This window comes from Phycicoccus avicenniae, from assembly GCF_018139485.1.
Classification (GTDB): Bacteria; Actinomycetota; Actinomycetes; order Actinomycetales; family Dermatophilaceae; genus Phycicoccus; species Phycicoccus avicenniae.
The window spans coordinates 1-57,384 of the sequence record NZ_JAGSNF010000024.1; the positions used below are offsets into that span (position 1 = coordinate 1).

Sequence of the window (57,384 nt, forward strand, 5' to 3'; positions counted from 1 at the left end):
TCCGAGGGCGAGGGGTCGCGGGATCCGGCTGCGGGGGAGGCGCACGATGCGACGTCGAACGATGCGTCGATCCCGGTGCCGGCCTCGGGTGCGGAGGTGGCGGCGGGGGATCGTCCGGTGGAGGTGGTGATCCCGGCGATCGGGGTGCGGTCGTCGTTGGTGGACCTGGGGATCGCGGGGGACGGGACGATGCAGGTGCCGTCGGACTTCGCGAGGGCGGGGTGGTTGACGGCTGCTCCGGCGCCGGGGCAGCGGGGTCCGGCGGTGATCGCGGGGCACGTGGACTCGCACGAGGGGCCGGCGGTGTTCTTCCGGCTCTCGGAGCTGGTGGCGGGGGACGAGGTGCGGGTGGTGCAGGCCGATGGTGACGTGGTGTCGTTCACGGTGCGGGGGAAGGAGTCGTTCGCCAAGGACGAGTTCCCGACCGACCGGGTGTACGGGCCGGTGCCGGGTCCGGTGCTGCGGTTGATCACGTGCAGTGGTGAGGTCGACCCGGTGTCGGGCCACTACGTCGACAACACCGTCGTCTTCGCCTCCTGACCTGCGGCGACACCACGCCCAAGACGCAGGAAATCCGTCCGACCCCCTCGTCACGGCGTCGATCCGCGTCTAGAGTCCCTCGACAGGGGATCCACCGCGGACCCCCGAGACCTGGAGCAGCAGGGCACGGCGCCCCCCTCCGGCCACGGGCCGGGACGGCGACGTGGCGAAGGGTGGGCACGTGCGGCCGATCGGGCTTGCCGTCGACGCGTTGCGGGGCAGCGCGCCGCTGCTCGACGCGTCCACGACCGCCGCCGACCCCGGCTTCCTGCACGTCCCCGCCCGCGGGTGGGTGTTCGCCGTGCTCCTCGTCCTCGGGCTCGCGGGCGTCGGCACGGTGCTCGCCGGCACCTACGCCCTGCTCGAGCAGCGACCCCGGGTGCCCGCCCGGACCCGCCTCGCCCGGTCGGTCCGCGCCGTGCGGGCCGCGCCCTCCCGTGACCGACTCGGGTCCTGGGCACGTCACGACCTCGTCGTCCTCGCCCCGGCCGTCGTCCTCGTCCTGGCCCTGCGGCTCGCGGCCGGAACGGACGCCACCGGTCCGATCGTCGGTCTCGTCGTGGGGACCCTGGCCTGGTTCGTGGCCCGGCGGACGGGCGCCCCGCGCTGGGCCGCTGCTGTCGCAGTCCTGCTCGCGGGTGCGGCCCCGCTCGCCGTCGACGGGCTCGCCGTGCCCCCCGCGGCGGCGGTCCCGGCCCTGCTCGCGCTCCTGCTCCTGCTCCGCGCCGACGGCGGCGCCACGCAGTCCCTGCTCGGGACGGCCGTCGCGGGGGTCATGGTGCTCCTCGCGCCGCCCCTCGTGCTCCTGGTCCCCGCGCTCGTCCTCCTCCTCGTCCGACGTCACGACGGCGAGGGGCGGGCGTCCGCGCTCGTCGCCCGCCTCTGTGCGGTCCTCACCGTCGTCCTCGGGGCCGGTGTGCTCCTGACCGCCCGCAGCGCCGACGTCTCCTGGACGAGCGCCGGTCTGCGGCTGCCCCCCGCTCCCGTGACGGCTCTGGGCCTGCGCGACCTCGTCGGGTCCGCCCCCCTCCTGCTCGCCGTCGTCGCCGTCGCGGTCGTCCTCGGAGCGGGGCTGCGCAGCGTCCGCCCGCTCTCCGTCGTCGTGCTGCTCGGGGCCGTGGCCGCGGCCGCGGGCGGACCGGACCGGGCCCGGGTCGTCGCCTCGGTCCTGCCGCTCGTGGCCGTCCTCGTCGCCGGGGTCGCCGCGGGGGTCTGGCGCTACCGGCCGACGCGCCTCGCCGGTCGTGACGTGCACCGGTCCGGCGGGATGCTCCTCGTCGGGGCCGCGGGGGTCGTCGTCGGTCTCGCCGTCGCCACCTGGGCCCCCGCCCCCGGCGACGGCACGTCCCTCGTCTCCGCGACGTCGCGCGGCACGGAACCCTCCGCCGCCGGTCCGTCGCCGTCCTCGACGTCTCCGGCGAGCCCGACGCCCGAGGTGACGTCCACCCCGCAGGCCACGCCGGAGCCGCAGACCACGCCCGAGCCGCGCCCGACGGCCTCGACGGACCCGGGGCCCGGGAGCGGGGAGCCCTCGCCCGGCCCGCTCATGACCGCGAGCCCCGACGGGCAGGAGCCCATGGCCGCGGCGGAGGCCGGACGCCAGCTCGCCGAGAACCCGGCGATCACGACGACGACCCAGGCGCGTCGCACGCTGCGGGCCGGCGAGGTCGACCCTCGCGTGCTCGTCGTCCTCGCGACCCTCGCGGCCCGCTACGAGCTGACGGTCGAGGACTTCGCGGACCCGTCCGCCGACGGGCGCCGGTCGGTCCGGATCGGCACGGTCGACGGCCGTCTCGCGCTCGCGAGCTCGCCCGAGGCCGGGGACCTGGCCCGGTCCGCGACGGCGTTCAACGACCCCTTCCGCCCGCGGGCGAGCTACGAGCCGATCCCGGGCGGCCTGCGCCTGCTCACCCTCACCTTCCCCGAGCCCACGTGACCCTCCGAGAGGACCCCCGATGACCCCCACGACCGCAGCACGCCGTCGCAGCCCGATCCGCCGGCTCGCCGCCCTGGCCACGGTGCCGCTCCTCGCCCTCGCCGGGGCCGCGACCGCGGTCGCGGCCCCGGCCCTACACGCCGAGGCCGTCGAGACCGCCTGGGTCCGCGCGGTCCACCTCGTCCCCGAGCTCGGGGCGATGACGATCGGCCTCGCACCCTTCGCCGGGGACGGGGAGAACGAGCTGCCGCCCGGTGACGTCCCGGACGCCCCGGTCGTCGCCGGTGAGCGAGTGCTCGCGACCGCCGCGTCGTACGGCACGGCGGGTGAGTACCGGCAGGTGCCGGTGGGCGTCTACACCGTGACGGTGCGCCCGGCGGACGCCGACCCGACGTCCGACCCCATCCTCACCGGGACCCTCGAGGCCGAGGCGGGCAACGCCTACACGCTCGCCGGGCTCGGGACGAAGGACGACCCGCAAATCGCCTCGCTCGGCGACGACCTCGCCCCGCCGGACCAGGGCAGCGCGAAGGTGCGCCTGCTCCCCGCGGCCTCGGCGGCGGCGAGCGTCGACGTCGTCGCCCAGGACGGCCCGACCGTCGCGACCGACGCGCGGTTCGCGACGCCCACCGGCTACGCCACCGTCCCCGACGGGCCGTGGACCCTCCAGGTCTCGCAGGCCGCGGACGAGGGCGGCGCCGACCTCACGACCGCCGACGTCGACCTCGCGAGCGGCGCCGTCTACACGGTCCTGCTGCTCGACGGTGACGGCGGCTCGGTGCGCCTGGAGCCGCTCGTCGACGCCGTCGGCATGGGCACCCCGCCGCGGGACGGTGTCCAGACCGGTGGCGGCTGGGCCGCGGGCCGGGACGTGCCCGCCGGTGTCCCCGCCGGGCTCGGCCTCGCCCTCGCCGGGGGTGTCGCCCTGCTCGTCCTGCGTCGGCGGGAGCCGTCGGCGGTGCCCACCCGTCGATGACCCGCACCGACCTGGCCCAGGTGGCCGCCGGGGTCGCCGTCGTGCTGGGTCTGGGTATCGCGGCTGCGGCAGCCGCCGGTCGTGGCGAGCCGGTGGCGATGCCGACGCCCGAGGTGTCGTCGTCGTCCGTGCCGTCGGCGAGTGCGTCGCCGTCCCCCGAGGTGTCCGCGGACGGGCCCTCCGAGGGCGAGGGGTCGCGGGATCCGGCTGCGGGGGAGGCGCACGATGCGACGTCGAACGATGCGTCGATCCCGGTGCCGGCCTCGGGTGCGGAGGTGGCGGCGGGGGATCGTCCGGTGGAGGTGGTGATCCCGGCGATCGGGGTGCGGTCGTCGTTGGTGGACCTGGGGATCGCGGGGGACGGGACGATGCAGGTGCCGTCGGACTTCGCGAGGGCGGGGTGGTTGACGGCTGCTCCGGCGCCGGGGCAGCGGGGTCCGGCGGTGATCGCGGGGCACGTGGACTCGCACGAGGGGCCGGCGGTGTTCTTCCGGCTCTCGGAGCTGGTGGCGGGGGACGAGGTGCGGGTGGTGCAGGCCGATGGTGACGTGGTGTCGTTCACGGTGCGGGGGAAGGAGTCGTTCGCCAAGGACGAGTTCCCGACCGACCGGGTGTACGGGCCGGTGCCGGGTCCGGTGCTGCGGTTGATCACGTGCAGTGGTGAGGTCGACCCGGTGTCGGGTCACTACGTCGACAACACCGTCGTGTTCGCCTCCTGAGGCCGGGTCGCGGGTTCGGTCCGGTGCCGGCCGTGTGGGATCCTGGACGGCCGAGCCACCCGCCCGCCCGAGCCCGGAGGAACCGCGTGCCCGCAGCCCCCGCCCAGGACTTCCGTCCGGTCATCCTCGGGGGTGACATCACCGCCTACACGCTCGTGCGCACGTTCCACGAGGCCTACGGCGTCCGCCCGCTCGTCGTCAACATGACCGACGGCGGACCGATCGCCCTCTCCCGGGTCTGCGACCACGAGTACGTCCCCGGCCTGGAGGACGCGGCAGTGTTCGTCGACGAGCTCGAGCGGGTGGGCCGCGAGCACGGGGGCGAGGGGCGTCCACCGCTGCTGCTCGTCGCCGCGGGGGACTGGTACGTCCGGATGATCATCGAGCACAAGGACCGGCTGGGCGCCTGGTTCGTCATCCCGTACGTCGACCTCGGGATGCTCGACCGGATCGTCCGCAAGGACGTCTTCTACGGGATCCTCGACGAGGTCGGGGTGCCCTACCCGGCGACGGTCGTCGTCGACATGGCGGGCGACGCCGGCGAGGAGGACGACCTGCCGTTCGGCTTCCCCGTCGTCGCCAAGCCCGCCGACAGCGCGCTGTACCATTACGCCTCGTTCGAGGGGAAGAAGAAGGTCTTCGTCTGCGACACCCCGGACGAGCTCGCCGACACCCTGCGACGGGTCCGGGCGAGCAGCTACGACGGCAACTTCCTGCTCCAGGAGTTCGTCCCCGGCGACGACACGAACATGCGGGTCCTCACGTGCTACTCGGGTCGCGACGGGAAGGTCCGCTTCGGCTCCGTCGGGCACGTCCTCCTCGAGGAGCACCACCCGCTCGCGATCGGCAACCCGTGCGTCATCGTCCACACCGAGCTCGACGAGGTGATCGAGCAGGCGCGCCGGTTCCTCGAGCACATCGGCTACGTCGGCTTCAGCAACTTCGACCTCAAGTACGACCGCCGTGACGGCACGTACAAGTTCTTCGAGATCAACGTCCGGCTCGGCCGCTCGAACTTCTACGTCACGGCCGCCGGCCACAACGTCGCCGAGTGGTACGTCCGCGACTGGGTGCGCGACGAGCCGATGGAGGGGTTGACGATCGCCCGCGGCGAGCACCTCTTCGCCTTCGTCCCGAGGTACGTCGTGAAGCACTACGTCCTCGATCCGGTCCTGCGGGACAAGGCTCTGGGGCTCATGAAGTCCGGCCGGGCGAGCGACCCGAACGTCTACGGCCCCGACCTCACCCTCACGCGGCGCGCCTACAACCTCGCCTACCACGTCAACCAGGTGCGCAAGTTCCGCGCGCACTTCGTCGCCCGATGAGCGAGGTGCCGGTGCACGGCGAGCCGGGCGGGGTCCTCGGCGGGCTCGGGCCGGCCGCGACCGTCCACTACCTGCGCCGGGTCGTCGAGATGACCGACGCCGAGCGCGACCAGGACCACGTCGAGCTGCTCGTGTGGCAGCGCGGCTCGGTCCCGGACCGCACGGCGTTCCTGCGCGGCGAGGGGGAGTCGCCCGAGGACGCGCTCGTCGCCCACGTCGTCGACCTGGAGCGGGCCGGGGCGACCTTCGTCGCCATCCCGTGCAACACGGCCGTCGTGTGGGTCGAGCAGATGCGCGCCGCCGTCGACATCGAGGTGCTCGACACCGTCGACGAGACCGTCGCCGAGGCGATCCGGCTGGTCCCGGGGCTGCGCCGGCTCGGGCTGCTCGCGACCGACGGGACGATCTCCGCCGGGACGTACGCGCGGTCGGCGGAGCGGGCCGGGGTGGAGCTCGTGCTGCCGGACGACGACGTCCAGCGCGAGGTCATGTCGGTCATCTACGACGGGGTCAAGGCCGGGCGGCCGGTCCCCCGCGAGCGGTTCGACGCCCTCGTCGCGCACCTGAAGGACAAGGGCGCCCAGGGGGTCGCGCTCGGCTGCACCGAGCTGTCGGTCCTGCACGGCGAGCAGGGGGTCGACGACCCGACGGTCGTCGACTCCATCGACTCGGCGGCCCGCGCCACGGTGCTGCGCTCCGGCCGGCCGCTGCGTAGGTCCTGAGGGACCCGACCGTCAGGGCGCCGGGTAGTTCTTCGCCGAGAGGTGGCGCGCGAGGTGGACGGCGTTCGCCGCTGCCATCGACGTCGCGGAGGCGACGGCGTCGGGCGTCGTGTCGAGGTCCTTGTAGTCCGTGCCGGTCATCGCCTCGCCGTTCCAGAACGTGCACCCGTTCGCCGGAACGGTGAAGCCGACGTCGTTGAGGCACTGGAAGGTCATCGCGCAGATGTGGTGGGCGCCGTCCTCGTTGCCGACGACGACGGCGAGCGCGACCTTGCCGTGCGTGAGCATCCGGCCCTCGTCGTCGGTCTCGGCGAGCTCGGCGTCCAGCCGCTCGAAGACCCGTTGGGCGACGCTCGAGTGCTGCCCGAGCCAGGTCGGGGTCGCGAGGACGAGGATGTCGGCGCCGAGGATCCGCTCGCGGATCGCGGGCCACGCGTCGCCGTCCCCCATGTCGGTCTCCACCCCCGGCCGGACGTCGTGGTCGACGACCCGGATGGTCGACCCGGTGACCCCGTGGGAGGAGAGTGCCTCGAGGAGCTGACCCGAGAGCACCTCGGTGCTGGACGGGCCGGGCGAGGGCGTGAGCGAGCAGTTGAGGACGAGGGCGCTGAGGTCGGGCACGGGGGCCTCCCGGGGGTCGACGGGCGTGCGAGGTACCCGGTGCGCTACCCGCGAGGTGGTGGGCTCACACCGTCCGAGGTCGACCGGAGGTGTGTCCGTCGTCAGCAGGAGGCGTCGAGCATCCCGACGAGCGCGCTCCTCTCGGTGGCGTCGACCTCGAGGTCGTACTGGTGCTTGACCTGGATCCAGGAAAGGGCGTACTCGCAGTGCCACCCGGTGCTCGGGGGCTGCCAGTCACCCGGGTCGCGGTCGCCCTTCGAGCGGTTGCTCGACGCCGAGACGGCGACGAGCTGGGGGATCGCGAGGTCGTTCGCGAAGGCCCTTCGCTCGTCGTCGTCCCACAGGTTCGCGCCCGAGCGCCACGCCTCGGCGAGCGGCACGACGTGGTCGATGTCGAGGTCGGAGGCGTCGGTGAAGCTCGTGTCGTCGTAGACGCTGTCCCAGGTGCCGCTCGTCGCCCGGCACGAGGAGTCGAGAACGACGTCGCGGCCGTCCCGCTCGACGACCGTCTCCCGCGTCGTGCAGCCGTCGACGGTGATCCAGTGCGTGAACGCGTCCCGGTCGTAGCCGTCCGGGTCCTCGTACCCGACGTGCAGGCCGTCGAGCATCGTCCGGGACTCGGCGACCCCCGGGGGCGCCGGCGGCAGGGCCTGTGCGACGCCGACCGTCGCGGGCGTGGCGACGAGGGCGAGGAGGGCGGCGGCGACGAGACGGAGCCGGGTGCGGTGGCGCGGGGCGGGGAGCGTCATGGCCCCGACGATGCCGAAGGGTCGGTCAGGGGCGGGTCAACACCGCGTCCGGACTCCGTGTCCTTCCGGCCGCGGGGGGCCGCGCGTGACCGCTCGTGACTGGTGTATCGTTTAACCATGAGCGTTGGAGCCCGTGCGATGACGGTCGTCATGGCACCGGACTCCTTCAAGGGCACCCTCGACGCCCCCGAGGTCGCCGCGGCTCTCGGCGCCGGGTGGTCCGACGTCCGCCCGCAGGACCGGGTCGTGACGTGCCCCATGGCGGACGGGGGAGAGGGCACGCTCGCGGCCGTCGCCCGGTCCGGTCGTGGGACGGTGCACCACCCGGTCCTCGTCCACGGTCCCCTCGGCGAGCCGACCACGGCGGCCTGGCTCGAGATGGAGGAGGACGGGGCGCGAGTCGGGCTCGTCGAGGTCGCGTCGACGAGCGGCATCACGATGGCGGACCCGCTCGACGGCCTCCGGGCATCCTCGCGAGGGTTCGGCGAGGCCGTCGTCGCCGCTCTCGACGCGGGGGTCGACCGTCTCGTGCTGGCCCTCGGGGGCAGCGCCTCCTCCGACGGGGGCGCGGGTCTGCTCACCGCCCTCGGCGGGCGGCTCCACGACCGTCTCGGCCGACCCGTGGCGCCGGGCAACGCCGGGCTCGAGGGGATCGCCGGTCTCGACCTCTCCGGGCTGCGCTCACTGCCGGCCGGCGGCGCCGTCGTCCTGAGCGACGTCCGTAACCCGCTGCTCGGCCGATCGGGTGCGGTCCGGACCTACGGACCGCAGAAGGGCATCCGGCAGGCGGACCTGCACCGGGCGGACGAGCGGGTCGGCCGTCTCGCCGGGCTCGTGCGGGACCGGCTCGGCGGTGACGAACACGCCCCGGGATCGGGTGCCGCGGGTGGCCTCGGTTTCACCCTCGCCGCCTGGGGTGCGCGGCTCGTCCCCGGGGCCGAGGCGGTCGCCTCCGTCGTCGGGCTCCCCGGGTTCGTCGATGAGGCCGACGTCGTCGTGACGGGGGAGGGCCGGTTCGACGCCACCTCCGCGCAGGGCAAGGTCGTCGGGACCGTGTCCGGTCTGTGCGACGCCCGGGCAGTCGAGCGGATGCTGGTGGCCGGGAGCGTGGAGGACACCCCGACGGGGTTCCGGGCTGCGGTCTCGCTCGTCGACCTGGCCGGAGCGACGGGAGCCATGTCGGCCCCCGGACGGTGGGTCCGTGACGCCGGCGGGCGACTGGCCGCCGGCGTTACGTGACGATGGGAGCCGACCCGATCGGGGACCGGTACGGTACGGCAGTCCGACCTGGAAGGGGTGGGGAATGACGACGCGTCGCGGAACGAGATCCGGTCGTCCGACGATCTCGGACGTGGCGGCCCTCGCCGGGGTGTCGCCCGCTGCCGTCTCGAAGACGTTCAACGGCACGGGGTCGATCTCGGCGGCGACGGAGGCACGGATCCGTGAAGCTGCGCGGAAGCTGCACTGGACCCCGAGCGCCTCCGCGGTCGCCCTGCGCCGAGCGCGATCACAGACCGTCGGTCTGGTCCTCAACCGTCAGTCGTCGTCGTCGTCGCTGTCGGCCACGAGCGCCGACCTCATCACCGGTCTCGAGTCCGTCCTCGCCGAGCACGACTACGGGTTGCTGCTTCACCTCTTCACCCGGGAGGGGGGCGAGGAGGCCACGGTCTACCGCAAGCTCTCCGACTCGCGGCGTGTCGACGGTGTCGTCCTCACCGACAGCACGATCGGGGACCAGCGGTACGGGCTCATGCGCGAGCTCGGGCTTCCTGCTGTGCTCGTCGGGGTGCCATGGGGTGACGACCCGATCCCACATCTCCCGTCGGAAGGCGACGGCGGCATCGACGAGGTGGCGCAGCACCTGTTGTCCCTCGGCCACCACCGGATCGCCTACGTGGGCGGCCCGGCCGAGCGGGTCCAGGCGACGATCCGTCGGACCGCCTTCGAGCGCACGCTGCGCGAGGCCGGGGCGGACCCCCGCCCGGTCCTCTCCGCGGCGAGCTACTCCGCGGCGGAGAGCGCTGCCCTGACACGGTCGGTCCTCGCGGCCGAGGACCGACCGACCGCCGTCGTCTACGGCAACGACGTCATGGCCATCGCCGGCATGCGGGTCGCCCGGGAAGCAGGACTGCGCGTGCCGGAGGACCTGTCGATCGTCGGGTACGAGGGGTCGGTCTTCTCGGAGTGGACCGAGCCCCAGCTGACGACGGTGCAGCGCAACGTTGTCCAACGAGGACGCGCGGCCGCGGCGATCCTGCTGCAGCAGCTGGGCGAGAAGGACGTCGCGCCCGTCGAGCTCGTCCCGCCGCACCTCGTCGTCCGAGGGTCGACCGCCCCGCGAGGCTGATCTCTCAGCCGGAGGTCCGCGGCGTCCCGGGGCGGGTGCCCTCCTGGGCCTCCTCGACCGACGGCCAGCTCGCGAGGCGGTCCGCGACGTCCTCACCCATCGACCACTCGTGCACGCGCTCGCGGGCGACGGACAGCGCCTTGGCGTAGAGGTCGGCGAAGGCGACCCGGGCACCGGCGCGGGACGAGCGCAGGACACCGTCGACCATCGCGAGTCCGTGCAGGTTGTCGTGGATCTCGTTCTCCACACGAGTTCGTCCGGACCGGGCCGCGAGGAAGGCCGACAGCGAGGCCGGCAGTCCTCCGGCCTCGCCCTCTGTCGGGTCGAGCACGGTCGTCGCTCCCCGGGGAGCGGAGGTGTGGAGCACCGCCGGGTCGTCGCCCGACCACGTGATCGTCCCCGCGTCCCCGGCGATCCGCCAGGCGCCGTTCCACGACGTGTCGGCCCCGGTGGCCACCCACGACCCCTCGAACGTGAAGCGAGCGCCGTTGCCGAACTCGAAGACCGCGGTGCACGAGGCGGCCCCCTCGAACCAGCTCCACCGCGGGTTGAACTCGACGGCGGTGACCGCCACCGGGTCGGACCCGACGAACCACCGCGCCATGTCGAAGAGGTGGATCGCCATGTCGACCGTCAGGGGGGAGGGCATCTCCTCGCGGAACCCCCCGAAGCGAGGACCGCGGTGGAACGAGGAGGTGGCCTGTCCCACGCGACCGATCTCACCGACGCGCCTCCGCAGGGCGGTGAGCTGGGGGTTGAAGCGTCGGGACTGGCTCACGACGAAGGTCCGCCCTGTCACCTCGGCCAGCGCGGCCAGCGCGACGGCCTCCGCGAGGTCGGCGGCGGCCGGCTTCTCGCCCAGGACGTCGAGGCCGGCGGTCATGGCGGCCGTCGCCACCCCTCGGTGGGCCGCCGGGACCGTCGCGTCGAGGACGGCGTCGGCGCCGACCTCCCGCAGCACCTGTCGCAGGTCGGCGCCAGTCGTGACATCGGGCACCTCCTCGTCCCGGGTGACCGCCCGGGCGCGCTCCACGTCCACGTCGACGAGGCCGAGGAGCCGCGCGTCCGGGTGGTCCCGGACCGTGCGGAGCCACTTGCGCCCCATGTTGCCGGCGCCGACGACGACGATGCCCGTCACAGATTCCAGTCCTCTCGGGTGTCGATCCGCCGGTTCCGCAGCTCCTCGCCGTGCCGGCGACCCGCCACGTACCCCGAGGCGTTGGCGACGACCCGGAGCACGTCCGGGTGCCGGTAGACGGGGAAGTGCTGGTCACCCGGCGAGAAGTAGAAGACCGTGCCGCGACCCCTGCGGAAGGTGCAGCCGCTGCGGAACACCTCCCCGCCGGAAAAGCTGCTGAGGAAGACGAGCTCGTCCGGGGCGGGGATGTCGAACCGTTCGCCGTACATCTCCTGGGCCGGGATCCGGATCGGGTGCGGGACGCCCTGCGCGACGGGGTGGTCGGGCTCGACGGTCCAGACGAGCTCCTCGTCGCCCGTCGCCCGCCAGTTGAGCGTGCACGAGGTCCCCATGAGGCGGCGGAAGATCTTCGAGTAGTGCCCCGAGTGGAGCACCACGAGGCCGAGTCCGTCGAGGACGTGCCGATGGAGACGGTCGACGACCTCGTCGTCGACGTCGCCGTGTCGTTTGTGGCCCCACCAGGTCACGACGTCCGCCGATGCCAGCCGCTCCTCGGACAACCCGTGCTCGGGGTCGTCGAGGGTGGCGGTCGTGATGCGGGCGCTCTCGCCGAGCACCGACCGGAGGCCGGCGGCGATGGCCTCGTGCATGCCCTCGGGGTAGATCTCACGAACGTACTCGTCCACCTTCTCGTGGTGGTTCTCGCCCCAGACGATGATGTCGATCGGTTTCACGGTGTCCTCAGAGGTGGGGGGATGCGGCCAGGAGGCTGCGGGTGTACTCGTCGCGCGGGTCCTCGAAGACCCGCTCGGTCGTGCCGGTCTCGACGAACACCCCGTGGTGCATGACGATGACCTCGCTCGCGACGAGCCGAACGAGGGCCAGGTCGTGCGAGATGAACAGGTAGGTCAGCCCGAGGGACTGCTGGAGCTCCATGAGCAGGGCGATGACCTGGGCCTGGATCGACACGTCGAGGGCGGAGACGGGCTCGTCGAGCACGAGGACGTCCGGTTCGAGACCGAGCGCTCGTGCGATCGCGACCCGTTGGCGCTGTCCGCCCGAGAGCTGGGTCGGGTGCATGTCGATGACGGCCGGCGGCATCCCGACCTGCTCCAGCAGCTCCGCGACCCGTGCGCACGGGTCCTCGGGCATGAGGTCCCGGTGGATGCGCCACGGCTCGGAGACGAGGCGCAGGACGCTCTGCCGGGGGTGGAGCGAGGCGTACGGGTCCTGGAAGATCATCTGGAGATGGCGGCGGTAGGGACGCAGGGCACGCCGGTCGAGGGCCGTGAGGTCGGTGCCCCGGTAGCGAACCCGTCCCGCGGTCGGCTCGACGAGCCGGAGCACGGAGCGGGCGAGCGTGGACTTCCCGCTCCCGGACTCCCCGACGACGGCGAGGCACTGTCCCGGCGCGACGTCGAAGCTCGCGTCGTCGACGGCGACGGTCTCCCGGCCGCCGCGTCCGTCGAAGACGGTCCGCAGCCCACGCACCTCGAGGACGGGTCCCGGCTGGTCAGCCTGCACGATGGGTCTCCTCGCCGTCGTCGTCCCGGGCCTCGCCCTTGGTCAGGTCCCGCCAGTGCCGCGCCCTCCCGGGGTGCGCGGACAGCAGGCGGCGCGTGTACGGGTGCGACGGCGCCGCGAAGACGTTCCCGATCGACCCCTCCTCGACGGCGCGACCGTCGAACATCACCATGACGCGCTCGGCCACCTGCTTGGCGACGGCGAGGTCGTGGGTGACGAAGACCATCGCCATGCCCGTGTCCTCGGTGAGGCCGCGCAGGAGACGCAGGATCCCGGCCTGGACCGTCACGTCCAGGGCGGTCGTCGGCTCGTCGGCGATGAGCAGCCGCGGCCGGAGGGCGACCGCCATGGCGATGCAGACCCGCTGCCGCATGCCTCCGGAGAACTGGTGGGGATACGCGTCGACCCGTTGCTCCGCATCCACGATCCCGACGGCCTCGAGCAGCTCCACGGACCGGGACCTGGCGTCCGCGCGGGTCATCCCCATCCGGACCTGCAGGGCCTCCGTGAGCTGCGCACCGACCGTGTAGACGGGGTTGAGGCTGTCGAGGGAGTCCTGGAACACCATCCCGATGCCCGTGCCCCGGACGCGACGCAGGGTCCGGTCCGGTGCGTCGACGAGCTCGGTGCCGTCGAAGCGGATGCTCCCCCGGACGACGCCGGGGAAGTCGACGAGGCCCATGAGGGCGCGGCTCGTGACGGACTTGCCGGATCCGCTCTCGCCGAGGAGGGCCAGGGTCTCACCGGCACCGAGCCGGAGGTCGACACCGTTGACGGCGGGACGGGCGGGTCCCGCGTCGGTGAGGAACTCGACGCGGAGGTCCTCGACCTCGAGCAGCGTGGTCATGCCGCCCTCCGTCCGCCGCGGGGCCGGCGGACGAACCGGGCGGCCTGCGCCGGGTCCTCCGCGGCACGCAGCCAGTTCGAGAGGAGGTTGGCGGCGAGCGCGGTGAGGACGATGGCGACGCCGGGGAGCACCGTCACCCACCAGGCCGAGGCGAGGTACGCACGCCCGTCGGCCACCATCATCCCCCAGTCGACGTCGGGACGCTGGAGTCCGATGCCGAGGAAGCTCAGGCCGGCCGCGGCGAGGAGCACGCTCGCGAGCTCGAGCATGGCGACGGTACGGATGGTCGGGACGACGAGCGGAGCCAGGTCGGTCCGGATGATCCGCCAGTCGCGCGCCCCGACGGCCCTGGACGACTCGACGAAGACGCGCTCGCGCAGTGCCAGCGCCTCCGCCCTCGCCGTCCGCAGGTACACCGGGACGCGGGTCACGGCGAGGACGATCACGAGGTTCCCGACGGACGGCTGCAGGACGTACAGGACGGCGAGCGCGAGGAGCAGGGACGGAATCGTGTGCATGACGTCCGCGATGCGCATGAGGATCTCGTCGACCCATCCGCCGAAGTATCCGCTCACGAGGCCGAGGGCCATCCCGACGACCGCCGCGGCCGCGACCGCGGTGACGGCCACGAGCAGCGAGGACCGGGTGCCCATGACGAGCTGGAGCAGCTCGGGGCGGCCGAGGCTGTCGGCTCCGAGGACGAAGGCGAAGCCCTCGTCGAGGGAGAAGGGTGGGAGCAGGCGCAGCGACAGGTCCTGCCGGTTGGCGGCCGTCTCGACGAACGGGGGGAGAGCGACGGCCACGACCACGAGGAAGGCCAGCCACGACGCCGACAGGAGGGCGGAGGGGGACCGCAGCAGACGGTGGACGGTGAGGCGCCCACCGGTGGGCCGGGGGTCGGCGGCCGGGACGACCTCGAGCTCCGAGGCCGCGGGAACGGACGACATGGTCACGAGCTCCTTCCGGCGCCGAGGCGCACCCGGGGGTCGATGAGCGCGTAGACGGCGTCGACGACGATGTTGACGAGGATGACCCCGACCCCGACGACGAACACGCTGGCCTGGATGACGGAGAAGTCCCGGTTGAGCACGGCGCCCAGGATCACGGTGCCGATGCCGGGGAAGGCGAACACGCTGCCGACGATGATCGACCCGTTGACCATCCCCGCTGCCCGGTCACCCGCGACCGAGACGATGGGCAGGGCGGCGTTGCGCAGGGCGTGTCGTGCGACGAGCCGGACCCGTCCGTACCCCCGGGCCCGCGCGTTCTGCACGAACCCGGCCCCGAGCGCGTCGATCATGGCGCCGCGCACGACCTGGGTGAGCACTCCGACGGGGGCCAGCATGAGCGTGGCCGTGGGGAGGATCCAGGCCTCGGGCGTGGCGTATCCCGAGGTCGGGAGGACGCGCAGGTTGACGGCCAGGACGAGGATCCCGACGAGGGCGAACCAGAAGTCCGGGATGCTCGAGATCGTCAGTGTCGTCACGGAGATCACCCGGTCCGGGCCACGGAACCGGAACAGTGCCGCGACGGACCCGGCGACGAGCGCGATGACGATCGACAGTGCGAGGGCGATACCGGCGAGGGAGAGGGTCGGTGGCATCGCCGACAGTGCGACCTCGAGCGCGGGCCGGCGCTGCCAGATGGAGTCACCGAAGTCGAGCCGGACGGCCCCGACGAGGAAGTTCCAGAACTGGACGAGGACGGGATCGTCGAGGCCGTTGAGCCGGTTGAACTGGTCGATCTGTTCCTGGGTGGCGCTCTCGGGGAGGTAGAGGCTGGCTGGGCTCCCGGTGATGCGGGCCAGGAAGAAGACGACGACCACCACGCCGACCAGGCTGATGCCGCTGGTCAGCAGGCGTCGACGGAGGAACGTCCACATCGTCGCGTCCTTTCCTCGGGTGCGGGCCGCACGGGGGCGGCCCGCACCCGTGCGTCGTCAGTCGGTGAAGGTGATGTCGCCGATCCGGAGCTCGACCCCGGTCAGCCCGTTGGGCTCGTACTCGACGCCCGGGCCTAGCTGCAGCAGCTTGGTCTGCAGGGCGACGGGCACGATCGCGAACTCCTCCTCGTACAGGACCCGCGCGGCCTCCTGGTACTCGGCGGCGCGCTCCTCCCCGGACAGCGTCTCCGCCTCGGCGATGTGCTCGTCGATGGCGTCGCTCTGCAGCGTGGAGTTCGTCCCCGACGACGCGACGTACTTCGGGAAGGTGAAGCTCGCGTCACCCGAGATGTTGTCGTGGGAGATGGCGAGGATGTTCGGCGTCTGCTCCGGGGGGAAGGGCTTGCGCAGGAGCTGCAGCCAAGCGTCGGTGTCGAGGCTGCGGAACTGGATCGTGAATCCCGCGTCCGTGAGGTTCTGCGCGATGGACTGCATGACCTCGTCCGAGCCGGGGAAGAGGTCGGGGCGGGTGACGAGCTCGACGGGGGTGTCGACGGCGGTGCCGTCCGCCGCGGCCTCGGTCAGCAGCTGCTGCGCGAGCTGCGGGTCGTACGCGGGGCCCTCGAACCCGTCGAGGTAGGCGTTGACGGTGGGCGCGACGATCTGGTCGTAGGGGCGGCCGGCCCGCTCCATGAGGGTGCCCACGATGGTCTCGCGGTCTATCGCGTGGTGGACCGCCTCCCGGACGCGCGGGTCGTCGAACGGCGCCTTGTTCGTCTGTGTCCGCAGGAAGAACACCCGGTTGTCCGAGTACTCACGGGTGCGGTCGTCGTCGGTGGCGTCGGCCGCCGAGACGGGGACGGCGATGTCGGCCTCACCGGTCGTGACCATGCTCGCGCGGACGGTCGGCTCCGTGCGGTAGAGGTAGGTGACCTCGGACGCCTGGGGCGCGTCTCCCCAGTAGTCCTCGAAGGGGGTGAGGGTGATCGACTCGCTGGGGACGACCTCGCCGAGGGTGAAGGGCCCGGTCCCGACCGGGCTCTCGGTCTTGGCGTCCGTGGGGGTGGCCGGCGACGCGAGGTCGATGTAGGTCATCCGCAGCGGGAAGATCCCGTCCGGCTGCTCGGACACGAGCCGCAGGGTCGAGTCGTCGACCACCTCCGTCGTGACGCCGTACGGGAACTGGTCGGTCGTGCCGTTGCCGCAGCCGATGTCGGAGTTCACGACGCGGTTGACCGCCGCGGCAGCCGCCTCGGCGTCGAAGGTCTCCCCGTCGTGGAAGGCCACGCCCTCCTTGAGGCGGAAGGTCCACGTCGTGTTGTCCTCGGACCCCTCCCACGACTCCGCGAGGAGCGGCACGACCTCGCCGCTCTCGGCGTCGATGCGGGTCAAGGACTCGAGGACGTTGGCGCGGAGGATCTGCGCGTTGGCCGCGTCCTGGGTGTCGCAGGGGTCGAGCGACACCGGTTCGGTCGCGAGGACGATCGTCAGGCCGTCGTCGGTCCCGCCGGAGCCCGTGGGATCCCCGCCGGCGCATCCGGCGAGCAGGGCGGTCAGGCAGGCGGTGGCGACGAGCAGGCGCCGTCGTGGGGGGTGGGGGCGTAGGGCGGTCATGGGGTGCTCCATTCTCACGTCGTCGGAAGAGGGGGCTCGATGGGTCTCAGCGAGGGTGGGTGGCGCCGTGGTAGACGTCGGCTTCGGTCAGCTGGTTGAGCAGGGTCTCGCCGGATCGGAAGCGACGGACGTTCTCGACGATGATGTCGATGGAGCGTTGCGTCTTGTCCGGCATGCGAGGCGTCATGTGCGGGGTGAGGTAGAAGTTCGGCGCGTCCCACAGACCGGAGTCGGCAGGGAGCGGTTCCGTGGCGAAGACGTCGGACGCCGCCCCGGCGATCCGGCCCGTCCGGAGAGCCTCCTCGAGGGCGCGTTCGTCGACGACCGGGCCGCGGGAGATGTTGACGAGGACGGCCGAGGGGCGCATCCGCTCGAACTGCTCGGTCGAGAAGAGGTGGTGCGTGGCGTCGGTCAGCTGCGTGGCGAGCATGATGACGTCGCACCGGTCGGCCAGGTCCATGACGCTGTCGCCCGAGTCGGTCGTGAGCATCTCGTCGACGAAGTCCGGCACGCCACCGTCCTGCTTCCTCCGGAGCACGACGACGTGCATGCCGAAGGCGCGGCCGAGGCGCGCCATCTCCTGGCCCGTGCGTCCGAAGCCGACGACCCCGAGGGTCTGGCCCCACAGCGCGGGCCGGTGGAAGTAGTCCGGGATGCCCCGCCACGTGCGGTTCGCCTGGTCCCGCTGCAGCTCCTTCGCCTGGTAGGTGAGGCTGAGGGCGAAGAAGAAGCCGTGCTGCGCCAGCGCCGGGGCGGAGCGACCGGCCGAGCCGGAGACGAGGAGTCCCTTCTCGAAGACCTCGGGTCGCGCGGACTTGTTGAGCCCCGAGTGGTCGCAGTGGACCCATGCGAGGTTCGGGGCGTCGAGGTGACGCTGGTCCAGGTCGCCCTCGAGGACGGCGACGTCCGCGGTCCGGAGCACCTCCTCGATCCGGGCGTCGTCCGAGGAGTCCACCCGGACGAGCTCGGCGGGCGCGAAGGCCTCCCGCAGCTGGTCCACCTCGTGCTCCTCGAAGGGGACCGTCGCGAGGACGGTGGTGATCGGACGCTCAGTCGGCATGGGACTCCTCCTCGGGCGGGGCGTCGAGCCCCTCGATACGGATGACGGACAGGGTGTCGATGTCCGGGACGCGGATCTCGAGGCCGCCGTCGGCGTCGCGCTCCATCGGGAGGAGGCGGTCGGTGCGCAGGTCGTGGGCGCGCACCGGACGGCCGACGCGGATCGCGCCACCCGTCACCGGGACGGTGTCGACGAAGTTGTTGCCCAGGATGCCCCCGAGGTTGACGAGATGCACGAGCGTCCCCGTGCGGCCACGTTGGACGGTCACCTCGACGTGCCGGGGCAGGCTGAACCCGAGGGGCACCCGACCTCGGCGCCCGGCGTCGACCGCCAGGGCCACGGCGTCACCGATGACGGAGAGCCCCGTCTCGAGGAAGCCGCGACCGGCCGTCCACGGCAGGACCGTCACCGACCCTCCGCCCTCGGGACGGCTGCGAGCGACGGCGGCGGAGGACCCGACGAGGTTGCCGTGCGCCTTCTCCGGGGGCCCGAAGGGCGCCGGCGGGACGAGGGACATCACGGTCGTCGCGTCGGCGTGGACGTCCATCGGGGACCACGTCCCGACGAGAGGGACGACGGGGGCGCGTGGCGCGCTGCCGGCCGGTGCCGGTCGGACGGCGTACGTCGCGAACGTCTCGGGAGCGGCGAGGGGTGGTCCGAGGAGGCGGGCGGGGTACGACGCCAGCTGCGGGGAGCCGTCGGAACGCACCGCGCTCCGGCCGGTCGTGACGACGGCCCCGCCGGTGCTGACCCACCGGTCTAGGACGGTGACCGTCCGATCCTCCAGTGGGCCGAGGTCCGGGAGCACGACGACGTCGTACCGCTCGAGCAGGTCGTTCGCGTCGGCCGCGCCCAGGTCCCGGGCGCGGAGGACGTCGAACGGGATGTGGCTCTGCTGGAGGGCCAGGTGGATCCCGCGGTACTCGAGGGGGTCCGGACCCTCCTGTCCCCGCTGGGGCACGTCGGGGCGGACGAGGAGGACGTCCGCGGCGGGGACGAGACCGTCGTAGTCCTCCGTGTGCTGCCGGTGGAGGTGGAAGAGCGGTGACACGGCGTCGACGTTGGGGTAGTCGATCGCGCCGGGCTCGCCCATGATGTAGACGGACGGGGTGCCCCCGCGCGCGAGTGTCTGGGCGATGTACTGGCGGTAGTGCGCCGGCTGCTCCGCGGCGAGGCGGTAGGGCATGTCGTAGAACGCCACGGAGTTCGAGAAGACGGGGCGCTCGGGGTGGGCCGTGCGCGCGGCACTGACGTTCTCGGACGTCGCGGACGGCCAGAGAGTACGACCGAGCTCGTTGTTGGCCTCGTGGAAGTAGACGTCCGCGCCGTCACCACGGATGAAACACGCCTCGGGGCGCAGGGAGGAGATGTGCTCGCGGAAGCGCCGGGTCAGGTCCTCGATGGTCGCGGACGCGTACGCGAGCCACGTGCCGTAGGTCGGCGAGGTCCAGTCTGTCGGCATCTCGGTGCCGGGGGCGTAGGCGGAGAACGCGCGTCGGGACGCGTCGTTCTGCGAGACGCCCCGGTAGCGGCCTGCGTAGTCGACCTCGTTGAAGCCGAACCAGTTGAAGAAGAACCCGTCGACGGGGTACCGGGTCGCGACCTCCGTCAGGGCCTCGAACGCCGCCTCCTGGTAGTAGCCCGCGCTGGGGCAGGTGCTCGCGAGCCCCTCGAAGACCTGGTGCTCCCCTTGCGGGTCGACGTACAGCCACTCCGGGTGCCGTGCGGCGACCTCGGGGCCGATCTTGGAGAAGTCCATGCGGGCCACGACCCGGATGCCGCGCTCGTGGGCTGCCGTCACCGCGTCGCCGAGGAGGTCGCCGGAGGGGCGTCCTTCGAGGTGCGGGTTGCGGGTCTGGTGAGGGAGGTCCGTCGGGTAGAAGGACAAGATGCCACCGGCGTTCACGAGCCAGGTGTCCGCGCCGTGGCGCTCGATGGCGTCGAGGGTCGCGTCGACGTCCATCGTGGCGTCGGTCTCGCGCAGGTTCGTCTGGAACACACGGAAGGGATGGCTCCACCACGGCCCCGGGCGGGGGAGGTCGGTCACGGCCGCGGTCGCGGTCGGGGCGGCCGACATCATCCGAGGCCGTTCGTGCGCCGCGCGTGGCGGTAGAGCGTGCCGTGGTCGTCGTCGCCGCCGCCCTGTGCCACGGCCGCGCGAACCACCTGGGTCACGGCGGAGGACAGCGGGAGCGAGAGGGAGGACGCGGCGTCCTCGGCGATGGCGAGGTCCTTGCGGTGCAACGCGAGGCGGAAGCCCGGCGTGACGTCGTCGGCGAGCATCGCCGTCGACTTCCGCTCCAGGACGGTGCTGCCCGCGAGACCCCGCGACAGCACCTCGACGGCCGTCGCGCGGTCGACCCCGTGGTGCTCGAGGAAGACCAGGGCCTCGGACACGAGCTGGATCGTGCCGGCCACGATCATCTGGTTGGCGGCCTTGGTGACCTGGCCCGACCCGGCGTCCCCCATGCGCACGACGGTGCCCATCGCGCCGAGGACGTCGGAGACGGCCTCGATCGTCCGGTCGTGACCGCCGGCCATGACGGAGAGGGTTCCCGCCTCTGCGCCGGACTCGCCGCCGCTGACCGGGGCGTCCACGACCTCCCGGCCCTCCGCGACGAATGCGGCGTGCACCCTGAGCCACTCGGAGGGGGCGATCGTGCTCATGTCCACGTACACGGCGCCCGGGTCGGCCGCCGCGAGGATGCCGTCCTGCCCGAGGGCCACCTCGAGAACCGCCGGGCCGTCGGTGAGCACCGTGACGACGACGTCCGCCCCGGAGACCGCGTCGCGCACGGTGTCGACGACCTCGATCCCACGGGACCGCGCCTCGGCGGCCCGCTCGGGGCGACGGACGTAGGCCCGGACCGGATGGCCGGCCTCGACGACGTTCGCCGCCATGGGTAGGCCCATAACGCCGAGCCCGATGAATCCCACGGAGCTCATGCACCCTCCTCGTTGAGGTATATCGTTTAACTGATTCGAGGACAGTACCTTCTTGGCCCTGCATCTGCAAGGGATCTGTATAGATCGTTCGATTTCCTTCACGGACTCCGGCGGCCGGTGCCGGGCCGGCCGCTCCTGCGGTCGCCGTGTCGACCGTGGCCATCGGGCTAGGCTCGGCGCCATGACGGACCCCGCCGCCTCGCCCGCCCGCACGGACGTCCCGACCCGGTCGCGGAAGGTCGCCCCGCTCGACGTCCTCCGGGGGTTCCTCATCGGGATGGCCGAGCTCGTCCCCGGGGTCTCGGGCGGGACCGTCGCCCTCGTCACCGGGGTCTACGAGCAGCTCATCGCCTCCGCCTCGCACGTCGTCGGCGCCGCCCGGATGCTCGTCACCGGGCCGGACCGGCTGCGCTCGGCGCGCGAGGAGCTGCGCCGCACCGACTGGTGGCTCATCGTCCCGGTGCTCGTCGGGATGGGGCTCGCCGTCGTCACGATGGCCGGGGTCATGACCTCCTTCGTCGGGGGACATCCCGAGCTCGCCCGAGGCCTGTTCCTCGGGCTCGTCGCCGCGAGCATCGCCGTCCCGGTCCGGATGCTGCCGCCCGGCACCCGCCCTCTCGCCGTCGACCTCGTCGTCGTCGCGGCCGCGGTGGCCCTCGCATGGCTGCTCATCGGCCTCGCGGCCGGGGGCGGCAGCCTCGACGCCGCCCCGCCGGTGGTCTTCCTCGTGGCCGCGATCGCCGTGTGCGCGCTCGTCGTGCCGGGGGTCTCCGGCTCCTTCTTCCTCCTCGCCGTGGGGCTCTACACCGTGACGCTCGCCGCCGTCGACGAGCGGGACCTGGGCTACATCGCCGTGTTCGCGCTCGGCGCCGTCGCCGGGCTCGCGAGCTTCGTCCAGCTGCTGCGCTGGTTGCTCGTGCGGCACCGGCGCACGACCCTGCTCGTCATGACGGGCCTCATGATCGGCTCGCTCCGGGCGCTGTGGCCGTGGCAGAGCGGCGGCGACGAGGAGGTCGACGGCCCGGGCTCGCTCGTCGCGCCCTACGCCCCGGTGCTCGGCCCGGTCCTGCTCGCCCTGCTCGGGGTCGCCGTCGTCGGTGTCCTCGTGGCCGTCGAGATCCGCAGCGAGCGCCGCGCCGCCGAGCGGTCCGACACGCACTGAGTGCTCGACGGGGCGTGAGCAGTACCCCACGACCCGTCGAGCACCGGGCCGGTCGGGCCGCCGACAGCGTGGCCGTGCCGACCCGGCGTCAGGGGTGCTCGGCCTGCCAGCGGGTCAGGAGCAGGTCGATGTGCGCCGCCGAGAGGACGTCCTCGGTCGTGCTCACCGCGGCGCCCCGGACGCCGGCGTCGGCGCCGAGCCGGGTGTACTCGATCGTCACGTGGCGGGTCGCGGCGGGCACACCCATCCGGTAGAGGCTCTCCTGGAGCCCCGCGAAGAGCTGGTCGCCGCTGTCGGCGAGGTAGCCCCACACGACGATGACGTCCGGGTTCAGCAGGTTCACCGTGCCGGCGAGCACCGCCCCGATGTGCCGGCCCGCCTCGCGGACCTGTCGACCCGCCTCCACGACACCCTGCTGCGCCAGCTGTGCGACGCCGCGGGCGGAGTCGACCTCGTGGCCGAGGAGCCGGAGGCGCTCCGCGATGGCGCCGCCCCCGGCGACGGCGTTGAGGCAGCCGGTGTTGCCGCACACGCACACGGCGTCGGCCCCGGGCACGGGGGTGTGCCCGATCTCCCCCGCGAGGCCCGACCCGCCGTCGACGATCTTCCCGTCGATGACCACCCCGCACTCCACGACGGTGCCGACCTTGAGCCCGAGGAGGACGCTTGCGTCGGGGTGGAAGGCCCGCTGCTCCGCCATGGCGAGGAGCCCCATGCCGCGGCCGACGGAGACCGGGACGTCGTAGATCTCGCCGAGCCGTTCCGCGACGGGGAAGTCGATCCAGGGTCGGGCCGCCGCGGAGCCGCCCTCGCGTGCGGTCTCGAGCTCGATCCGCCCCGGGACGCCGATCCCGAGCCCGAGGACGTCCGCGCGAGCGCGTCCGGCCGCGACGAGCTGGGCGTCGAGCGCCGTGACGAGGGCTGCCAGCACGCGGTCCGGACCGGCCGTGACGGGGATGTCGGTCGACTCCTCGGCGGCGAGCGGTGCTCCGGCGAGGTCGTAGGCGCCCACCCGGAGCCCGCTCATCCCGATCTGCGCCGAGAGCACGACACCGGCCGCCGGGTTGAAGGCGAGGACGGTGGCCGGACGGCCGCGGCCGGAGACGATCTCGCCGCGGCTGCTGAGCAGGCCGCGGTCGGTGAGGGCCTCGACGCGTTCGGTGACGGTCGAGCGGGCGACGTTCATCGCGGTCGCGAGCTCGGTGATGGTGCTCGCGCGACCGGTCCGGACGAGCTCGAGCACCTCACCCGCGCGGCTCAGCCGGGGTGAGACGACCGGCCGGAGCGGGGAGGGTCCGTCGGTCAGTACCGACGCAGGCGCACTCGCCATCGACGGGCCTCCGCTCGTTCGGCTGCATATCGGTCGGGCAACGATGCTACTCATCCCCATTGACGAGCGCCACCGACGTAAATACGATGATGAGCGATCTAAATAGGATCGACACCTCAACGCAAAGGAGCGTGGGCGCGGTGTTGCGACCAAGAGCACAGGCGGCCGGTGCCGCCGCCATCGGCATGCTCGTCCTGTCGGCCTGCGGCGACGGGTCGGACACGGGATCGGGTTCCGCCGACGGCCAGCAGACCCTCACGGTCTGGACCTACTACACGGCCGGCGGTCAGAACGACGCGCTGGAGCAGCAGAACGCCCTGTGGGCCGAGTCCCACCCGGACGTGACGATCGAGACCGTGCAGATCCCCTTCGAGCAGCTGCCGAGCAAGCTGCTCGCGACGGCCACGACCCAGGACGGCCCGGACGTCGTCCTCGACAACGTCGTCGTCGACTTCCCCACCCTCGCCTCGTCGGGGGTGCTCGCCGACCTCACCGGCTACTGGGACGGCTACGCCGACAAGGACCTCTTCCCCGACTCCGCGGTCTGGAGCTACGAGGACAAGGTCTACAACGTCATGAGCTACACGAACCTCCTCGGGCTCTACTACAACGCCGACATGCTCGAGGAGGCCGGCATCGAGCCCCCCGAGACGATGGAGGAGTTCCAGGCGGCGCTCGAGCAGCTGGCCCCCGACAACGAGGGCAGTGTGCTCGCCGAGTCCGGGGCCCCCACCGTCGAGGGCGCGTGGATGTTCATGCCGCACCTGCTCGGCCAGGGCAAGGACTACTGCACGATGACGGAGGCCGACCTCACGACGAACCTGCAGACCGTGCAGGGCTGGTCGCAGGACGGGGTCATCCCGCGGGAGACCGCGACCTGGGACCAGGCCGACGCGTGGCAGGCGTTCATGAGCGGCGACTACCCCTTCGGCATCAACGGCAACTGGAACCTCGCCGATGCGCGGGGCGCCGACTTCACGATCGGCACCACCCGGTTCCCCGCGGGCCCGGAGGGCAGCCACGTGTTCCCCGGTGGGGAGGCCATCGGCATCGGCGCCTTCGCCGAGGACAAGGACCTCGCCTGGCAGTACGTCGAGGAGGCCTGGATGTCCCAGGAGGCGAGCCTGATCAACTTCGAGGCGTCCGGCCAGATCCCGACCCGGTCCGACCTCGCCGACGACGAGACGATCACGAGCGACGAGCTCGTCCAGCCCTTCGTCGAGGCCGCGAGCGAGACCGGCGCCTGGCCGCTGAACCAGGAGACCGCCGCGATGCAGACCGCCGTCGGTGAGGCCCACAGCGCCGTCATCTCCGGCCAGTCCGAGCCCGCGGACGCGGCCCGGACCGCCATCGAGGCCGTCACCGCGGCGCGCGAGGACGGCGGCGGGTCCTGCTGATGACGGCTCCCCCCGAGACGACCGTCCGACCCGGCGCGGAGGGCTCGGTCGAGTCCCCCGCGCCGGGGCGGTGGCGCCGTTCCCGGGTGCACCTGGGCCCCTACCTGGTGCCCGCCGCCGTCGTCTGCGCCCTGCTCTGCGTCTACCCGCTCGTCCAGATGGGCCGGATGGCCTTCAGCGACGTCGGACCGGCCAACCTCATCGGCGAGTGGACCTTCAGCGGGACGGAGAACATCCGCGAGGTGCTCGGCTCCGACGGCTTCTGGGAGGCGACCCGGGCCACCGGCGTGTTCACCGCCGTCCTCCTCGTCGTCGACCTCACGATCGGCTACGTGGCGGCCCAGGCGCTCGCCCGGCGCGGACGGCTCAGCAGCATCGTGCTGTCGCTCATGGTCTTCGTCTGGGCACTGCCGCCGCTCGTCAGCGGCAGCGTGTGGAAGTTCCTCCTCGCCGGTGACGGGGCGATCAACGCCGTGCTCCAGCTCGTGGGGATCGGCCGGGTCGACTGGCTCAGCGACCCCTCGCTCGCCCTGTGGGCCGTGAGCGGCGTCGCCGCGTGGGCGAGCCTGCCGTTCGCCATCCTCATCATCCGCGGAGGGCTGCTCTCGATCCCCACCGAGGTGCTCGAGGCGGCGTCCATCGACGGGGCCGGACCGATCCGGCGCGCGGTGTCGGTCGTGCTGCCGCTCCTGCGACCGACGCTCATGGTCCTCGTGATCCTCATCGTCCTGTACGCCTTCCGCAGCTTCGACTTCGTCTACGTCATGACGAGCGGCGGACCCGGGACGGTGACGACGACCTTGCCGTTCCTCGCCTACCGCGAGGCCTTCACGACCTACTCGTTCGGGACCGGTGGCGCCATCGCCAGCCTGTCGATGCTCGCGGTCGTCGTCCTCGCGATCCCCTACGTCCTCGGGGTGCGCAAGGAGGAGGGCCAGTGACGAACACCCGCCACTCCGTCGGCACCCGCGTCGTCGTCGTCGCCCTGGGCCTGACCTACCTCCTGCCGCTGCTGTGGATCGTCCTCACCTCGTTCAAGTCGGACCAGGAGGTCCGCTCCAGCCCCAACTCGATCCTGTTCAGCCCGTCCCTCGGCACGTTCACCGACATCGTCGACGCCGCGAGCAGCTCCGTCGTCACGTCGGCGAAGATCGCCGTCTCGGTCACCGTGCTCGTCCTCGCCCTCGCCGTGCCCGCGGCGTACGCGCTCGGTCGGCGCCTCACCTCCCGGTGGAGCCGGGCGAGCGCGTGGTTCCTCGGGATCTTCCTCGTGCTCCAGATGGTCCCTCAACCGATGGCCGTCATCCCGCTGTACGGGATCCTCGCCGACTGGGGGCTCGTGGGGAGCATCTACGGGCTGATCCTCGCCGACGTCGCCCTCATGGCGCCCTTCGCGATCATGCTCATGCGCCCCTTCGTGCTCGCGATCCCGAAGGAGCTGTACGAGGCGGCGGAGATCGACGGGGCGTCGGGCCTGCGGACCTTCCGCAACATCGTCGTCCCGCTGCTGCCGAACGGCATCGCGACCGTCGGCGCGATCGTCTTCATCATCACGTGGGGCGAGTTCATCTACGCGACGACCCTCATGACCGACCCGGCCAACCTGCCGGTGAGCGGCCTGCTCGCGCAGCAGACGTCGCTGTACTCCGTGAGCTGGAACCGGCTCATGGGACTGGCCCTGCTCACCTCGCTGCCCCTGCTCGCCGTCTTCGTCCTCGCCAAGAAGCGGCTCGTCGAGGGGCTGTCCGTCGGGAGCGTCAAGTGAGCACCACCACGCGACCCGGAAGGGGACCCTCGTGCACCGCATGACCATCCTGTACGGCCGGCCGGACGACCCGGCCGAGTTCGACCGGTACTACCGCGAGGTCCACATCCCCATCGCCCGCGGCATGCGCGGGCTCAGCCGGTGGACCCTCACGTGGACCGACACGCAGAACGGCGGGTTCGCCGGCCCCGTGCACCTCGTCGTCGACCTCTGGGCCGAGAGCAAGGAGGCGATGGACGCGGTCCTCGCCTCCGAGGCCGGGCGGGCCGCGTCCGCCGACGTGCCGAACTTCGCCACGGGCGGCGTGACCTTCCTCGAGGGGACCGAGGAGGAGGTGCCCACCGCATGAGCGAGCCCTCCGGGATCTCCGTCGCCGTCGTCGGTCTCGGGTTCGGTGAGGACTTCCTGCCGGTCTACCTCGCCCACCCGCAGGTCCGTGAGGTCGCCGTCGTCGACACCGACGAGCGTCGCCTGACGACCGTCGCCGACCGGTTCGGGGTCGAGGCGCGCTACACCGACGTCGCCGAGATGCTGGCGGACGACCGGTGGGACGCGGTGCACGTCCTGGTCCCCGTGCCGCTGCACGCCGACGTCGCCGTCGCCGTCCTCGAGGCCGGCAAGCACTGCGCCTGCGCGGTCCCCATGGCGCTCGAGCTCGACGACCTCACCCGGGTCGTCGAGGCCGAGCGGGCCAGCGGCAAGCGGTACATGATGATGGAGACGACCGTGTACGGGCGCGAGTACCGGTACGTCCGCGACCAGCTCGACTCGGGGCGGCTCGGCACGGTCACCGGGTACCGGGGGTTCCACCACCAGAACCTCGACGGATACCCCGAGTACTGGCGCGGGTACCCGCCGATGAAGTACTCCACCCACGCCCTCGCCCCGCTGCTCGCCCTGACCGGGACCACCGTCGAGAGCGTCGTGGCCCACGGCTCCGGGACCCTCACCGAGGACCGCCGCGGACGGTTCGACAACCCCTTCCCCGCGGAGAAGGGCCTGTTCACCCTGCGGGGGAGCGACGTCCTCGGGGAGGTCGAGATGTCCTTCTTCCAGGTCGCGAGGCCGTACATCGAGGGCTACGACGTCCACGGCGACCGCGCCTCGGTCGAGTGGCCGGCCGACCACGAGGGACCGCTCGTCGTCCACGACCTGCTCCCCCTCGAGGAGGTGCAGCCGGAGACCGGGCTGCGCGGTCGTCGTGCTCGCACCGACCTCGTCGTGCCTCCCGACGACGTCTCCGACCTCCCGCGCGAGCTCGCTCGCTTCGTCGCCGACTTCGAGGTCGTGCCCGCCGACGGTGGCCCCGCCCTCCACCGCGAGGCGGCGCACGGCGGGTCGCACCCGCACCTCGTCCACGAGTTCGTCAGCGCCATCGTCGAGGACCGTCCCACGGCGATCGACGCGCCGACGGCCGCGGCGTGGACCGCGCCCGGCATCTGCGCGCACGAGTCCGCCCTCGCGGGCGGGGCCCGCGTCGAGGTCCCCCAGTTCCCCACCGGTCGCTCCTGACGGCCATCGAGAGAAGAGGTATCGCATGTACTCGAGAGACGAGGTCCTCGCCCGGCTGCGCGCCGAGGTCGAGGAGAGCCGGCCCGTCGTGGGCGCCGGGGCCGGGACGGGGATCTCCGCCAAGTTCGCCGAGCGGGGCGGGGCCGACCTGATCCTCATCTACAACTCCGGCCGGTACCGCATGGGGGGCCACGGCTCGAACGCCGGGCTCCTCGCGATCGGGGACGCCAACGCGATCGTCCTGGAGATGGGGGAGCGTGAGGTGCTTCCGGTCGTGCAGGACACGCCGGTGATCGCGGGGGTCAACGGGACGGACCCGACGCGGGTGATGCCCCGCTTCCTCGAGACCCTGCGAGCGGCCGGTTTCGCGGGCGTCATCAACTTCCCGAGCCACGGCATCATCGACGGCCGCTGGCGGCAGAGCCTGGAGGAGACCGGGTTCGGCTACGACCGTGAGGTCGAGATGATCCGGCAGGCCTCGGACCTCGGGCTCTTCACGATGGCGTACTCCTTCACGCCGGACGAGGCCTGCCGCATGGTCGAGGCCGGGGTCGACGTCGTCGTCGCCCACATGGGCCTCACGACGGGCGGGTCCATCGGCGCCAAGGACAGCTTCGCGCGCTCGCTCGACGAGTGCGTCGAGGTCGTCAACGCCATCTCCGACGCCGTCGTCCAGCTGCGACCCGACGTCATGGTCGTGAGCCACGGAGGGCCGATCGCGACCCCCGACGACGCGGGGTACGTCCTCGAGCACACCCGCTCGGTCGGCTTCATCGGCGCCTCGAGCATCGAGCGGATCCCGATCGAGGAGCCCATCCGTGAGGTCGTCGCCGCCTTCAAGGACCAGAAGCTCGGGACGGCCCCGTGACCGGTCCCTCGGCGCCGACCGTCGTCGTCGCGGGGGCCTTCGACACCAAGCGCGAGGCCCTGGACCTGCTGTGTGCGCGGCTCCGGGAGCTCGGGTGCGCAGTCCACCGGGTCGACTTCGGCGTGGCGGACCACGCGTCGGACGCCGAGACCACGCCCGAGCGGCTCGCCGCGGCGACGGGCACGACCATGGAGGCCGTCCGGGCCTCGGGCCGGGCCTCGGCCCTCGACACGATGGGGACCGCCGTGGCCGCCGAGGTCGAGCGGCTGCACGGTGCCGGGTCGCTCGACGCCTTCGTCGCCATCGGTGGCTCGGGAGCGGGGACGGTCTTCGGGGCCGTCGCGCCGCGTCTGCCGTTCGGGGTGCCCAAGGTCCTCACCTCGACGATCGTCGCCGGGGACACCCGCGGGTACCTCCAGGGCACCGACGCCGTCCTCGTCTACCCCGTCGTCGACGTCGAGGGGACGAACGGCGTGCTCCGCGACGTCCTGGGGCGGACCGCGGCGACCGCTGCTGCGCTCGCCCACGCCCATCGGACGCGAGAGCCCGCACCGGATCCCGTCGGCGGTCACGTCGCCATGACGATGTTCGGCATCACGACGCGCTGCGTCTCGGCGGCTCGGGAGCGCCTGGAAACGGGTGGCGCCGAGGTGTCCGTCTTCCACGCCAACGGGACCGGCGGAGCCACCCTGGAGCGGCTCGTCTCCGAGGGGCGTGTCGACGCCGTCCTCGACGTCACGACGACCGAGCTCGCCGACCTCGTCGCGGGAGGGACCCTCTCGGCGGGCCCGGACCGGCTCACGGCCGCCGCCCGGCACGGGGTCCCGCAGGTCGTGGTCCCCGGCGCCCTCGACACCGTGAACTTCGGCGCCCCCGCGACGGTGCCCGAGCGGTTCGCGGGCCGGGTGCTGCACCGCCACAACGAGCACGTGACCCTCATGCGGTCCGACGCCGCGGAGAACCGCCGGCTCGGTGAGCTCGTCGCGGAGCGGGTCGGCCTCGCGCCGTCGAGCAGCACCGTCGTCCTGCCGATGGGCGGGTTCTCCGAGCTCGACGCCCCCGGGATGCCCTTCTGGTCCCCCGAGGCCGACGCCGCCTTCCGCGAGGCGTTCCTCTCCCACGTCGACCCGGCCGTCCGGGTCGTCGAGAGCACCGACCACGTCGACGACCCGGCGTTCGCCGCGTTGCTCGTCGCCGAGCTCGACGCCGTCCGGGACCGACGATGACGGCCGCCGCACGGCCGGCCCGCGCAGGGTCCGGGACGGCGACCTGGTTCCCGAGCGACGCCGTCGTCGCGGGAAGCCGCCTGGCTGACCTCTGCCGCCGTGCGGGCGTGCCGGACCGGGCGGCGTTGGACGTCTGGGCACGCGAGGACCCGGTCCGCTTCTGGGACCTCGTGACGTCGTGGATGGGACTGCGGTGGACCCGCGAGCCCGACGTCACCGTCGTCGGGCTCGACCGGCCGGAGGCGGCGCGGTGGTACCCGGGCGGCCGGTTCTCGCTCGTGGACAACACCCTCCAGCGGTGGGCCGAGGACGGCCGCGGCTGCCGTCCGGCCCTCGTGTGGGCCGGGGAGGACGGTGCCGTCGGGCGGATGGACCGGGCCACCCTGCTCGCGGAGTCCGCCCGGGTCGCCGCCGGCCTGCGGACCGCGGGCGTCGCCGTGGGTGACCGGGTCGGGGTCCAGCTCGCCATGACCCCTGAGGTCGCCGTCGTCCAGCTCGCCCTGGCCTGGGTCGGGGCGGTCGCCGTCCCGGTCTTCTCGGGGTTCGGGGCGAGCGCCGTCGCCGACCGCCTGCGCCTCGCCGAGGCACGGGCGCTCGTCGTCGCCGACGGGGTCGTCCGGCGCGGTCGGGTCCGCGACCTGCGGGGGCAGACGGCCGAGGTGCTGGCGGAGGTCGCCTCGCTCGACCTCTGCGTCACGGTCCCGGTCCCGGTCCCGGGCCGGGAGCCGCCGGACCGGCTGCCGCACGAGGTCACCTGGGCCGAGCTGCGGGCCCTGGGGGACGGGGCGGACCCCGGGCCGTCGAGCCACCCGGCCGACCACCCCCTCATGGTCGCCTTCACCTCGGGCACGACCGGACGGCCGAAGGGGATCACCCTCGGGACGGCCGGGTTCTGCGTCAAGGCCGGCAGCGACGCCGCGCTCCTGCTCGACGTCGGCGCCGGCGACGTCGTCGGGTGGGTCACCGACCCCGGGTGGGTCATGCACCCCATCACCCTCCTCGGCGGGCTCCTCGCCGGGGCCACGGTCGCGCTCGTCGACGGTGCGCCCGACCACCCGCACCCGGCCAGGCTCTGGGAGACCGTCGACGCGCTCGGGGTCACGGTCCTCGGCGTCTCGCCGACCCTCGTCCGGGGTCTCGCGGCGTGCGGCGGCGAGCCCCGGGCGGTGCCCGGAAGCCTGCGGGTGCTCGCCTCGAGCGGTGAGCCGTGGACCGAGGACGCGTACGCCTGGCTCTTCGAGCGGGTCGGCGGAGGGCGGCTCCCGGTCGTCAACTACTCCGGCGGCACCGAGGTCTCGGGCGCCATCCTCAGCAACACGGTGACCGAGCCGATCGAACCGTGCGCGTTCGCGGGACCCGTCCCCGGGATGGGGGCGGCGCTCGCCGACACCGGGGGGAACCCCGTCGTGTCGGGTCCCGGGGAGCTCGTCCTGACGTGTGCCTCACCCGGGATGCCGCTGGGCTTCTGGGGCGAGCCGGGGCGCTACGAGCGGACCTACTGGGCCGACTGGCCCGGACGCTGGCGGCACGGGGACTGGGCGGAGGTCACCGAGGGCGGCCCGTGGCTCATCCACGGTCGCAGCGACGACACCCTGAAGATCGCGGGCAAGCGGATCGGGCCCGCCGAGGTCGAGAACGTCGCCAACGCCGTGGACGGCGTCCTCGAGTCGGCCGCCGTCGGCGTGCCGGACCCGGTCAAGGGGAGCGCGCTCGTCGTCTTCGCGCGCACGGCCCTCGACACCGAGCCGGACCCGGTCCGTGAGGCGGTCCTCACCGCCGTCGGCGCACGGCTCGGCCGTGCCCTCACGCCGTCCGCGGTCCACGTCGTCGAGGACCTCCCACGCACCCGGAGCGGCAAGATCCTGCGCCGACTCGTCCTCGACGCGTACCTGGGTCGTGCCGTCGACGCCGACCAGCCGAGCCTCGCCAACCCCGGGGCCCTCGACGCCGTGCGGGGCCCGCGATGAGCCTGCGGGGGGTCGCCGCCGTCGTGGGCGTCGCCGAGCTGCCGCCCCGTCGGGAGTCGCCGGGCGAGACGGGGCTGGGGCTCATCGGTCGGGTGGCGGCCGAGGCCGTGCGCGACGCGGGTCTCGAGCCGGGCGCCGTCGACGGGCTGTTCGTCGGCACCCAGGTGGGCGAGACCCCGCAGCACGTCGGGGTGACCGTGGCCGAGTACCTGGGGCTGGCGCCTCGGGTCGCCGAGCTCGTCGACCTCGGCGGGGCGAGCGGGCCCGGGATGGTCTGGCGCGCGGCCGCTGCGATCCAGGCCGGGATGTGCACGACCGCCCTGTGCGTGCTGTCGGCCGCCCGGGACCCCGGCCGTCCCCTCCGCGCGACCAACCGCAACCCGATCCGGGAGCACGACGTGCCCCACGGGGCGAGCGGGGCGAACACCTCCTACGCGTGGATCGCGCAGCGCTACCTGCACGAGTTCCGCCGGTCGCCCGCGGACCTCGCGCTCGTCCCGGTGCTCGAGCGCCGCAACGCGATGCTCAACCCGGACGCGATCTTCCACGGCCGCGAGATCACGGTCGAGGACGTCCTCGCCTCGCCGATGATCAGCGACCCCCTGCACCTGCTCGACATCGTCATGCCGTGCGCCGGGGCGGCCGCGGTCGTCGTCACCTCCGCGGCCGCGACCCGGTGGTCCCCTCACTGGCCGGTCCTGCTGCGCGGGGCCGGCGAGCGTGTCACGCACCGGGCGGTGAGCCAGGCGCCGACGCTCACGAGCTCCCCGCTGCGCGCCGCGATCGCGGACGCCTACGCCATGGCCGGCGTGGGGCCCGGCGACCTCGACGTGCTCTCGCTCTACGACTGCTACTCGGTCCTGGTCCTCGTGACGCTCGAGGACGCCGGGCTGTGCGCTCCCGGCACCGCCGCGGACTGGTTGGCGGACCACGACGTCTCGCACCGGGGCGAGGTCTCGCTCAACCCCCACGGAGGTCAGCTGGCCTGCGGGCAGGCGGACCTCGCGGGCGGGATGGGCCACGTCGTCGAGGCCGTCCGCCAGCTGCGCGGCGGCGCCGGTGAGCGGCAGATGGCAGACCCCCGGCTCGCGCTCGTCACCGGGAACGGGGCGACGATGGGTGAAGAGGTCGCGCTCGTCCTGGAGGCCGCCGGATGAGCGATCCCGCCCGCCCGTCGAAGCCCGGGCCGACCCCCAACCCCGAGTCCGCGCCGTTCTGGGACGGGCTGGCCGAGGGTGTCGTGCGGGTGCAGCAGTGCGACGCCTGCGGCCGGCGCCAGCACTACGCCCGCTCCGTGTGCTCGCAGTGCTGGTCCGAGGACCTCACGTGGGTGGAGGTCGCCGGCACCGGACGGGTCCACACGTGGACGGTCGTGCACCGTGCGGGGCACCCCGCCTGGGCGGGAGACACCCCGTACGCGGTCCTCGTCGTCGAGCTCGACGCGGGCCCCCGCCTCGTCACCGCCCACGAGGGAGACCTCGACGCCCTGGCCGTGGGGATGCCCGTCCGCCTGCTCGCCCGCCCCCGGGGGGAGACCCACGTCGTCGTCGCCGTCACCACCACCGAGAAGGAGCCGTCATGACCGCATGGACCGACAGGATGCCCGCCGTGGGCGACCGCGCCTCGCTCTCCCGCGAGGTCGGCCCGGACGACATCGGGCTGTTCACCCGGATCAGCGGGGACCGCAACCCGCTGCACTACGACGAGGAGGCGGCGCGGAACAGCCGGTTCGGCGAGATCGTCGTCCAGGGCGGCGTGACGAGTGCCATCCTCAACGCCGTCGTCGCGGAGGAGCTGCCCGGGCCCGGGACGGTGTTCCTCGAGGTCGCCTGGTCCTTCAAGGCCCCCGTGCGCCCCGGTGACACGATCACCGGGGAGGTCGAGGTGTCCGCGGTCCGCGACGACAAGCCGATCACGTCGCTGCTCACGAGGGTCCTGCGGGGCGACGGCACGGTCGTCCTCGAGGGCACGGCGGTCTGCTACACGATGGACGTCTGATGCGCGCGGCCACGGACGAGGACGTCGTGCTCCTCGGCGGGGCGCGCACGGCGGTCGGCCGCATGGGTGGCCGGCTGGCGGACGTCGGGGCGACCGCGCTGGGGGCCCGGGCCGTCCGTGCGGCCCTGACCCGGCTCGGGGACCCCGAGGTCGACTCCGTCGTGCTCGGCACGGTCGTGCAGGGCGGGACGGGTCAGAACCCCGCGCGCATCGCCGCGACCGCGGGTGGGGTGCCGCGGACCGTCCCGGGCATCACGCTCAACGACGTCTGCCTCGCGAGCATGAGCGCCGTCGCGTACGGCGCCCACCAGCTGAGGGCGGGGGAGGCCCGCCGGGTGCTCGTCGGAGGGTTCGAGTCGATGAGCCGCGCCCAGCGATCCCCGGTCGACCTCCTCGTCCGTGACGGCTTGTGGTGCGCGCTCGAGGACGTCGGGATGGGGGAGCTGAGCGACGCGGAGAACCGCCGGCTCGGTATCGACCGGCCGGCGCAGGACGAGGTCGCGCTCGCGAGCCACGAACGTGCGGCGGCCGCGACGGACTCCGGCCGGCTGGGCGAGGAGATTCTCGACGGCTCCGGCGGCGAGGCCGACGAGGGGATCCGGAGGGGAACCTCGGCGACGGCGCTCGCGGGACTGGCGCCCGTCTTCGGTGAGGACGGCACGATCACGGCCGGCAACGCGTCGCAGATGTCGGACGCGGCCGCGGTGGGGGTGCTCGGCACCGCCGGACGGTCGCGGGCCGACGGGCACACCCCCCTCGCGCGCGTGGTCGGCTCCGCCGTCGTCGCCGGTCGCACCTCGAGCCTCCACGAGCGCCCGGCGGAGGCGGCTCGTCTGCTCCTCGAGCGAGAGGGGCTGACGCCGGGGGACGTCGACGTCTGGGAGGTGAACGAGGCGTTCGCGGGCGTCGTGGTCGCCACCGAGCGCTCGCTCGGCGTCGAGCACGACCGGGTCAACGTCAACGGTGGGGCGATCGCGCTCGGGCATCCCCTCGGGGCCAGCGGCTTCCGCCTCGTGCTCACCCTCGCGCACGAGCTGCGCGCCCGGGGGGGCGGCCTCGGGGTGGCGACGATCTGCGGCGGCGGCGGGCAGGGGCGCGCCGTCCTCCTCGAGGGGACGTGACCACCGTGGGGCTGTCGGGCGGGTCGGACGGAGGAGGAGACATGGACGTCGACGTGATCGTCGTCGGGGCCGGGATGGCCGGGCTCGTCAACGCCCGCTGGCTGCGGGCGTGCGGCTTCGAGGTGCTGGTCCTGGAGTCGCACGAGGACCTCGGGGGCCAGTGGAACCGGGACAACCCGAACAGCGGCGTCTGGCCCGCCATGCGGACGAACACCGCGAAGTTCCTCACCCGGTTCTCCGACCTCGACTACGACGAGGGGACCGCGATGTTCCCCCGCAACGGCGAGGTGCTGGAGATGCTCCGCCGCTACGTCGAGGCGTTCGGCCTCGGCCCCTCACTGCGGTTCGGCTGCCGGGTGGTCGCCGTCGAGCGGCGCGACGAGGGGTACGAGGTGCGGTGGCGTGACGACGAGGGCGAGCACGCCGTCGTCGCGCCGCGGGTGGTCGTCGCCTCGGGCCGCTACAACCTGCCGGACGTCCCGCCGATCGAGGGCCTGGAGTCCTTCAGCGGAGCGGGAGGGGTCAGCCACGCGTTCCGGTACAAGGACCCCGACCGGTACCGCGGCCAGACGGTGGTCGTGTGCGGGGGCAGCATCTCCGCCCTGGAGATCGCCAGCGACCTCGCGATGATCGGGGCCGAGGTGCACCTGGCCCAGAGGCGCCAGCGCTACGTCATGCCGAAGATGGTCGCGGGAACGCCCATCGAGTCCTACGTCTTCTCCCGGTCCTGGGCCCTCGCGCAGCAGGAGCTGCCCGTCGAGGAGGTGCACCGCATCACCGCGGAGCGCGTGCTCCGGCTCGGTGGCGACCCGGTGCGCTACGGGGCCCCGGCACCGCACGAGGACATCGCGCGGGCGGGCGTCACCGGCAGCCCCCACTACCTCAACCTCGTGGCCGAGGACCGGGTCACCCCGCACCCGTGGGTGCGCTGTGTCGACGGCGGTCGGGTGGAGTTCACCGACGGTGCCTCGGTCGACGCGGACGCGGTCGTCGTGGCGACGGGCTTCCACCTCAACCTGCCGTTCCTGTCGGAGGGGATCCGGCGGACGGTCCGGCTCACCCCCACGTCGATGGAGGTCGCCGACTTCACCTTCCACGCCGACCTGCCGGGGTTCGCCGTCGCCGGCCTGTGGTCGCAGCTCGGTCCCTACGCCGTGCCGCTCGAGCAGCAGGCCCGCTACATCGCCTACACCTGGTCGGGGGCGGTCCCGGCGGCGAGCGAGGAGCGGCTGCGCACCGCCGCCCTGCGCTCGGTCGAGGAGGGTCACTACGAGGGCTACCGCGAGCAGCACGAGATGGCGATCCGGTTCGGTCGGCTCGCGGCGGTGGACCCCGAGGACGTCGACGACCCCGAGCTCGCCGTCGTCCTGCCGCTGGCCACGGTGACCGCCGACACCTTCCGGCTCGTCGGGCCGGACGCGGACCCGGCGGCCCGGGACCGGGTGCTCCGCGACTTCCGGCGCTACGGCACCCCTGAGGACCGCGCCGCGGCCCGGGAGGCCCTCGACGGACGAGCCGTCGAGCCGACCTCCACGGGCTGAGCGCGGGTCAGCCGGCGGGCGTCGCTGTCCGCCGGCGGCCGAGGCGGCGGCCCGGGTCGGCGACGAGGGCGTGGAGCTCGGCGTAGGCGGCGCCCACCGCCGCGGCGAGCGGTCGCTGCGGGGCCACCTCGACGACCGGGGGCGCCCACCGGGCGGACAGCACGCGGCGGGTCAGCGTCTCGAGGAGCGTGGGCCGGACGAGGTCCCCGATCTCGCGCAGGTGCCCCGCGAGGACGATGACCGGGACGTCGACGACGTTGACGACCGCGGAGAGGGCGATGCCGAGGGCCTCGGCCGCGCGCTCGACGGCGGCCGCGGCGGCGGGCTCGCCGTCGCGGGCGGCGCGGGCGATGTCGCTCGTGCGAGCCGTCGGCTCGAGGCCGGCGGCGACGGCGAGGGCGCGCATCCCGGCGTACTGCTCGAGGCACCCGGTGCTGCCGCAGGCGCAGTCCGGGCCGTCCGGGTCGACCGTCACGTGGCCGAGCTCGCCGGCCCAGCCGTGCCGGCCGCGCAGCGGCGCGCCGTCGAGGACGACCGAGCCGCCGATGCCCGCCGCGCCGGAGAGGTAGACGAAGTCGGCGTGCTCCCCGGGCCGGCCGGGGGCGGGGTAGGACACCGTGACGGCACCGAGGTCGGCCTCGTTGCCGACGACCGGCGCCGGGAGCCCGTCGACGGGGGGCATGACGGCGGCGACGGCGACGTCCGACCAGCCGAGGTTGGGGGCCCGCAGCAGCACGCCGCGGCCGTCGACGATGCCGGGCAGGGCGAGCCGCGCCCCGACGACGGTCGCGTCGACCTCGGCGATCGCGCGCCCGGCGACGTCGGCGAGGAGGCCGAGGACGCCCTCCGGGCGTGAGCCGCGGAAGTCGCCCTCGGTGACGTGGCTCGCCCGGACCGCGCCGGTGAGGTCGGTGACGACCGCGGCGACCCGGTCGACGTCGACCTGGAGCCCGAGTGCTGCCACCCCGCGCCCCGGGGAGAGGTGGGTGCCCGGGCGTCCGGGCCCTCGGGGGAGCCCGGCGTCCGGCGCGGACTCCTCGAGCAGGCCGCCGGCGACGAGGTCGTCGACGAGCCGCGACGCGGTCGCCCGGGTCGTGCCCGTCGCGGTCGCGAGCGCCGCGCGCGTCGGCGGGGTGGGGGCGGCGAGCGCGGCGGCGAGCACCCGGGCGAGGTTGACCGCGCGCACGCCGCCGACGTCGACGGCGGTCGGACCGATCGGACGGCCGGATGACGGGGGCACCCCTTGACGTTACCGTGGGGTGCAGAATAGTTTTGACATTGAACAAACGTGAGGAGAACGACGATGTCGACGAGGACACCGACCCCGCAGGACAAGTTCAGCTTCGGGCTGTGGACCGTGGGCTGGACCGGGACCGACCCCTTCGGCGGCCCCTCCCGCCCGGCGCTCGAGCCGTGGGAGTACGCGGGCCGGCTCGCCGAGCTCGGGGCGTGGGGGATCACCTTCCACGACAACGACGTCTTCCCCTTCGACGCCGACGCGGCGACGAAGGCCGACCGGGTCGGCCGGCTCAAGGCGGAGTGCGACGCGTCCGGTCTCGTCATCGAGATGGTGACGACGAACACCTTCTCCCACCCCGTCTTCAAGGACGGCGGGCTCACGAGCAACGACCGCGGGGTGCGCCGGTTCGGCCTGCGGAAGGTGCTCGACGCCGTCGACGTCGCCGCGGAGCTCGGGGCGACGACCTTCGTCATGTGGGGCGGTCGCGAGGGCTCGGAGTACGACGGGAGCAAGGACCTCTACGCGGCGTTCGAGCGCTACAAGGAGGGCCTCGACACGGTGGCCGGGTACATCAAGGACTCCGGCTACGACCTGCGGATCGCCCTCGAGCCGAAGCCCAACGAGCCGCGCGGTGACATCTTCCTGCCGACGGTCGGTCACGCGCTCGCCCTCATCGCCGAGCTCGACCACGGCGACGTCGTCGGCCTCAACCCCGAGACCGGGCACGAGCAGATGGCGAACCTCAACTACACCCACCAGCTGGCGCAGGCGCTCTTCAGCGGGAAGCTGTTCCACATCGACCTCAACGGGCAGCGCGGGCTGAAGTACGACCAGGACCTCGCGTTCGGTCACGGCGACCTGACGTCGGCGTTCTTCACCGTCGACCTCCTCGAGAACGGCTTCCCCGGGCGCCCCGACGCCCCGCGCTACACCGGGCCGCGGCACTTCGACTACAAGCCGTCGCGGACCGAGCACATGGACGGGGTGTGGGAGTCCGCGAAGGCGTGCATGGGCACCTACCTGCTCCTCGCCGACAAGGCGAAGGCCTTCCGCGCCGACCCGCGGGTCACCGAGGCGATGGAGTACGCGGGCGTCCCCTCGCTCGCCGAGCCGACGCTCGCCGCAGGGGAGTCGCTCGCCGACTTCCGCGCCGCCGACGACGGGTTCGACCCCGAGAAGGCTGCCGAGCGCGACTTCGGCTTCGTCCGGCTCAACCAGCTGGCCATCGAGCACCTCGTCGGCTGAGCGGGGAGGGCGGGCGCGGGAGGGGGTGCGCGCCCTCTCCCGCCCCGACCGGCGGGTGCCGCGGGCCCATGTGGGCGGGTCGGGTCAGGCGGCGACGGTGCGGAAGCCGGTGTTGCCGGAGGAGGAGTCCGGGGTGTTCGCCGTGCGGGCGGCGTTGCGGTACCGGTTGCAGTACGAGTCGTGGCACAGGTACGACCCGCCGCGCATGACGCGGCCCGGGCCCTGCGCGGGGCCGGTCGGGTCCTGCTCGGGCGAGCGGGCGTACCAGCGCGGGTCGAACCAGTCGGCCACCCACTCCCAGACGTTGCCGACCGTCTCGTGGAGGCCGTGACCGTTCGCGGGGAAGGTGCCGACGGGGGCGGTCGTGAGCCAGCCGTCCTCGAGGGTGTTCTCGGTGGGGAAGCGCCCCTGCCAGATGTTCGTCCGCCAGCCGTCGCCGACGTCGAGGTCGTCACCCCACGGGTAGCGGGCGCCCTCGAGCCCGCCGCGCGAGGCGTACTCCCACTCGGCCTCGGTCGGCAGCCGCCGCCCGGCCCAGCGGCAGTACGCGACGGCGTCGTTCCAGCTGACGTGGGTCACCGGGTGGTCGGCGAGCCCGTCGAGGTCGGAGCGCGACCCGCCGGGGTGGCGCCAGTCGGCGTGCTGCACCCCGACCCACCACGGGGCGCCGGGCACGCGGCTCATGAGGTCGGCCTCCGGAGCGGCGAGCGCGAGGTGGAAGACGGCCGAGAAGCCGAACGACTCCGCCTCGGTGACGAAGCCGGTCGCGTCGACGAAGGCGGCGAAGGCGGCGTTCGTCACCGTCGTCGTGTCGATCGAGAACGGCGACAGGGTCACCGGGTGGACCGGTCCCTCGCCGTCGCCGGGGTGACCGTCGCCGAAGGGGTCGCCCATCGCGAACGTCCCGCCGGTCAGGTCCGCCTGCGGGACCGGGTGCAGGGCCGCACCGGCCCCCTCCACGACGCCGTCCACGGCCCCGGGGGCGGTGTCGGCGCCCCCGTCCGACGCGCGGGACGGGGCGCAGCAGTGACCGGGCTCGTCCATGTCCCGAGACTATCCGCGTGGCCCGTGCCCGGCCCGGGTCGGCCCGTCGTTGTGGGACAGACTGGCAGGACCGCCGCCGTCGAAGGAGCCGCATGACCCGCCCGAACATCGTCTTCGTCATGTCCGACGACCATGCCGCCCACGCGATCTCGGCGTACGGCAGCCGGGTCAACCGGACGCCGCACCTGGACCGGATCGCCGACGAGGGGGTGCGGATGGACGCGGTGTTCTGCACGAACTCGATCTGCAGCCCGTCGCGGGCCTCGATCCTCACCGGCACGTACAGCCACGTCAACGGTGTCGGGTCGATCTGGACCGAGATGGACTACCGCGTCCCGACCTACCCCGAGGTGCTCCAGCGCGAGGGGTATCGCACGGCGCTCTTCGGCAAGTGGCACCTCGGCGAGTCCGACGTGGCGCGCCCGCGGGGTTTCGACGCCTGGACGGTCTTCCCCGGCCAGGGTGACTACCGCGACCCGCTGATGATCGACGCCGACGGCGAGCGGACGGTGCCGGGGTACGCGACCGACATCGTCACCGACATGGCGGTCGACTGGCTCGACGGGCTCGGCGCGGACGAGCCGTTCTGCCTCATGGTCCACCACAAGGCGCCGCACCGGCCGTGGGTGCCGGACGAGAAGCACGCCCACCTGTACGCCGCTGGCGACGTCCCCGAGCCGGAGACCTTCTTCGACGATCTCGAGACCCGGAGCAAGGCCGTGCGTGGCGTGCACATGACCATCGCGGACGACCTCGGCAGCGAGGACCTCAAGACCGAGGTGCCGCCCGAGCTGCGGGGCCCGGAGAACCGTGAGGCCCGGATGCGGTGGAAGTACCAGATCTACATGCGCGACTACCTCCAGTGCATCCAGTCGGTCGACGACAACGTCGGCCGACTGCTCGACCACCTCGAGGAGAGGGGCCTCGCCGAGAACACCGTCGTCGTCTACACCTCGGACCAGGGCTTCTTCCTCGGCGACCACGGCTGGTTCGACAAGCGGCTCATGTTCGACCAGTCCCTCCAGATGCCGATGCTCGTGCGGTGGCCGGCCGAGATCGCCGCCGGCTCGCGGTGCGAGGCGATCGTCACGAACGTCGACTTCGCGGCCACGTTCCTCGACATGTGCGGGGTGGACGTCGACGAGGCGCTTCCGGCGAACCAGGGCCGCAGCTTCCGGCCGTTGCTGCGGGGCGAGCAGGTCCAGGACTGGCCGGAGGCGATGTACTACCGGTACTGGGAGCACGACGACCCGATCCACGCCGCGCCGGCGCACTACGGCATCCGGACCGCGACCCACAAGCTCATCCACTACTACGGCGCCGGGCTCGGCGTGCCGGGTGCCTCCGACCGGGTGTTCGAGCCGGAGTGGGAGCTCTACGACATGGCCGCGGACCCGACCGAGGTCCGCAACGTCGCCGACGACCCCGCGTACGCCGACGTGCGTGCGGAGCTCGAGGCGCTGCTGGCCGACTACCAGCGGCACTACGCCGACCAGCCGTACGTCGGGCCCGACACCCCGACCCAGGAGTGGGGACCGCACGACGAGCGGGCGCTCGCCGGGGTCCACGAGTTCGTCGCGAGTGTCCGTGAGTCCGGCTGACGGCGGGAAGCGGCAACCCGTCCTTGGGCCGGCCGCAGCACCGTCCCGGGTCGTCATCGCCCCGAACACGTTCAAGGGGTCCCTCGGTGCGCTCGACGTCGCGCGGGCCGTCGCCGCGGGGATCGCCGCGGTGCGCCCGGAGGTCGTCCTCGACCTCCTGCCGGTGGCCGACGGCGGCGACGGGACGATCGAGGCCGCCCTCGCCGCCGGGTTCGAGAGCGTGCCCGCTCGGGTCGCCGGGCCCACGGGGGAGCCGGTCGAGGCCCGCTGGGCACGACGGGGGCCGGAGGCCGTCGTCGAGATGGCGGAGACGTGCGGCCTGGCTCTCCTGCCGGGCGGGGTACCCGCCCCCAGGACCGCGACCTCGCGAGGACTCGGCGAGGCGGTGCGGGCCGCGCTCGACGCCGGGTGCGCCGAGGTCGTCCTCGGCATCGGCGGCAGCGCGAGCACCGACGGCGGGACCGGCTTCCTCTCGGCCCTCGGCGCGCGGTTCCTCGACGTCCGGGGTCGGCCGCTGCCGGACGGGGGAGCGGCGCTCGCCGAGCTCGACGACGTCGACCTCACCGGCCTCCACCCCGGTCTCGGTGCGGCGCGGGTCGTCGTCGCGTGCGACGTCGACAACCCGCTCCTCGGGGCTGACGGCGCCGCTGCGGTGTACGGACCGCAGAAGGGGGCCACCCCCGACCAGGTCCCGCTCCTCGACGCCGCTCTCGCCCGGCTCGCCGCCCTCGTGCCGGACGGCGACGCGCTCGCGGCGCGCCCCGGCGCGGGGGCGGCCGGTGGGGTCGGCTTCGCGGCCCTCCTCCTCGGGGCGGAGCTGGCTCCCGGCATCGACCTCGTGCTCGACCTCGTGGGGTTCGACGCCGTCGTCGCGGGGGCCGACCTCGTCGTCACGGGGGAGGGCTCGCTCGACGCGCAGAGCCTCCACGGCAAGGCGCCGGTCGGTGTCGCGACCCGCGCAGCGCGGCACGGGGTGCCCGTCGTCGCCGTCTGCGGTCGCCGCGACCTGCCCGACGCGGACCTGCGCTCCGTCGGCATCGAGGCGGCCCACGCCCTCGTCGACGTCGAGCCCGATGTCGCGCGCTGCATCGCGGACCCGGTCCCGCTGCTCGAGCGGCTGGGTGCCCGCCTCGCGACCGACCGGCTCCGCGCTCCGCGCTGACGGAGCGGCCGAGGGTCGCTGGGGTGCTACCCGGGCAGGGGAGCCTCGTCGGCGGCGTGGGTCGCGGCCCAGCTCGCGAGGAGGCTGAGCCGCTCCGCGGTGGCGGTGTCCGGCTCCGCCGTGTAGACGGTGAGGGTGAGCCCGGGGTCCGCCTCGAGCGCCATCGCCTCGAACGAGAGGTCGAGCCGGCCGACGGCCGGGTGGTGGAAGGACTTGCGCCCGGTCCGGTGCAGGCGGACGTCGTGCGCGGCCCAGCGGGTGCGGAAGTCCTCGCTGCGGGTGCTCAGCTCGCCGATGAGGTCGGTGAGGTCCTTGTCGTGCGGGGTGCGGCCGGCCTCGGCACGCAGCAGCTGGACGTTGGTGTGGCAGGCGCCGTCGTGGTCCGGGAAGCAGTCTCGGGCCGCGGGGTCGAGGAACCCGAACCGGGCGAGGTTGGGTGGGGAGACGTCGCTCGTGCGGGTCGGGCTGTCGAACACGGGGGAGTAGAGGGCCCGGCCCAGGGTGTTCGTACCGAGGATGTCGAGGCGCCCGTTGCGGACGAACGCCGGCACGTCGCGCATCGAGTCCAGGACCGTCTGCACGGTCGGCCGCACCTGCGTCGCGCGCCGACGGGTCGTGCCCCGGCGCCCCGGACGTCCGCCCGCGTTGGCGTTGCGGGCGAGGTCGAAGAGGTAGGCGCGCTCGGCCTCGTCGAGGTGCAGCGCCCCGGCCACCGCGTCGAGGACGCTGTCGGACACCCCGGCGAGGTGACCCTTCTCGAGCCGGGTGTAGTAGTCGGCCGAGACGCCGGCGAGCATCGCGACCTCCTCGCGGCGCAGGCCCGTGACCCGCCGGTTGCCTCCGTAGGCCGTCAGGCCCGCGTCCTCGGGCGTGATCTTGGCCCGACGGGTGGCGAGGAAGTCCCGAGCCGCCTCGCTCCTGTGGCTGCGTGCACCGCTCATCGCTCCAGGGTAGGTCCGCCGTGCCCGGGGTGAGGGGGTCCTGCCAGGACCCGGAAGGGCGCGGCCTGTCGCGCGAGGGTCGGCGGGGTGCACCCTCGGAGGGTGCACCCGGGTGTCGCCGGGCAGCCGTTCGTCGGCGGTCCGGTCCCTGCCCGCACACGACCGTCCGACCACCACCGACCAGGAGGAGACCCCGTGAGCCCCGAGCAGACGTCCGCACCCGGCGGCACGCCGGCCGAGCGCCTCGCCGCGATCGTCGCGGCGGACGACGTCCACATCGCCCCGACCCGTCCCGCGGGCGGACCTCGTGGGGGTGTGCCGGGGACGCCGACGTGGATCTGGTCGGTCCTCGTCGACGACGAGGTCCTCGTCCGTCCGTACCGGGGCGAGGCCTCGTCCTGGTACGCCTCCGCGGTCGAGACCGGTCGCGGGGTCGTCGTGTCCGGGGAGGAGACCATCGAGGTCGTGCTCACACCCGCGGACGAGACCGTGCTCGACGCCGTCGACCGGGCGTACTCCGACACCTACGCGGGCAGCCCCTACCTGCCGCCCATGCTCGAGCCCGGACCCCGGGCGTGCACGATGCGCGTGAGCGCGGTCGGCGACGACGCGTGAGCGCCCCGTCCCCGGGACCCGTGACGGTCCGGCTGACGACCGCCGACCACGTCGTCGACGTCGTGCTCGAGGACTCCGCCGCGACGCGGGCCCTCGTCGACCTGCTGCCCGTCGACCTCGACGTGCGGGACTTCCACGGCATCGAGAAGGTGGCCGACCTGCCACGGCGCCTTCCGACCGACGACGCGCCGGCGGGGTACCAGGCGGCCGCCGGCGACCTCACGTACTACGCCCCGTGGGGCAACCTCGCCCTCTTCCACCGCCCGTTCGAGCACGCGTCGGGGCTCGTGCCGCTCGGTCGGGTCGTCACCGACCACGCCGTCCTGGGTGACCTCGAGGGTCCGGCCCGGCTGGTGCTCGTCGAGACGCCGGGATCCTGACCGGGAACACCCGACACACCACATGTTGTGTCTTACACGGATGTGGTTCGTGGATATAGTGCTCACAGCAGCTGGTTCGGCGGCTCATCCAGAGCCGTCGTCGCAAGAGGGAAGCCGGTGTGAGTCCGGCACTGCCCCGCAGCGGTGAGTGGGAACGACCTCCGTCTCCTGGATCGACAGGAAGCACTGGGACCACCGATCACGGTCCCGGGAAGCGACGGACACTAGGCCGGAGCGTGAGCTCCACCGCCCACGAGTCCGAAGACCTGCCAGCGCCCGCCCGCGAGGGCGGGGTCCGCGACCTCGAGGGAAGGTCAGGGGATCGAGCAGCGCCTGCCCGTCGGGGTCCACCCGTCGGTGGCCGAGTCGTCTCCCGTCCCCTCGTCGAGGTCGCGGTCCGCACGGACCGCACATCCGAGCGGGCGGCGAGGGCCGGCCCGCCGACGAAGGGCACACACATGATCGACACGTCGGGTCTGCCGATCCGCACCGGGAAGTCCGCCTACGTCTTCGACTACCCCGTGGCCGAGGACCTCGCGAAGAAGCAGCGCAGCATCTTCTGGACCGCCGAGGAGATCCCGGTCGAGAACGACGCGCAGGACTTCCTCGTGAGCATGACCCCCGCCGAGCAGTCGGCCGTGAGGACGACCCTGAAGCTGTTCACCATCTACGAGCTCATCCTCGGCGGGGAGGTGTGGGGGGACCGCCTCTTCCACGCCTTCCCGCGCCCCGAGGTGCAGATGATGACGAACGCCTTCTCGTTCGCCGAGCTCAACATGCACGCCCCGTTCTACGCCAAGCTCAACAAGACGCTCATGATCGACACCGAGGAGTTCTACGAGTCGTACAAGAACGACCCGGTCCTCGCCGAGCGCATCGAGTTCGTCTGGGACGCGGTCGCCGACGAGGACCTGCTGTACGCCCTCAGCGTCTTCACCCTCATGGAGAACTGCGTCCTGTACTCGAGCTTCGCCTTCCTCAAGCACTTCCAGTCCGGCGGCAAGAACCTGCTCCAGAACGTCGTGAGCGGGATCAACTTCTCCGCCCGCGACGAGAACCTGCACGCGACCGGTGGGGCCTGGCTGTTCAGAACGGCGCTCGAGGAGTACCGACGCACGGTCGACGCCGTCACGTTCGAGGCCGAGCGCGACGACCTCGTCCGCCGGGTCCGCGCGGCCGCGGAGCACGTCCACGCGCACGAGGTACGCATCGTCGAGATGCTCTTCGCCGACGGGCCGATCCCGGGCATCGAGCGGGCCGACCTCGAGACGTTCGTCCGGTCCCGGGTGGACCTGACGCTGGCGACCATGGACATGGAGCCGCTCTTCGAGATCGGTGACAACCCGATCGCCGACTGGTTCTACAGCGGCGTCAACGGCACCCAGTTCCACGACTTCTTCCAGGTCACCGGCAACGAGTACAACCGCAGCGTCGGCGAGAAGGAGTTCGTGTTCTGATGGCCGGCACCGCATGGAAGACGCTCTCCGCCGAGCGCAAGGCCCTCCAGGCGCGGGGCGAGGTGCCCGCCTTCATGACGACCGCCGGGTACGCGATGGTCACCGCCAAGTACGTCGTCGGCGGCCAGTCGGTCCGTGAGCGCTACGAGACGATCGCCCGCACCGCCGGGGACCTGGCCGACGAGCTCTACGGCCGCGACGACGGCACCTCGTGGACCGGCCACTTCCTCGAGGCGATCTGGAACGGCTGGCTCTCGCCGTCGACGCCGGTCCTGGCCAACCTCGGGACGGACCGCGGGATGCCCGTCTCGTGCGAGGGGTCGTACGTCGAGGACTCCGTGTGGGGCTTCTACGACACCCTCAAGGAGGCGGCGATCCTGTCCCAGAACGGGTTCGGCACCTCCGCCTACCTCGGCGACATCCGTCCGCGGGGCGCCCGGTTCAGCGACACCGGCAAGGCCAACGGTGTCGTCCCCGTCTTCTCGAACTTCGTCGAGATGACGAACCAGATCAGCCAGGGCAGCACCCGGCGCGGGTCGTGGGCGGGGTATCTGCCGGTCGACCACCCGGACTTCTTCGAGCTCGCCGACCTGGTCTTCCGCGAGCCGGCGAACAAGAACGTCGGGTGGATCTTCACGCAGGCCTTCATCGACCGGATGCTCGCCGGTGACAAGGACGCCCTCGAGCGCTACCAGCGGGTCCTGAAGATCCGCGTCGTGCTCGGCAAGGGCTACATCTGGAAGGTCGACACCGTCAACGCCGCGCAGACCGAGTCCTACCGGGCCCACGGCCTGACGAACAAGGCCTCGAACCTCTGCTCGGAGATCACGCTCTTCAGCGACGAGGACCACTCGTACACGTGCGTGCTGTCCTCGCTGAACCTCTCGACGTACGACGCGTGGAAGGACCGGGACCTCCCGTTCCTCGCCACCGTCTTCCTCGACGCGGTCGCCGAGGCGTTCCTGCGCAGGGCGCGCACGATCCGGGGTCTGGAGCGGGCGGTCCGGTACACCGAGAAGGCCCGCAGCCTGGGTCTCGGCGTCATGGGTTACCACGACCTCCTGCAGCAGCGGATGCTCCCGTTCGCGTCGGACGAGGCGGCGGCGCTCAACGTCGACCTCTTCGAACGGATCAGCCGGGGCGCGGACGCCGCCTCCCAATGGATGGCCGAGCGGACCGAGGTCCCGCAGTGGTGCGTCGGGCGCCGCAACTCCCACCTCATGGCGGTCGCGCCGACGATGAGCACCGCCGTCGTCGTCGGCGGGACGAGCCAGGGGATCGAGCCCTACGTCGCGAACGTCTGGAACCAGACGACGTCGGCCGGCGAGATGCCCCGGGCCAACCGCAACCTCGTGCGGCTCATGAAGGAGCGGGACGTCCACGACACGGAGCACCTCGACGACATCGTCGACCACGCCGGGTCCGTCCGGCACGTCGACTGGCTCGACGACCACGAGAAGGAGGTCTTCCGCACCGCCTACGAGATCGACCAGGAGGTGCTGCTGGACCGGGCGTCGGACCGGCAGGTCTTCATCGACCAGTCGCAGTCGCTCAACCTCTTCTTCGAGGCCGACGCGACGCCGCAGGAGATCAGCCGGGTGCACAAGAAGGCCCTGCTCGACCCCCACCTCAAGAGCCTCTACTACCTGCGCTCGCGCGCCGGTGTCCGGGCGAGCACGCAGAACCCCACGAAGAACCAGGACAGGTGACGACGATGGACGAGACCACGACGACCGCGACGACGAGCACGGCGATCGACGAGCTCGACTGGGACGGCTGGGACCTCAGCCCGGCCGAGGTCTGCTCGATCGAGAACGGCGCCGACTGCACGGCCTGCGAGGGCTGAGGCCCGACCCCCGCAGGCCACGTCCGTCGCGACGCGGGGGTCGGCCGAACGGCCACGGTGCGCCCGACCGCCGGGCGCGGACGGCCGCCGCTCGGGACGATGGGGCGTTTCCTCGGTCCGTGCAGGGGCTGTTCGCAAAGGTGGGTGGCGATGTCGTCGCTGCGCGCGGCTGTGCTCGTCCTCGGTGTGCTGTGGGCGGCCTTCCCGCTGACCCCGGTCGGTGACGTCCGGGACGGCTACTACGACGTCCTCGCGGCGATGTGCATCGCGGTCGCCGTCGTCGCGGCCCGTCGGCTGCCGCCGCCGGTGCGGTGCGCGTGGATGCTCGTCGTCCTCGGCTTCGCCGGCTGGGTCGCGGGCGAGCTCGTCTCCACGGTCGAGCAGCGGGTCCTCGGCCTCGACCTCTTCCCCGCCCCGAGCGACGCCTTCTACCTCGGCGCGTACGGCCTCCTCGCCGCCGGGCTGCTCCGGCTCGTCCGGGGCCGGCACACCCGTCAGGACCTCACGCCCGTCCTCGACGCGACGATCGTGGCGGTCGGCTTCGGCATCGTCGTCGGGACCTTCCTCGTCGGCCCCATCGCGGAGGACGCGGGCACCTCGGCGTTGGAGCGCGTCGTCGCCTCGGCCTACCCCGTCGGGGACGTCCTGCTCATCGGGCTGCTCGTGCGCCTGTGGGCCTCGGTCGGGTCGCGCTCGCCGGCCTTCCGCCTCCTCCTCGTCGCGGTCGTCGCCACGACCGCCGCCGACGTCACGTGGAACGTCCTCGCGCTCACCGACCCGCTCGCCGACGACCCCGCGTGGCTCGACATGCTGTGGCTGCTCGCGTACGTCGCGGCCGCCGCCGCCGTCTGCTCGCGGTCGGCGACCTCGATCGGGGTCGGGACCGTGCAGACCGAGGCGGCCGCCTCGCCGCACCGTCGCCTCGTGGCGCTCGGGGCCGGCCTCGTCCTGCCGGCCGGGGCACTGGCGTTCAGCGGGCTCCTGGAGCTGGACGTCCCGTGGCGGCTCGTGTCCGTCGGGTCGGTCGTCGTGTCCGTGCTCGTCGTCGTGCGGATGGCCCTGCTGCTGCGCACCGTCGAGGAGCAGGCCGTCCAGCTCGCCGCGCTCGCCCGCAGCGACGGGCTCACCGGCGCGCCGAACCGTCGCACGTGGGACCACGAGCTGGGCCGGGCGTTCCAGGCGGCCGAGGAGTCCGGGGGGCCGCTCGCGATCGGGCTCGTCGACCTCGACCACTTCAAGCGCTACAACGACGAGCACGGTCACCAGGCCGGCGACCTCCTCCTGCGGGAGGCGGTGGCCGCGTGGTCGGACCTGCTCCGCCCGGGAGAGCTGCTCGCCCGCTACGGCGGGGAGGAGTTCGGGCTGCTCATGCCGGGGTCGACGCCCGAGCAGGCGGCCCAGCGGCTGCAGGTCATGCAGCGGCTCACGCCGCGTGGGCAGCGGTTCTCGGCGGGGGTCGCGGCCTGGACCCCGTCCGCCGAGCCGGCGGCGGTCGTCGAGCAGGCCGACCGGGCGCTGTACAGCGCCAAGCACGCCGGGCGGGGGCGCACGCGCATCGCGAACGTCACCCACGACGCTCCCGAGACGCCCGCGGTGCAGGTGGCGCTCCAGCCGATCGTCGACGTCGCGTCGGGTGCGGTCGTCGGGCACGAGGCGCTCAGCCGGTTCGTCGACGGCGACCCGGAGCGGGTGTTCGCCGAGGCGCACCGCGCGGGCTACGGCCCGGTCCTCGAGGCGGCGGCCGTCGCCGAGGCACTGGCCCACCGCCCCGCCGAGGGGATCCTGTCCGTCAACGTGAGCGTCGGGGCGCTCGTGAGCGAGGAGATGCGCTGCGTCCTCGACGCCGACCTCACCGGCGTCATGGTCGAGATCACCGAGCAGACCGACACCGACGCCTGGGACGAGGTCGCGGTCGTCGTCGCCTCGTGCCGCACCCGGGGTGCGGTCGTGGCGGTCGACGACTGGGGGCGTGGGTACTCCAACGTCGAACGGATCATGCGGCTGCGACCCGAGGTCGTCAAGCTCGACCGCAGCCTCGTCGCCGACCTGTCCGACCCCGACCGGCTCAGTGCGCTGCGCACGCTCGGCGAGTGGGCCCGCAGCATGGGCGCCCGGGTCTGCGCCGAGGGGGTCGAGTCGGCCGACCAGTGGGCGGCGCTGCGTGCCATCGGCATCGAGCTCGCGCAGGGCTACCTCTTCGGACGCCCCGCCCTCGCCTCGGACGAGGGCGCCGACGGTGTCGTCGGCGGCGGGCGTGCCGACACCGCCGTGTCGCCGGTCGGCTCGCTCTGACGTCCCGTCCGGGGCGGTCGACCGGGGTCTTGGCGCCGGTTCACCGCCCCGTTCCCGGTCCACCACCGGGCGGCGTCCCGCGTGGAGGATCGTCGGGGTGATGACGCCGACGATCCTCCACGCGAGCGACGGGACCGCCCCCGACCAGGCGCTCGGACGCCGTGCCCCCGTCGGCGCTCTCACTCCGTTCGAGCGCCTGTTGCTTCTGCCGGGGGCACGCCCGGAGTGCTTGCTCCGCTGCGCACGACCGCGCGTGCCCCCGGCAGGATTCGAACCTGCGACACCTTCTTTAGGAGAGAAGTGCTCTTCCCCTGAGCTACGGGGGCGGGGAAAGGCCGCGGACCAGACTACGGGACCGCGGCAGTCCTGCCGTCCCGGCGTCGAGGACCATCGCGCGCCGGTAGGTTGAGGAGATGCGCCTGCCCTCCCTGCCCGGTCCGGGCGACGTCGTCGACGCCGTGTCGCGGACCGGTGACGCGGTCGACTCCCTCCTCGACGCGCTGCCCCGGGTCCTGCGGATGGTCGGCCAGGCCGAGGAGCTGCTCACCGACGCCGCCCGTCTCGTCACCCGGATCGAGGGCACCCGCAAACGGGCCGACGAGGTCGTCCGCCGCACCCGGACCACCGTCGACGACGCCGACGAGGTGCTGCAGCGCGCCATCGTCACCCTCGAACGCACCGAGCAGGTCCTGGCCCGGGCGGTCGTCACGGTCGAGGCCGTCGAGCCGGTCGTCGCGCGGGCCGGCGACGCCGTCGACACCGGCGAGCGGGTGCTCGCCCGCGCCGAGGCCACCGTCGGCGCGGCCGAGCCCGTCGTCGGGCGCACCGTCGCGACGGTCGAGGCCGCCGAGGGGGTCCTCACGCGGACCGCGACGACGGTCGACGCCGCGGAGGGGCTCCTCGCCCGCACCGCGACGACGGTCGACACCGCTGAAGGGCTCGTCACGCGGACGACGTCGACGGTCGAGCGGGTCGAGCCCGTCGTCGGCCGGATCGCCGACCTCACCGACCGTCTGCACCCCTCGCTCGTCACCCTCCAGCCCACCCTGGAGCGGCTCGCCGAGACGACCGACCCGCGCGAGGTCGACGCCCTCGTCCAGCTCGTCGACACCCTGCCGCTCCTCGCCGAGCGGCTCCAGGACGACGTCCTGCCCGTCCTCGCGACCCTCGACTCGGTCGGCCCCGACATCCACGACCTGCTCGACACCAGCCGCGAGCTCAACCTCATGCTCGCCAAGCTCCCCGGCATGCGCTCGATCAAGAAGCGGGTCGACGAGCAGCAGGCCGAGGAGGCCGAGCACGCCTGACCCGACGGCTGCGGAACGCCGGCGCGCCCGAGCGCCCGCCGTGGGCATACTGACGCCGTGACCGCGCCGCCCGCCCCGTTCGTCGCCGAGCGCGCGGCGGCCCAGCGGCGGACCGTCCGCACGCTCGTCTCCTCGCAGATCCTCGGGGGCGTCGGCCTGTCCTCCGGGATCGCCGTCGGGTCCCTGCTGGCCGAGCAGGTGTCCGGGTCGGCGCGCTACGCCGGGCTCGGCGGCACCTTCCAGGTCCTCGGCGCCGCGGTCGTCGCCGTCCCGATGGCCCGGGTCATGGCGGCCCGCGGGCGCAGGCCCGGCCTCGTGCTCGGCTACGGCCTGGCCGCGCTCGGCGCCGTGGGGCTCATCACCGCGGGCGTCGTCGGCAGCTTCGCCCTGCTCCTCACAGCGAGCCTCGTCTTCGGTGGGGCCACCGCCGCGAACAGCCAGAGCCGGTTCGCCGCAGCGGACCTCGCGGCGCCGGAGCGCCGCGCCCGCGACCTCAGCATCGTCGTGTGGGCGACGACGATCGGCAGCGTCCTCGGGCCCAACCTCGTCGGACCGAGCGCCCCGGTGGCCCGGGCCCTCGGCCTCCCGCCGCTCACGGGTCCGTTCGTCTTCTCGGTGCTCGCCCTCCTCGTCGCGATCACCGTCCTGCTGGTCCGGCTGCGCCCCGACCCGCTCCTCGAGGCCCGCCGGCGCCGGCTCGACGACGGCGAGCCGGACGAGCCGACCCACGGCTCTGTCCTGCGCGGCCTGCGGGTGGCGTTCGCCTCACCGGTCGCCCGTCTCGGCATCCTCACCCTCGCCCTCGGCCACGCCGTCATGGTCTCGGTCATGGTGATGACCCCGCTGCACATGCGGCACGGGCACGCCGACCTCACCGTCATCGGGTTCGTCATCAGCATCCACGTCCTCGGGATGTTCGCCTTCTCACCCCTCACCGGGATGGCCGTCGACCGCTTCGGCGGCCGGGCCGTCGCAGGCGCCGGGGCGGTCGTGCTCGGGTCGGCGACGTTGCTGGCGTCCGTCTCACCGACGGGGGAGTCCTGGACCCTGCTCGCCGGCCTGTTCCTCCTCGGTCTCGGCTGGTCGTGCACCCTCGTCTCCGGCTCGACCCTGCTCACGGCGGCTCTCCCGGTCTCCGAGCGGCCCGGGGTCCAGGGGGCCTCGGACGTGCTCATGGGTCTCGCGGCCGGAGGCGGAGGGGCTCTCGCCGGGGTCGTCGTCGACCAGCTGAGCTTCCGGGTCCTCGCCCTCGCCGCACTCGTCGTCGCCGCCTCCATCGGGGGCGCGGCGCTCACGACCCGCTCGGCACGTCGCGGCGAGGTCTCCCCGGCCTGACCGGGGGGGCGCCGACCGGCGCGGCCCGGCACCGGTCGACCGGGCCGCACCGATCGACCGGTGCCGGACCCCCGGGCCGCCCTGGCCCGGCGAGCCGTGCCCGACCTCCCCGACCGACGCGGTCCCCGTTGCTAGCCTGCGCGGGTGAACGCGAGCGGCCCCGCGCGCGAGACACCGCCGCGCGACGGTGCCTCGCGCGACGCTGGCGAGCCCCGACGCGGAGGACACCTGAGCGTGGCCCCCACGCCCGACGAGCAGCGCGTCGAGCAGGTGCGCCTCGCCCGGCACGCGTGGACCACCCACCTCGTCGAGCTCGGCGGCCCCAACACCCTCCTCTGGTACCGGGACCTGCCGGTCGGCACGATCGACCTCACGAACGCGCATCTCGGCGCTCGCAACGCGCTCGTCACCGGCGCACCCCAGGTCCTCTCCGACCTCGTCCGCGAGCCGCACGCCCTCGAGGACGCCCGGCACCGGGCCGAGCGGATCCACGCGACGGCGACCCGCCTCGAGCGCGAGCACGCGATCCGCACCTGCTTCCTGGGGATCGGCACGGCGACGTGGAAGGTCGTGCTGCCGAACGGGAAGGTCGCCCCCCGCCGCGCCGAGGCCCCGGTCTTCCTGCGGGCCTGCCGCCTCGTCCCGCGGGACGCCCGGCTCAGGGACTGGACGCTCGAGCCGGGCGAGGACCTCGAGGTGAACCCGGCCCTCGTGCGCTACCTCGCGACGGAGCACGGGGTCGACCTCGACACCGCCCGGCTGGAGTCCCTCGCGACCGCGGCCGGCGGGGTCGACCCCTACCCCGCGTACGCCGCGCTGGCGACCGCCTGCCGGGGGGTCCCCGACCTGTCGGTGGTCCCCCGGGTCGTGCTGTCGACGTTCCCCTACTACAAGGCCCCGCTCGTCGCCGACCTCGCCCCCGCCGACGCGCTCGCGGACGACCCGGTCGTCGCCGCGATGGCCGGGCACCCCGACGCGCTGCCGGCCGTGAGCATCGGCGCCGACGTGTCGGCACTTGCCGACGACCCCGAGCGCGACGTCCTCGTCCTCAAGGCCGACGCCGCCCAGCGCGAGGCGGTCGAGGCCGTGCGCGCCGGGTCCCACCTGCACCTGCGCACCCCGCCGGGAACCGGGGCCTCGCGGACGGTGACGAACCTCGTCGCGGCGCTGGCGGGCGACGGCAAGAGCGTCCTGCTCGTCTCGCCCAAGCGTGCCTCGCTCGACGCCGTGCGCGACGGCCTCGCGGGCGTGGGGCTCGACGACCTCGTGCTCGACCTCGCCGACGGGGGCCACGGGCGCCGGGCCGCGGTACGCACGCTCGCCGAGGGTCTCGACCGGGCCGCGCCGGCGGCGCCACCCCCGGCGCGGGGTCGTCGCCGCGACGGCGGCAGGGGCGGGCCCGACGCCGCCCCGGACCCGGACAGCCGCACGGACCGTGCCGAGGCGGGGGCACTGCTCGACGCGCACGTCGCCGCCCTGCACGGCCGCCGCGACCCCTGGGGCACCAGCCTGCACGAGGTGCAGGAGCAGATCTGCCGGCACGCCCGCCTCCCCGCGGCGCCCCGGTCCCGGGTGCGCGTCGACGGGGCGCCCCTCGCCAGGCTCGACCGCGTGACCCTCGCCGACGCGGCCGAGGTGCTCGGCCGGGTCGCCCGGCTCGCGGCGTGGGACGACGGCGGCGGGGGGGACCCCTGGTTCGGCGCCCGCATCACCTCGGGCGCCGAGGCGCAGGAGGCCGCCGAGCGCGTGCGCCGTCTCGCCGAGGGTGGGGTCGACGACGCCCGCGCGACCCTCGGCGACGTCTTCCGGGGCATCCACCTGCCCGCGTCGCCGACGGTGCGCGACTGGCACCGGGTGCTCTCGACGGTGGGGCGGGTCCGGGACACCCTCGAGACGTTCCGGCCCGAGGTCTTCGACATCCCGCTCGGTGACCTCGTGGAGGCGACGGCGTCGCGCTCGGTCCGCAAGGAGACCGGCAGCGACCTCGGGGTCGCGGACCGGTGGCGGGTCCGCCGTCAGGCCCGCGCCCTGCTGCGACCGGGTCGCCCACCCGCCGACCTGCACGCCGCCGTCGTCGAGGCCGACGCCCAACGGCACGCCTGGCGCGAGCTCGCCGGCTCCGGCGGCCGCCCGGAGATCCCCGTCGAGCTCGACCGGGCCCAGGAGGCGTACGACACCCTGCTCGAGGACCTCGTCTGGCTGGACTCCCGGCTCCCGGACCACCCGGGTGAGGCCGACCTCGTCGAGTGCGACCTCGTGACCCTCGCCGCCCGGATGCGCCGCCTCCACGCGGCGACCGACCGGCTGACCCCGGCGCCCCAGCTGCGCGCCGGGCTCGACCGGCTCGAGGCCCTCGGTCTCGGGGACCTCGTCGCGGACCTCCGGCGCCGTGAGGTCCCCGCGGGGTCGGTCTCCGACGAGCTGCACTGGGTGTGGTGGTGCTCGATCGCGGACGAGATCTTCGAGCACGACCACCGCGTCCTCGCCCACGACGGCCCGGCGCTCACCGCGGCGGTGACGACCGTCCGGGAGGCCGACCGGGCCGCCCTCGGGGACAACGCGGCCCGGACCCGTCGCGCGGTGGCCGCGAGGATCGAGCGGGTGCGCCGCGACGCCCCGGACCAGGAGGCCGCCCTGCGCGCCCAGGCCGGTCGCACCCGCCGCCCCGACCCACTTCCCGAGGTCGTCGCGCAGGCCCCGGACCTCGTCACCGCCCTCCGGCCGTGCTGGATGACGAGCCCGCTCAGCGTCCCCTCGGTGCTGCCACCGGGGCGCACCTTCGACGTCGTCGTCGTCGAGGAGTCCTCCCTCGTCGCCCCCGCGGAGGCGGTCGCCGCGCTGACCCGCGGGCGGCAGGTCGTCCTCGTGGGCGACCCGCTCCAGCTGCCCCCGGCCCCCTTCGTCGCGTCCGCCGGGGCCGACGCCCCGGAGGACGAGGAGGCGACGTCGGTCCTCGACGCGCTCGACGACGCCCTGCCGACCCGTCGGCTCACCTGGCACTACCGGGCGCTCGACGAGCGGCTCGTGGCCTTCCCGGACGAGGCGCTCTACGACGGCGGGCTCGTCACCTTCCCCGGGACCACGACCGACCCCGTCGTGCGGCACGTCCCCGTCGACGGGCACGGTGTCGTCGCCGAGGGGGAGGGCGCCGTCGAGTCCACGACCGCCGAGGTCGACCGGGTCGTCGACCTCGTCCTCGAGCACGCGCACACCCGCCGCTCCCGCTCCCTCCTCGTCGTCGCGCTCTCGCCGGGCCACCGTCGCCGGGTCGAGGAGGCGCTGCGCCGGGCCGTAGACACCGTCGACGACGCGACCGCTGCCCTCTTCGACCCCACGCGCGCCGGGGGGATCACGGTGCGCGACACCGACGAGGTCCAGGGCGAGGAGTGGGACGACGTCATCGTGACCGTCGGCTTCGGCAAGACCCCCCACGGCCGCGTCCTGCACCGGTTCGGCCCGCTCGCGACGGAGGCCGGGCACCGCCGCCTCGGGGTGGCCCTCACCCGGGCCCGGCGCACGCTCACCGTCGTGTCGACGATCACCGCCGACGACCTCGACCCCGCCCGTCTGCGCACCCGGGGGTCGCGGATGCTGCGCGAGCTCCTCGAGCACGTCGAGACCCACGGTGGGTCCGCCGGCCTGCCGTCCGCCCCGCCCGGCGAGGGCCGGTCCGTCGTCCTCGCCGAGCTCGCCCACCGGCTGCGCGAGCACGGGCTGACGGTGCACGAGGACGTCGGCACGTCGGCGACGCCGGTGGGCCTGGCCGTCGAGGACCCGGCCCGACCCGGCCGCCTGCTCGTCGCCGTCGAGACCGACGGTCCCGACTACGCCAGGTCGGCCTCGCGACGGGACCGGGACCGGTTGCGCGCCGAGCAGCTGCAGCGCCGTGGGTGGACCCACCTGCGGGTGTGGTCGACGGACGTCTTCCGGGACCCGGCCCGGGACGTCTCCCGGGTCCTCGCCGCGGCGGGCGTGCGTCAGAGCGTCGATGACTGACCTGCCCGAGAGGGCGCCCGACGACGACGGTGTGCGCGCCGATGGGTCGGACGCCGGCGCGGCGGAGGCCGGCACCTCCCGTGGCCCACG

51 protein-coding genes, 1 tRNA gene and 1 riboswitch (1 of these 53 only partly in view) are annotated in these 57,384 nt (G+C 73.6%); of the genes, 35 read left to right on the forward strand and 17 right to left on the reverse strand.

The genetic code is table 11. From position 1 onward, the window contains the following. Positions 1–96 precede the first annotated feature (96 nt). The 6 genes from KC207_RS15940 to cuyB all read left to right on the forward strand — a co-directional run bounded on the left by KC207_RS15940 (position 97) and on the right by cuyB (position 6,218). On the forward strand, positions 97–540 hold the full coding sequence (locus KC207_RS15940) for a class F sortase (protein WP_282958986.1): 444 nt from the start codon (positions 97–99) through the stop codon (positions 538–540). Positions 541–721: 181 nt separating this feature from the next. Continuing rightward, positions 722–2,476 (forward strand): hypothetical protein, encoded by a 1,755-nt coding sequence (locus tag KC207_RS15945; RefSeq protein WP_211604319.1) that lies wholly within the window; start codon positions 722–724, stop codon positions 2,474–2,476. A gap of 19 nt (positions 2,477–2,495) precedes the next feature. Continuing rightward, positions 2,496–3,452: a DUF4397 domain-containing protein gene (locus KC207_RS15950; protein WP_211604320.1), complete on the forward strand. Its 957-nt coding sequence runs from the start codon at positions 2,496–2,498 to the stop codon at positions 3,450–3,452. Between the two features lie 20 nt (positions 3,453–3,472). Beyond that, a complete protein-coding gene (locus KC207_RS15955; protein WP_211604321.1) occupies positions 3,473–4,171 on the forward strand; it encodes a class F sortase in 699 nt (232 codons plus the stop codon). Between the two features lie 86 nt (positions 4,172–4,257). Continuing rightward, positions 4,258–5,496: a carboxylate--amine ligase gene (locus tag KC207_RS15960; protein ID WP_211604322.1), complete on the forward strand. Its 1,239-nt coding sequence runs from the start codon at positions 4,258–4,260 to the stop codon at positions 5,494–5,496. Beyond that, positions 5,493–6,218: a cysteate racemase gene (gene cuyB, locus KC207_RS15965; protein ID WP_249138806.1), complete on the forward strand. Its 726-nt coding sequence runs from the start codon at positions 5,493–5,495 to the stop codon at positions 6,216–6,218. The genes KC207_RS15960 and cuyB overlap by 4 nt, the downstream gene beginning before the upstream one ends. Positions 6,219–6,230: 12 nt before the next feature. On the opposite strand, the gene KC207_RS15970 is transcribed toward cuyB, so the two are convergent. Both KC207_RS15970 and KC207_RS15975 read right to left on the reverse strand, forming a co-directional pair. Beyond that, positions 6,231–6,839 carry a flavodoxin family protein gene (locus tag KC207_RS15970; protein ID WP_211604323.1) on the reverse strand — a complete coding sequence of 203 codons (609 nt, stop codon included), beginning with the start codon at positions 6,837–6,839 and terminating at the stop codon, positions 6,231–6,233. A gap of 101 nt (positions 6,840–6,940) precedes the next feature. Next, the gene (locus KC207_RS15975; protein WP_211604324.1) at positions 6,941–7,588 is read right to left on the reverse strand and encodes an HNH endonuclease family protein; all 648 of its coding nucleotides are present in this window, start codon (positions 7,586–7,588) and stop codon (positions 6,941–6,943) included. A 117-nt stretch (positions 7,589–7,705) separates the two neighbouring features. On the opposite strand from KC207_RS15975, the gene KC207_RS15980 reads away from it, so the two are divergent. Both KC207_RS15980 and KC207_RS15985 read left to right on the forward strand, forming a co-directional pair. Beyond that, a complete protein-coding gene (locus tag KC207_RS15980; protein WP_249138807.1) occupies positions 7,706–8,827 on the forward strand; it encodes a glycerate kinase in 1,122 nt (373 codons plus the stop codon). 112 nt (positions 8,828–8,939) lie between these two features. Next, positions 8,940–9,935: a LacI family DNA-binding transcriptional regulator gene (locus KC207_RS15985; RefSeq protein ID WP_211604325.1), complete on the forward strand. Its 996-nt coding sequence runs from the start codon at positions 8,940–8,942 to the stop codon at positions 9,933–9,935. Between the two features lie 4 nt (positions 9,936–9,939). Here the strand turns inward: KC207_RS15985 and KC207_RS15990 are convergent, their stop codons facing one another. From KC207_RS15990 to KC207_RS16030, 10 genes are all read right to left on the reverse strand, one after another. Next, on the reverse strand, positions 9,940–11,073 hold the full coding sequence (locus KC207_RS15990; protein ID WP_211604326.1) for a Gfo/Idh/MocA family protein: 1,134 nt from the start codon (positions 11,071–11,073) through the stop codon (positions 9,940–9,942). Beyond that, the gene (locus tag KC207_RS15995) at positions 11,070–11,807 is read right to left on the reverse strand and encodes a ThuA domain-containing protein (protein ID WP_211604327.1); all 738 of its coding nucleotides are present in this window, start codon (positions 11,805–11,807) and stop codon (positions 11,070–11,072) included. The genes KC207_RS15990 and KC207_RS15995 overlap by 4 nt, the downstream gene beginning before the upstream one ends. Positions 11,808–11,814: 7 nt before the next feature. Further along, positions 11,815–12,597 carry an ATP-binding cassette domain-containing protein gene (locus KC207_RS16990; RefSeq protein ID WP_249138808.1) on the reverse strand — a complete coding sequence of 261 codons (783 nt, stop codon included), beginning with the start codon at positions 12,595–12,597 and terminating at the stop codon, positions 11,815–11,817. Beyond that, positions 12,587–13,444 (reverse strand): ABC transporter ATP-binding protein, encoded by an 858-nt coding sequence (locus KC207_RS16995; protein ID WP_249138809.1) that lies wholly within the window; start codon positions 13,442–13,444, stop codon positions 12,587–12,589. The genes KC207_RS16990 and KC207_RS16995 overlap by 11 nt, the downstream gene beginning before the upstream one ends. Continuing rightward, a complete protein-coding gene (locus tag KC207_RS16005) occupies positions 13,441–14,391 on the reverse strand; it encodes an ABC transporter permease (RefSeq protein WP_211604328.1) in 951 nt (316 codons plus the stop codon). The genes KC207_RS16995 and KC207_RS16005 overlap by 4 nt, the downstream gene beginning before the upstream one ends. A 2-nt stretch (positions 14,392–14,393) precedes the next feature. Further along, entirely contained in the window at positions 14,394–15,326 is a 933-nt protein-coding gene (locus tag KC207_RS16010) for an ABC transporter permease (protein WP_211604329.1), read from the reverse strand. Between the two features lie 57 nt (positions 15,327–15,383). Continuing rightward, positions 15,384–16,940 (reverse strand): ABC transporter substrate-binding protein, encoded by a 1,557-nt coding sequence (locus KC207_RS16015; protein WP_211604330.1) that lies wholly within the window; start codon positions 16,938–16,940, stop codon positions 15,384–15,386. Positions 16,941–16,986: 46 nt separating this feature from the next. Beyond that, positions 16,987–18,000, reverse strand: a complete 1,014-nt coding sequence (locus KC207_RS16020; protein WP_211604331.1) for a D-2-hydroxyacid dehydrogenase — start codon at positions 17,998–18,000, stop codon at positions 16,987–16,989. After that, on the reverse strand, positions 17,990–19,999 hold the full coding sequence (locus KC207_RS16025; protein WP_211604332.1) for an alpha-amylase family protein: 2,010 nt from the start codon (positions 19,997–19,999) through the stop codon (positions 17,990–17,992). Before KC207_RS16025 ends, KC207_RS16020 begins: the two co-directional genes overlap by 11 nt. Before the next feature lie 77 nt (positions 20,000–20,076). Beyond that, positions 20,077–20,946 carry an NAD(P)-dependent oxidoreductase gene (locus KC207_RS16030; RefSeq protein WP_211604333.1) on the reverse strand — a complete coding sequence of 290 codons (870 nt, stop codon included), beginning with the start codon at positions 20,944–20,946 and terminating at the stop codon, positions 20,077–20,079. Between the two features lie 181 nt (positions 20,947–21,127). Here KC207_RS16030 and KC207_RS16035 point away from each other — a divergent pair, with 181 nt between their 5' ends. Continuing rightward, positions 21,128–22,108 (forward strand): DUF368 domain-containing protein, encoded by a 981-nt coding sequence (locus KC207_RS16035; RefSeq protein WP_211604334.1) that lies wholly within the window; start codon positions 21,128–21,130, stop codon positions 22,106–22,108. An 88-nt stretch (positions 22,109–22,196) separates the two neighbouring features. Here KC207_RS16035 and KC207_RS16040 read toward each other — a convergent pair whose 3' ends face one another. Next, positions 22,197–23,438: an ROK family transcriptional regulator gene (locus KC207_RS16040; protein ID WP_211604335.1), complete on the reverse strand. Its 1,242-nt coding sequence runs from the start codon at positions 23,436–23,438 to the stop codon at positions 22,197–22,199. Positions 23,439–23,497: 59 nt separating this feature from the next. On the opposite strand from KC207_RS16040, the gene KC207_RS16045 reads away from it, so the two are divergent. The 13 genes from KC207_RS16045 to KC207_RS16105 are packed head-to-tail and all read left to right on the forward strand — an operon-like array spanning position 23,498 to position 36,833. Further along, positions 23,498–24,835, forward strand: a complete 1,338-nt coding sequence (locus KC207_RS16045) for a sugar ABC transporter substrate-binding protein (RefSeq protein WP_211604336.1) — start codon at positions 23,498–23,500, stop codon at positions 24,833–24,835. Next, entirely contained in the window at positions 24,835–25,776 is a 942-nt protein-coding gene (locus KC207_RS16050) for a carbohydrate ABC transporter permease (RefSeq protein ID WP_211604337.1), read from the forward strand. Before KC207_RS16045 ends, KC207_RS16050 begins: the two co-directional genes overlap by 1 nt. Beyond that, positions 25,773–26,600 carry a carbohydrate ABC transporter permease gene (locus tag KC207_RS16055; protein ID WP_211604338.1) on the forward strand — a complete coding sequence of 276 codons (828 nt, stop codon included), beginning with the start codon at positions 25,773–25,775 and terminating at the stop codon, positions 26,598–26,600. The genes KC207_RS16050 and KC207_RS16055 overlap by 4 nt, the downstream gene beginning before the upstream one ends. Before the next feature lie 40 nt (positions 26,601–26,640). After that, positions 26,641–26,949, forward strand: coding sequence for an EthD family reductase (locus KC207_RS16060; protein ID WP_249138810.1), 309 nt, complete (start codon positions 26,641–26,643; stop codon positions 26,947–26,949). Further along, on the forward strand, positions 26,946–28,112 hold the full coding sequence (locus tag KC207_RS16065) for a Gfo/Idh/MocA family protein (RefSeq protein ID WP_211604340.1): 1,167 nt from the start codon (positions 26,946–26,948) through the stop codon (positions 28,110–28,112). The genes KC207_RS16060 and KC207_RS16065 overlap by 4 nt, the downstream gene beginning before the upstream one ends. A 25-nt stretch (positions 28,113–28,137) precedes the next feature. Continuing rightward, positions 28,138–28,980: a phosphoenolpyruvate hydrolase family protein gene (locus tag KC207_RS16070; RefSeq protein ID WP_211604341.1), complete on the forward strand. Its 843-nt coding sequence runs from the start codon at positions 28,138–28,140 to the stop codon at positions 28,978–28,980. Then, the gene (locus KC207_RS16075; protein ID WP_211604342.1) at positions 28,977–30,206 is read left to right on the forward strand and encodes a Tm-1-like ATP-binding domain-containing protein; all 1,230 of its coding nucleotides are present in this window, start codon (positions 28,977–28,979) and stop codon (positions 30,204–30,206) included. Before KC207_RS16070 ends, KC207_RS16075 begins: the two co-directional genes overlap by 4 nt. Next, on the forward strand, positions 30,203–32,173 hold the full coding sequence (locus KC207_RS16080; RefSeq protein WP_211604343.1) for an AMP-binding protein: 1,971 nt from the start codon (positions 30,203–30,205) through the stop codon (positions 32,171–32,173). The genes KC207_RS16075 and KC207_RS16080 overlap by 4 nt, the downstream gene beginning before the upstream one ends. Continuing rightward, positions 32,170–33,330, forward strand: coding sequence for a thiolase family protein (locus tag KC207_RS16085; protein WP_211604344.1), 1,161 nt, complete (start codon positions 32,170–32,172; stop codon positions 33,328–33,330). Before KC207_RS16080 ends, KC207_RS16085 begins: the two co-directional genes overlap by 4 nt. Further along, positions 33,327–33,755 (forward strand): Zn-ribbon domain-containing OB-fold protein, encoded by a 429-nt coding sequence (locus tag KC207_RS16090; RefSeq protein WP_211604345.1) that lies wholly within the window; start codon positions 33,327–33,329, stop codon positions 33,753–33,755. Before KC207_RS16085 ends, KC207_RS16090 begins: the two co-directional genes overlap by 4 nt. Further along, on the forward strand, positions 33,752–34,171 hold the full coding sequence (locus KC207_RS16095) for a MaoC family dehydratase (RefSeq protein WP_211604346.1): 420 nt from the start codon (positions 33,752–33,754) through the stop codon (positions 34,169–34,171). The genes KC207_RS16090 and KC207_RS16095 overlap by 4 nt, the downstream gene beginning before the upstream one ends. Continuing rightward, positions 34,171–35,292, forward strand: coding sequence for a thiolase family protein (locus KC207_RS16100; protein ID WP_211604347.1), 1,122 nt, complete (start codon positions 34,171–34,173; stop codon positions 35,290–35,292). Before KC207_RS16095 ends, KC207_RS16100 begins: the two co-directional genes overlap by 1 nt. Before the next feature lie 41 nt (positions 35,293–35,333). After that, the gene (locus tag KC207_RS16105; protein WP_211604348.1) at positions 35,334–36,833 is read left to right on the forward strand and encodes a flavin-containing monooxygenase; all 1,500 of its coding nucleotides are present in this window, start codon (positions 35,334–35,336) and stop codon (positions 36,831–36,833) included. Between the two features lie 7 nt (positions 36,834–36,840). Here KC207_RS16105 and KC207_RS16110 read toward each other — a convergent pair whose 3' ends face one another. Then, a complete protein-coding gene (locus KC207_RS16110) occupies positions 36,841–38,073 on the reverse strand; it encodes an ROK family protein (protein WP_211604349.1) in 1,233 nt (410 codons plus the stop codon). Positions 38,074–38,136: 63 nt separating this feature from the next. On the opposite strand from KC207_RS16110, the gene xylA reads away from it, so the two are divergent. Continuing rightward, positions 38,137–39,318, forward strand: a complete 1,182-nt coding sequence (xylA, locus tag KC207_RS16115; RefSeq protein ID WP_211604350.1) for a xylose isomerase — start codon at positions 38,137–38,139, stop codon at positions 39,316–39,318. Positions 39,319–39,402: 84 nt separating this feature from the next. Here xylA and KC207_RS16120 read toward each other — a convergent pair whose 3' ends face one another. Beyond that, positions 39,403–40,362 carry a formylglycine-generating enzyme family protein gene (locus KC207_RS16120; RefSeq protein ID WP_211604351.1) on the reverse strand — a complete coding sequence of 320 codons (960 nt, stop codon included), beginning with the start codon at positions 40,360–40,362 and terminating at the stop codon, positions 39,403–39,405. A gap of 92 nt (positions 40,363–40,454) precedes the next feature. Between KC207_RS16120 and KC207_RS16125 the strand changes: the two genes are divergently transcribed. After that, positions 40,455–41,963, forward strand: a complete 1,509-nt coding sequence (locus KC207_RS16125; RefSeq protein ID WP_211604352.1) for a sulfatase family protein — start codon at positions 40,455–40,457, stop codon at positions 41,961–41,963. Then, a complete protein-coding gene (locus KC207_RS16130; RefSeq protein ID WP_211604353.1) occupies positions 41,950–43,125 on the forward strand; it encodes a glycerate kinase in 1,176 nt (391 codons plus the stop codon). The genes KC207_RS16125 and KC207_RS16130 overlap by 14 nt, the downstream gene beginning before the upstream one ends. A 26-nt stretch (positions 43,126–43,151) precedes the next feature. On the opposite strand, the gene KC207_RS16135 is transcribed toward KC207_RS16130, so the two are convergent. Beyond that, positions 43,152–44,066, reverse strand: a complete 915-nt coding sequence (locus KC207_RS16135) for a helix-turn-helix transcriptional regulator (protein WP_211604354.1) — start codon at positions 44,064–44,066, stop codon at positions 43,152–43,154. Positions 44,067–44,261: 195 nt separating this feature from the next. On the opposite strand from KC207_RS16135, the gene KC207_RS16140 reads away from it, so the two are divergent. The 6 genes from KC207_RS16140 (at position 44,262) to KC207_RS16160 (ending at position 50,656) form a co-directional block, all read left to right on the forward strand. Further along, a complete protein-coding gene (locus KC207_RS16140) occupies positions 44,262–44,681 on the forward strand; it encodes a DUF2255 family protein (RefSeq protein WP_211604355.1) in 420 nt (139 codons plus the stop codon). Then, positions 44,678–45,061, forward strand: coding sequence for a cyclophilin-like fold protein (locus KC207_RS16145; RefSeq protein WP_211604356.1), 384 nt, complete (start codon positions 44,678–44,680; stop codon positions 45,059–45,061). Before KC207_RS16140 ends, KC207_RS16145 begins: the two co-directional genes overlap by 4 nt. Positions 45,062–45,131: 70 nt before the next feature. Continuing rightward, positions 45,132–45,335: riboswitch (cobalamin riboswitch) on the forward strand. Positions 45,336–45,519: 184 nt separating this feature from the next. Further along, a complete protein-coding gene (locus KC207_RS16150; protein WP_211604357.1) occupies positions 45,520–46,518 on the forward strand; it encodes a ribonucleotide-diphosphate reductase subunit beta in 999 nt (332 codons plus the stop codon). After that, complete coding sequence (locus KC207_RS16155) at positions 46,518–48,227, forward strand: ribonucleotide reductase barrel domain-containing protein (RefSeq protein ID WP_211604358.1); 1,710 nt, start codon at positions 46,518–46,520, stop codon at positions 48,225–48,227. Before KC207_RS16150 ends, KC207_RS16155 begins: the two co-directional genes overlap by 1 nt. 5 nt (positions 48,228–48,232) lie before the next feature. After that, on the forward strand, positions 48,233–48,364 hold the full coding sequence (locus KC207_RS17050; protein WP_282958984.1) for a hypothetical protein: 132 nt from the start codon (positions 48,233–48,235) through the stop codon (positions 48,362–48,364). A 150-nt stretch (positions 48,365–48,514) separates the two neighbouring features. Then, complete coding sequence (locus KC207_RS16160) at positions 48,515–50,656, forward strand: bifunctional diguanylate cyclase/phosphodiesterase (protein WP_211604359.1); 2,142 nt, start codon at positions 48,515–48,517, stop codon at positions 50,654–50,656. Between the two features lie 254 nt (positions 50,657–50,910). Here the strand turns inward: KC207_RS16160 and KC207_RS16165 are convergent. After that, a tRNA-Arg gene (locus KC207_RS16165) sits at positions 50,911–50,982 on the reverse strand. An 87-nt stretch (positions 50,983–51,069) separates the two neighbouring features. On the opposite strand from KC207_RS16165, the gene KC207_RS16170 reads away from it, so the two are divergent. The 4 genes from KC207_RS16170 to KC207_RS16185 all read left to right on the forward strand — a co-directional run. Next, positions 51,070–51,963, forward strand: coding sequence for a hypothetical protein (locus tag KC207_RS16170; RefSeq protein WP_211604360.1), 894 nt, complete (start codon positions 51,070–51,072; stop codon positions 51,961–51,963). Positions 51,964–52,020: 57 nt separating this feature from the next. Beyond that, positions 52,021–53,298 (forward strand): MFS transporter, encoded by a 1,278-nt coding sequence (locus tag KC207_RS16175; RefSeq protein ID WP_211604361.1) that lies wholly within the window; start codon positions 52,021–52,023, stop codon positions 53,296–53,298. A gap of 234 nt (positions 53,299–53,532) precedes the next feature. Further along, a complete protein-coding gene (locus tag KC207_RS16180; RefSeq protein ID WP_249138811.1) occupies positions 53,533–57,294 on the forward strand; it encodes a PDDEXK-like endonuclease domain-containing protein in 3,762 nt (1,253 codons plus the stop codon). Further along, positions 57,287–57,384, forward strand: the 5' portion of a protein-coding gene (locus tag KC207_RS16185) for a hypothetical protein (protein ID WP_211604362.1). Its footprint extends 154 nt past the window's final position; only the first 98 of its 252 coding nucleotides appear in the window; its start codon is at positions 57,287–57,289; its stop codon lies beyond the right edge, outside the window. The genes KC207_RS16180 and KC207_RS16185 overlap by 8 nt, the downstream gene beginning before the upstream one ends.

What these genes read in the sequence shown, in the direction of transcription:
- KC207_RS16135 (WP_211604354.1), bottom strand. Translation starts at nt 44,066, where the DNA reads ATGAGCGGTGCACGCAGCCACAGGAGCGAGGCGGCTCGGGACTTCCTC.
- KC207_RS16100 (WP_211604347.1), top strand. Translation starts at nt 34,171, where the DNA reads ATGCGCGCGGCCACGGACGAGGACGTCGTGCTCCTCGGCGGGGCGCGC.
- KC207_RS16995 (WP_249138809.1), bottom strand. Translation starts at nt 13,444, where the DNA reads ATGACCACGCTGCTCGAGGTCGAGGACCTCCGCGTCGAGTTCCTCACC.
- KC207_RS16010 (WP_211604329.1), bottom strand. Translation starts at nt 15,326, where the DNA reads ATGTGGACGTTCCTCCGTCGACGCCTGCTGACCAGCGGCATCAGCCTG.
- KC207_RS16170 (WP_211604360.1), top strand. Translation starts at nt 51,070, where the DNA reads ATGCGCCTGCCCTCCCTGCCCGGTCCGGGCGACGTCGTCGACGCCGTG.
- KC207_RS16020 (WP_211604331.1), bottom strand. Translation starts at nt 18,000, where the DNA reads ATGCCGACTGAGCGTCCGATCACCACCGTCCTCGCGACGGTCCCCTTC.
- KC207_RS16070 (WP_211604341.1), top strand. Translation starts at nt 28,138, where the DNA reads ATGTACTCGAGAGACGAGGTCCTCGCCCGGCTGCGCGCCGAGGTCGAG.
- KC207_RS16060 (WP_249138810.1), top strand. Translation starts at nt 26,641, where the DNA reads ATGACCATCCTGTACGGCCGGCCGGACGACCCGGCCGAGTTCGACCGG.
- KC207_RS16155 (WP_211604358.1), top strand. Translation starts at nt 46,518, where the DNA reads ATGGCCGGCACCGCATGGAAGACGCTCTCCGCCGAGCGCAAGGCCCTC.
- KC207_RS16085 (WP_211604344.1), top strand. Translation starts at nt 32,170, where the DNA reads ATGAGCCTGCGGGGGGTCGCCGCCGTCGTGGGCGTCGCCGAGCTGCCG.
- KC207_RS16065 (WP_211604340.1), top strand. Translation starts at nt 26,946, where the DNA reads ATGAGCGAGCCCTCCGGGATCTCCGTCGCCGTCGTCGGTCTCGGGTTC.
- KC207_RS17050 (WP_282958984.1), top strand. Translation starts at nt 48,233, where the DNA reads ATGGACGAGACCACGACGACCGCGACGACGAGCACGGCGATCGACGAG.
- KC207_RS15975 (WP_211604324.1), bottom strand. Translation starts at nt 7,588, where the DNA reads ATGACGCTCCCCGCCCCGCGCCACCGCACCCGGCTCCGTCTCGTCGCC.
- KC207_RS16040 (WP_211604335.1), bottom strand. Translation starts at nt 23,438, where the DNA reads ATGGCGAGTGCGCCTGCGTCGGTACTGACCGACGGACCCTCCCCGCTC.
- KC207_RS16160 (WP_211604359.1), top strand. Translation starts at nt 48,515, where the DNA reads ATGTCGTCGCTGCGCGCGGCTGTGCTCGTCCTCGGTGTGCTGTGGGCG.
- KC207_RS16005 (WP_211604328.1), bottom strand. Translation starts at nt 14,391, where the DNA reads ATGTCGTCCGTTCCCGCGGCCTCGGAGCTCGAGGTCGTCCCGGCCGCC.
- KC207_RS16095 (WP_211604346.1), top strand. Translation starts at nt 33,752, where the DNA reads ATGACCGCATGGACCGACAGGATGCCCGCCGTGGGCGACCGCGCCTCG.
- KC207_RS15950 (WP_211604320.1), top strand. Translation starts at nt 2,496, where the DNA reads ATGACCCCCACGACCGCAGCACGCCGTCGCAGCCCGATCCGCCGGCTC.
- KC207_RS15980 (WP_249138807.1), top strand. Translation starts at nt 7,706, where the DNA reads ATGAGCGTTGGAGCCCGTGCGATGACGGTCGTCATGGCACCGGACTCC.
- KC207_RS16035 (WP_211604334.1), top strand. Translation starts at nt 21,128, where the DNA reads ATGACGGACCCCGCCGCCTCGCCCGCCCGCACGGACGTCCCGACCCGG.
- KC207_RS16030 (WP_211604333.1), bottom strand. Translation starts at nt 20,946, where the DNA reads ATGAGCTCCGTGGGATTCATCGGGCTCGGCGTTATGGGCCTACCCATG.
- KC207_RS16120 (WP_211604351.1), bottom strand. Translation starts at nt 40,362, where the DNA reads ATGGACGAGCCCGGTCACTGCTGCGCCCCGTCCCGCGCGTCGGACGGG.
- KC207_RS16015 (WP_211604330.1), bottom strand. Translation starts at nt 16,940, where the DNA reads ATGACCGCCCTACGCCCCCACCCCCCACGACGGCGCCTGCTCGTCGCC.
- KC207_RS16125 (WP_211604352.1), top strand. Translation starts at nt 40,455, where the DNA reads ATGACCCGCCCGAACATCGTCTTCGTCATGTCCGACGACCATGCCGCC.
- xylA (WP_211604350.1), top strand. Translation starts at nt 38,137, where the DNA reads ATGTCGACGAGGACACCGACCCCGCAGGACAAGTTCAGCTTCGGGCTG.
- cuyB (WP_249138806.1), top strand. Translation starts at nt 5,493, where the DNA reads ATGAGCGAGGTGCCGGTGCACGGCGAGCCGGGCGGGGTCCTCGGCGGG.
- KC207_RS16050 (WP_211604337.1), top strand. Translation starts at nt 24,835, where the DNA reads ATGACGGCTCCCCCCGAGACGACCGTCCGACCCGGCGCGGAGGGCTCG.
- KC207_RS16105 (WP_211604348.1), top strand. Translation starts at nt 35,334, where the DNA reads ATGGACGTCGACGTGATCGTCGTCGGGGCCGGGATGGCCGGGCTCGTC.
- KC207_RS16150 (WP_211604357.1), top strand. Translation starts at nt 45,520, where the DNA reads ATGATCGACACGTCGGGTCTGCCGATCCGCACCGGGAAGTCCGCCTAC.
- KC207_RS16090 (WP_211604345.1), top strand. Translation starts at nt 33,327, where the DNA reads ATGAGCGATCCCGCCCGCCCGTCGAAGCCCGGGCCGACCCCCAACCCC.
- KC207_RS16080 (WP_211604343.1), top strand. Translation starts at nt 30,203, where the DNA reads ATGACGGCCGCCGCACGGCCGGCCCGCGCAGGGTCCGGGACGGCGACC.